At 52.6% G+C, this 48,324-nt stretch carries 50 protein-coding genes; 6 read left to right on the top strand and 44 right to left on the bottom strand.

Going from position 1 to position 48,324, the window contains the following annotated elements:
• Positions 1-93: 93 nt before the first annotated feature.
• The 14 genes from C2U68_RS16385 to C2U68_RS16320 form a co-directional block, all read right to left on the bottom strand.
• A complete protein-coding gene (locus tag C2U68_RS16385; RefSeq protein ID WP_140913546.1) occupies positions 94-351 on the bottom strand; it encodes a hypothetical protein in 258 nt (85 codons plus the stop codon).
• A gap of 104 nt (positions 352-455) precedes the next feature.
• Complete coding sequence (locus C2U68_RS16380) at positions 456-1,148, bottom strand: cytidylyltransferase domain-containing protein (protein WP_140913545.1); 693 nt, start codon at positions 1,146-1,148, stop codon at positions 456-458.
• A gap of 25 nt (positions 1,149-1,173) precedes the next feature.
• Complete coding sequence (locus C2U68_RS16375; RefSeq protein ID WP_140913544.1) at positions 1,174-1,842, bottom strand: PIG-L deacetylase family protein; 669 nt, start codon at positions 1,840-1,842, stop codon at positions 1,174-1,176.
• Positions 1,842-3,002, bottom strand: a complete 1,161-nt coding sequence (gene neuC / locus C2U68_RS16370) for a UDP-N-acetylglucosamine 2-epimerase (protein ID WP_140913543.1) — start codon at positions 3,000-3,002, stop codon at positions 1,842-1,844. Before neuC ends, C2U68_RS16375 begins: the two co-directional genes overlap by 1 nt.
• A 12-nt stretch (positions 3,003-3,014) precedes the next feature.
• Positions 3,015-3,662 carry an HAD family hydrolase gene (locus tag C2U68_RS16365; RefSeq protein ID WP_140913542.1) on the bottom strand — a complete coding sequence of 216 codons (648 nt, stop codon included), beginning with the start codon at positions 3,660-3,662 and terminating at the stop codon, positions 3,015-3,017.
• Positions 3,634-4,542 (bottom strand): ATP-grasp domain-containing protein, encoded by a 909-nt coding sequence (locus C2U68_RS16360; RefSeq protein ID WP_222101923.1) that lies wholly within the window; start codon positions 4,540-4,542, stop codon positions 3,634-3,636. Before C2U68_RS16360 ends, C2U68_RS16365 begins: the two co-directional genes overlap by 29 nt.
• A 5-nt stretch (positions 4,543-4,547) precedes the next feature.
• A complete protein-coding gene (locus C2U68_RS16355; RefSeq protein ID WP_140913541.1) occupies positions 4,548-5,246 on the bottom strand; it encodes a TylF/MycF/NovP-related O-methyltransferase in 699 nt (232 codons plus the stop codon).
• Positions 5,247-5,691: 445 nt separating this feature from the next.
• Entirely contained in the window at positions 5,692-6,831 is a 1,140-nt protein-coding gene (locus tag C2U68_RS16350) for a LegC family aminotransferase (RefSeq protein ID WP_140913540.1), read from the bottom strand.
• Positions 6,824-7,804, bottom strand: coding sequence for an NAD-dependent 4,6-dehydratase LegB (locus C2U68_RS16345; protein ID WP_140913539.1), 981 nt, complete (start codon positions 7,802-7,804; stop codon positions 6,824-6,826). Before C2U68_RS16345 ends, C2U68_RS16350 begins: the two co-directional genes overlap by 8 nt.
• Positions 7,801-8,508: a cytidylyltransferase domain-containing protein gene (locus tag C2U68_RS16340; protein WP_140913538.1), complete on the bottom strand. Its 708-nt coding sequence runs from the start codon at positions 8,506-8,508 to the stop codon at positions 7,801-7,803. The genes C2U68_RS16345 and C2U68_RS16340 overlap by 4 nt, the downstream gene beginning before the upstream one ends.
• A gap of 16 nt (positions 8,509-8,524) precedes the next feature.
• Positions 8,525-11,302: an Hsp70 family protein gene (locus C2U68_RS16335; protein WP_260839375.1), complete on the bottom strand. Its 2,778-nt coding sequence runs from the start codon at positions 11,300-11,302 to the stop codon at positions 8,525-8,527.
• Positions 11,266-12,597, bottom strand: coding sequence for a TolC family outer membrane protein (locus tag C2U68_RS16330; RefSeq protein ID WP_140913537.1), 1,332 nt, complete (start codon positions 12,595-12,597; stop codon positions 11,266-11,268). The genes C2U68_RS16335 and C2U68_RS16330 overlap by 37 nt, the downstream gene beginning before the upstream one ends.
• A complete protein-coding gene (locus C2U68_RS16325) occupies positions 12,597-13,913 on the bottom strand; it encodes an HlyD family type I secretion periplasmic adaptor subunit (RefSeq protein ID WP_140913536.1) in 1,317 nt (438 codons plus the stop codon). The genes C2U68_RS16330 and C2U68_RS16325 overlap by 1 nt, the downstream gene beginning before the upstream one ends.
• Positions 13,914-13,916: 3 nt before the next feature.
• A complete protein-coding gene (locus tag C2U68_RS16320) occupies positions 13,917-15,644 on the bottom strand; it encodes a type I secretion system permease/ATPase (RefSeq protein ID WP_140913535.1) in 1,728 nt (575 codons plus the stop codon).
• Positions 15,645-15,976: 332 nt separating this feature from the next.
• Here C2U68_RS16320 and C2U68_RS16315 point away from each other — a divergent pair, with 332 nt between their 5' ends.
• The 3 genes from C2U68_RS16315 (at position 15,977) to C2U68_RS16305 (ending at position 30,897) form a co-directional block, all read left to right on the top strand.
• Positions 15,977-23,917 (top strand): beta strand repeat-containing protein, encoded by a 7,941-nt coding sequence (locus C2U68_RS16315; RefSeq protein WP_140913534.1) that lies wholly within the window; start codon positions 15,977-15,979, stop codon positions 23,915-23,917.
• A gap of 238 nt (positions 23,918-24,155) precedes the next feature.
• A complete protein-coding gene (locus C2U68_RS16310) occupies positions 24,156-28,361 on the top strand; it encodes an FkbM family methyltransferase (RefSeq protein WP_140913533.1) in 4,206 nt (1,401 codons plus the stop codon).
• Positions 28,362-28,377: 16 nt separating this feature from the next.
• On the top strand, positions 28,378-30,897 hold the full coding sequence (locus tag C2U68_RS16305) for a tetratricopeptide repeat protein (RefSeq protein WP_140913532.1): 2,520 nt from the start codon (positions 28,378-28,380) through the stop codon (positions 30,895-30,897).
• Positions 30,898-30,945: 48 nt separating this feature from the next.
• Here C2U68_RS16305 and C2U68_RS16300 read toward each other — a convergent pair whose 3' ends face one another.
• Positions 30,946-31,608, bottom strand: coding sequence for a protein-L-isoaspartate(D-aspartate) O-methyltransferase (locus C2U68_RS16300; RefSeq protein WP_140913531.1), 663 nt, complete (start codon positions 31,606-31,608; stop codon positions 30,946-30,948).
• Positions 31,609-31,610: 2 nt separating this feature from the next.
• On the bottom strand, positions 31,611-32,360 hold the full coding sequence (gene surE / locus C2U68_RS16295; protein WP_140913530.1) for a 5'/3'-nucleotidase SurE: 750 nt from the start codon (positions 32,358-32,360) through the stop codon (positions 31,611-31,613).
• A 64-nt stretch (positions 32,361-32,424) separates the two neighbouring features.
• On the opposite strand from surE, the gene C2U68_RS16290 reads away from it, so the two are divergent.
• From C2U68_RS16290 to C2U68_RS16280, 3 genes are all read left to right on the top strand, one after another.
• A complete protein-coding gene (locus C2U68_RS16290; protein ID WP_140913529.1) occupies positions 32,425-32,991 on the top strand; it encodes a Smr/MutS family protein in 567 nt (188 codons plus the stop codon).
• Positions 32,992-33,205: 214 nt separating this feature from the next.
• Entirely contained in the window at positions 33,206-34,279 is a 1,074-nt protein-coding gene (locus C2U68_RS16285) for a glyceraldehyde 3-phosphate dehydrogenase NAD-binding domain-containing protein (RefSeq protein WP_140913528.1), read from the top strand.
• Complete coding sequence (locus C2U68_RS16280; RefSeq protein ID WP_140913527.1) at positions 34,276-34,782, top strand: DNA-deoxyinosine glycosylase; 507 nt, start codon at positions 34,276-34,278, stop codon at positions 34,780-34,782. The genes C2U68_RS16285 and C2U68_RS16280 overlap by 4 nt, the downstream gene beginning before the upstream one ends.
• Positions 34,783-34,881: 99 nt before the next feature.
• Here C2U68_RS16280 and rplQ read toward each other — a convergent pair whose 3' ends face one another.
• The 28 genes from rplQ to rpsJ all read right to left on the bottom strand — a co-directional run bounded on the left by rplQ (position 34,882) and on the right by rpsJ (position 48,301).
• Positions 34,882-35,262, bottom strand: a complete 381-nt coding sequence (gene rplQ / locus C2U68_RS16275) for a 50S ribosomal protein L17 (protein WP_140913526.1) — start codon at positions 35,260-35,262, stop codon at positions 34,882-34,884.
• A gap of 17 nt (positions 35,263-35,279) precedes the next feature.
• Positions 35,280-36,287, bottom strand: a complete 1,008-nt coding sequence (locus C2U68_RS16270) for a DNA-directed RNA polymerase subunit alpha (protein WP_140913525.1) — start codon at positions 36,285-36,287, stop codon at positions 35,280-35,282.
• A gap of 23 nt (positions 36,288-36,310) precedes the next feature.
• Complete coding sequence (gene rpsD, locus C2U68_RS16265) at positions 36,311-36,931, bottom strand: 30S ribosomal protein S4 (RefSeq protein WP_140913524.1); 621 nt, start codon at positions 36,929-36,931, stop codon at positions 36,311-36,313.
• Between the two features lie 15 nt (positions 36,932-36,946).
• On the bottom strand, positions 36,947-37,333 hold the full coding sequence (gene rpsK, locus C2U68_RS16260; RefSeq protein WP_020484822.1) for a 30S ribosomal protein S11: 387 nt from the start codon (positions 37,331-37,333) through the stop codon (positions 36,947-36,949).
• A gap of 24 nt (positions 37,334-37,357) precedes the next feature.
• A complete protein-coding gene (gene rpsM, locus C2U68_RS16255) occupies positions 37,358-37,714 on the bottom strand; it encodes a 30S ribosomal protein S13 (protein ID WP_140913523.1) in 357 nt (118 codons plus the stop codon).
• Positions 37,715-37,789: 75 nt separating this feature from the next.
• On the bottom strand, positions 37,790-37,903 hold the full coding sequence (gene rpmJ, locus C2U68_RS16250; protein ID WP_081607976.1) for a 50S ribosomal protein L36: 114 nt from the start codon (positions 37,901-37,903) through the stop codon (positions 37,790-37,792).
• A gap of 15 nt (positions 37,904-37,918) precedes the next feature.
• A complete protein-coding gene (gene secY / locus C2U68_RS16245; protein WP_140913522.1) occupies positions 37,919-39,244 on the bottom strand; it encodes a preprotein translocase subunit SecY in 1,326 nt (441 codons plus the stop codon).
• The gene (gene rplO / locus C2U68_RS16240; RefSeq protein ID WP_140913521.1) at positions 39,245-39,679 is read right to left on the bottom strand and encodes a 50S ribosomal protein L15; all 435 of its coding nucleotides are present in this window, start codon (positions 39,677-39,679) and stop codon (positions 39,245-39,247) included.
• Complete coding sequence (rpmD, locus tag C2U68_RS16235; protein WP_140913520.1) at positions 39,680-39,865, bottom strand: 50S ribosomal protein L30; 186 nt, start codon at positions 39,863-39,865, stop codon at positions 39,680-39,682.
• Between the two features lie 6 nt (positions 39,866-39,871).
• Positions 39,872-40,378 (bottom strand): 30S ribosomal protein S5, encoded by a 507-nt coding sequence (gene rpsE, locus C2U68_RS16230; RefSeq protein ID WP_140913519.1) that lies wholly within the window; start codon positions 40,376-40,378, stop codon positions 39,872-39,874.
• 9 nt (positions 40,379-40,387) lie between these two features.
• The gene (gene rplR / locus C2U68_RS16225) at positions 40,388-40,741 is read right to left on the bottom strand and encodes a 50S ribosomal protein L18 (protein WP_140913518.1); all 354 of its coding nucleotides are present in this window, start codon (positions 40,739-40,741) and stop codon (positions 40,388-40,390) included.
• An 8-nt stretch (positions 40,742-40,749) separates the two neighbouring features.
• Entirely contained in the window at positions 40,750-41,283 is a 534-nt protein-coding gene (gene rplF, locus C2U68_RS16220) for a 50S ribosomal protein L6 (RefSeq protein ID WP_140913517.1), read from the bottom strand.
• 19 nt (positions 41,284-41,302) lie between these two features.
• On the bottom strand, positions 41,303-41,698 hold the full coding sequence (rpsH, locus tag C2U68_RS16215) for a 30S ribosomal protein S8 (RefSeq protein WP_140913516.1): 396 nt from the start codon (positions 41,696-41,698) through the stop codon (positions 41,303-41,305).
• Between the two features lie 35 nt (positions 41,699-41,733).
• On the bottom strand, positions 41,734-42,039 hold the full coding sequence (gene rpsN / locus C2U68_RS16210) for a 30S ribosomal protein S14 (RefSeq protein WP_140913515.1): 306 nt from the start codon (positions 42,037-42,039) through the stop codon (positions 41,734-41,736).
• A 10-nt stretch (positions 42,040-42,049) separates the two neighbouring features.
• Positions 42,050-42,589 (bottom strand): 50S ribosomal protein L5, encoded by a 540-nt coding sequence (gene rplE, locus C2U68_RS16205; RefSeq protein WP_140913514.1) that lies wholly within the window; start codon positions 42,587-42,589, stop codon positions 42,050-42,052.
• Positions 42,590-42,600: 11 nt separating this feature from the next.
• A complete protein-coding gene (gene rplX, locus C2U68_RS16200) occupies positions 42,601-42,918 on the bottom strand; it encodes a 50S ribosomal protein L24 (protein ID WP_140913513.1) in 318 nt (105 codons plus the stop codon).
• 15 nt (positions 42,919-42,933) lie between these two features.
• Positions 42,934-43,302, bottom strand: a complete 369-nt coding sequence (rplN, locus tag C2U68_RS16195) for a 50S ribosomal protein L14 (protein WP_054759259.1) — start codon at positions 43,300-43,302, stop codon at positions 42,934-42,936.
• 27 nt (positions 43,303-43,329) lie between these two features.
• A complete protein-coding gene (gene rpsQ / locus C2U68_RS16190) occupies positions 43,330-43,593 on the bottom strand; it encodes a 30S ribosomal protein S17 (protein WP_140913512.1) in 264 nt (87 codons plus the stop codon).
• A gap of 2 nt (positions 43,594-43,595) precedes the next feature.
• Positions 43,596-43,787 (bottom strand): 50S ribosomal protein L29, encoded by a 192-nt coding sequence (gene rpmC, locus C2U68_RS16185; protein WP_140913511.1) that lies wholly within the window; start codon positions 43,785-43,787, stop codon positions 43,596-43,598.
• A complete protein-coding gene (gene rplP / locus C2U68_RS16180; RefSeq protein WP_026602118.1) occupies positions 43,787-44,200 on the bottom strand; it encodes a 50S ribosomal protein L16 in 414 nt (137 codons plus the stop codon). Before rplP ends, rpmC begins: the two co-directional genes overlap by 1 nt.
• A gap of 20 nt (positions 44,201-44,220) precedes the next feature.
• A complete protein-coding gene (rpsC, locus tag C2U68_RS16175) occupies positions 44,221-44,892 on the bottom strand; it encodes a 30S ribosomal protein S3 (RefSeq protein ID WP_140913510.1) in 672 nt (223 codons plus the stop codon).
• A 9-nt stretch (positions 44,893-44,901) separates the two neighbouring features.
• A complete protein-coding gene (gene rplV, locus C2U68_RS16170; RefSeq protein WP_140913509.1) occupies positions 44,902-45,234 on the bottom strand; it encodes a 50S ribosomal protein L22 in 333 nt (110 codons plus the stop codon).
• A gap of 9 nt (positions 45,235-45,243) precedes the next feature.
• Positions 45,244-45,516, bottom strand: coding sequence for a 30S ribosomal protein S19 (gene rpsS / locus C2U68_RS16165; protein ID WP_064042135.1), 273 nt, complete (start codon positions 45,514-45,516; stop codon positions 45,244-45,246).
• Positions 45,517-45,528: 12 nt separating this feature from the next.
• On the bottom strand, positions 45,529-46,356 hold the full coding sequence (rplB, locus tag C2U68_RS16160) for a 50S ribosomal protein L2 (RefSeq protein WP_140913508.1): 828 nt from the start codon (positions 46,354-46,356) through the stop codon (positions 45,529-45,531).
• A 32-nt stretch (positions 46,357-46,388) separates the two neighbouring features.
• Positions 46,389-46,688, bottom strand: a complete 300-nt coding sequence (gene rplW, locus C2U68_RS16155; protein WP_140913507.1) for a 50S ribosomal protein L23 — start codon at positions 46,686-46,688, stop codon at positions 46,389-46,391.
• Positions 46,685-47,305: a 50S ribosomal protein L4 gene (rplD, locus tag C2U68_RS16150; RefSeq protein WP_140913506.1), complete on the bottom strand. Its 621-nt coding sequence runs from the start codon at positions 47,303-47,305 to the stop codon at positions 46,685-46,687. The genes rplW and rplD overlap by 4 nt, the downstream gene beginning before the upstream one ends.
• 3 nt (positions 47,306-47,308) lie before the next feature.
• Positions 47,309-47,959, bottom strand: coding sequence for a 50S ribosomal protein L3 (rplC, locus tag C2U68_RS16145; protein ID WP_140913505.1), 651 nt, complete (start codon positions 47,957-47,959; stop codon positions 47,309-47,311).
• Between the two features lie 30 nt (positions 47,960-47,989).
• The gene (gene rpsJ, locus C2U68_RS16140; RefSeq protein ID WP_020484801.1) at positions 47,990-48,301 is read right to left on the bottom strand and encodes a 30S ribosomal protein S10; all 312 of its coding nucleotides are present in this window, start codon (positions 48,299-48,301) and stop codon (positions 47,990-47,992) included.
• Positions 48,302-48,324: the final 23 nt, after the last annotated feature.

Raw genomic sequence — 48,324 nt, 5'->3', positions numbered from 1 at the left:
CGAATGGAGCCACTTCTCTCTTACATCAGGTTCTCCTCTTGCGTTTGCTTGGCGGCTCACGCTCCGGAGTGTCCTGATGGACTCCTCTTAATGTCAAACTTTTGCTGTCTCCCCGGCAAAGCCGGGGGATTTCTCATTTTTGGTTAAAAACCCGCAAAACGTTGCGTAAGCACCGGGCTGAAAATATTTTTTATAAACCCACTTAGCAGACTGTTGAAATTTAAAAACTCTCTCCATTTTTGGGGCTAAAAATAAGTTCCGCGCAAAACACAATAATGTAAGCCATTGATGTTGGTTGCGTCCGAGTGGCTTTTTGCGGCAAATCCGCTGATTTTGGGGGAACTTTTCCACAGGTTTCCTTTTTTCAACAACCTGTTCGAACACGATATCAAGAATTCACAGAGACGACTGTAAAAGCAACAACATCTCATCCAAATACAAAACACTCCCTTCAGCTACCGCTTGATCAAAAACTCCGCATATTCAAAGTCAAACAAATCGTCTATATCAACCGCAAACGCCTTATCCATAATGTAGGCTCGAGTTCCTTGCCGCATATAAAAGCTTTTGTGCTGCAAAATATCAGCGGTTCTGGCGCAGTAAACCGCACCGTTCAACCGATAGCGCTTGGAAAAATCCTGACTACGCGTCCTTAACGCTTGTTCGTTTTGAACAATAAAATTGTCCATGCTCCGATCTTCAGGTAACGGCATGCTCCATTCTACCGGGTAGTCCAACTCCGATACCGACACCACCGAACGTACCTCGGGCTGTTCCAACAACTGCAAGGCCTCGGCAATATGTATTGCCTTACGCAATGGTGAGGTCGGTTGCAGCAGCACAACTGCATCGTAGTTTTTGCCGACCATTTTTAAGGCATTCAACGTGTATTCGAGTACGTCGAAGGTCGGCGTAGTATCACCGGCGAGTTGTTCAGGTCTCAGAAACGGTACTTGGGCACCGTACTGTTCGGCGATGGCAGCAATCTCCGTAGAATCGGTCGATACCACGACATCCATATCCAAGCCGGCAGCCAAGGTCGCTTCTATCGTCCAGGCAATCAACGGTTTGCCGCTGAGCAGCCTGATATTTTTATCCGTGATACGTTTGCTGCCTTTGCGTGCCGGTATGAACGCTAAAATTTTCATGAGGCTTTATCGTTTTTTATGCCGATCAGATGATTTCTCTCAACAGCACAAACGCTTCCGCAGCCTGACAACCGGCTGTCGCGCCACGCAACATCGCCAGCGCACGCAAGGCTTCAATACTTCTCGGAAACGGAAACTCGCCGAGTTCGCCGGCAAAAATTTGCAATATTTCGAGCTTCTGCTCTAAATAATCTTCAATATTCACAAACACATTCGGTCGAAAACCTAAAGTGTCGGGCCTGATACCGAACTCGGTTTCCGATAAGGTTTCGTAAGCCAAAATGCGTTTGATTGTGCCGTTACGAAACCACTTGCAGCACGACATGACCGCATCGGCGGCAACCGCATGATCGGAATGCACGTCACCGCGGAACGGCAAATAAACAACTTCCGGCCGCAGCGTTTGGAATACGCTCGAGATCTTCGCAATCAAGTCACCCTTGGCAATCGAGTCCAAACGGGTACACGGAAAATCAAGCACATCGACTGAAGCAAACCCGTAATGACGCGACACTTCGGCAATTTCCCGATCTCTGGCTGAAATACGCGCTTCGCTAAAACCCTGCTCCGCCGTCATTTTGGTCAACAACAACCAATGGATTCGATCGCCGGCCCGAGCGTGCCTGAGCAAAGTGCCACCGCAACCTAAGGTTTCGTCATCGGCATGCGGAGCCACCGCTATTACGTTTGTCATTAGTACGTTATGTCCTTGATCAACAAGCTTTCGTCGATTGCGATGCTCGCCAGAATATCGGCGATCCGCTGTGAGGATCGGCCATCGCCGTAAGGGTTGCGGCAGCGGCCGACCTGTTTTCGGTAATCCGCATCAAACGCGGCCTTTTTCACCGCGGCGATGATCGAGTCGACATCGTGAGGCACGAACTCGACATTTTCGGCATGCAAACGGCCTTTTTGCCGATTGCCTACGTTAATCACAGGCAGCTTCAACAAGGGTGATTCCAAAATACCGGCGCTGGAATTGCCGAGCATACAACTGGCCCGGCGCATGACGTTAACAAATTCCAACCGAGGCATATTTTTAACAGCATGCAGAAACGGCAAGTCTTCATACTCTCGGATGGCCTTAATAATCTGTTGACCTCCGGCATCGGAGTTGGGATAAATCAAAACCGTTTTGATACCCAGAGCCTTAACAGCTTCCAAGGTTTGCCGCATTTGCCAATAAGCCTGTTCGATTTCGGTTGAAATAACGTGTTGAATTAACAAAATCAACGGTTCACCGTCCTCGACGGCAAACCCCAAACGCGCCGAAAGTTGTTCCGCAGTAAGAATCGGCACTTGCAACAATCGATCCAGCCCCGGATTGCCGGTGTCATACACCCTGAACGGCTGTTCGCCGAGACGAATAATCCGCTGGTAACTTTCCTGATTGGTGACAAAGTGAAGATGTGCTAGCTTGGTAACCGCATGCCGCACTTGATCGTCGACATTGCCTACCACTCTGTCCCCGCCAGCTATATGCGCCACCGGCACATTCATGTAGGCACCTACCAATGCTGTCGACATCGCCTCTTCCCGATCCCCTAAAACCAACAGAAAATCCGGTTTTACTCTGCTAACCGTTTGCACCAACCCTTGCAACTGAAAAGCCAACCCCTTGACTCGCGACGACGCTCGATCGCCGTTGACCAGACTCTCGATCTCATCGGCGACCTTAAACCCGTCTTTGCGAATCTCAGCCACCGTATAACCGTAGGCATCAGCCAAATGCGCACCGGTCACCGCGACTTCCAATTCCAGCATCGGGTGGCGATCAATTGCGCTAAACACCGAAGACAGAATGTCGTACTCGGAACGAATACCCGTAACGCCAAGCACCATCCTCTTACCCATGCCGATCCATCCTCAAACAGGCCACATACATTTAACACCAACGAATTTGAACCCCGCCGCCTCGGCAAACAAGCGATCGACGGTCCGATCGCCGAAAAAAACAACCTCGGAGGGATCACAAGCCCCATTGAAAATCGCGATATGATCCACGGCAACGGCAGCCGGTTTTTCGGATCGGCAAGTCAGGCACCCCGAAATAGCAATGTTTTCCGGCCTAAACCAAGACCCCAAACCCAGAGCGTCAAATTTAGCGCGCTGAAGTGCGCAAGAACCGTCGCTAACCAAAAATAACGGATAGTACTCGGCCATAAACTCCAGCAGGCTCACGACGCGATGATTTAATTGCAAAACCGGCCGGAAGGTTCTGAACAGCTCAAGGCACTCTCCAATAGTCCGCTCTGCGTTCCCCTGTTCGATCCCGGCAGCCGCCAACACGTCCGAAAAAATCCGGTTATACGAACTGCCTTTGTCAAGCCAACATCTGAGCAAATCGCTATAAGTGTCTGCCGGCTCCGCTCCCACCACGGCGGAGAGCTTTTCCGCAATCGGCCGGTAGACCTGGTATATGAAATCGAATTCGTCGTAAAGTGTACCGTCGAGATCAAAGCCGACGGCCTTGACATTCTGCCAGTCAATGCTCGGATACAAAGACTTCAGCATAGTACCTCAGCATCCTGAGCCCGTAGTTAATCGGCTTGGCTCGATATAACGTTTCGCCAGTCAGTTTGTTGCACAACACCGCGACCCAGTTTTCCGTCGCCGCAAATCCCAGCGCCATCCCACCAGCAATGCGCGGATTGACCTCAACGACTTTTACCGTACCGTCGTTACAGCAAAAACACTGGACATTGATAGGACCGACAAATTGAGTGGCCTGACACAATGCATTAACTACCTTTACGATTTCCGCATGATTAACGACGATGCCCTGTGTCGATTTACCGTCTTTCACTCCGATGCGTCGGCGAGGCACGATATACAGCGGCCGCGACGCCTTATCGCACAGCACATCGACCGTATATTCCTCTCCCTCCAGTAACTCCTGCGACAACATCCCGTTCATATCGACCGGCTCAGAGGTGACGCAAACGCCTTGTCCACCTCTGCCGTTACGGGGTTTGACCAACGGATAGTCCTGGTTCAAACTGGAATCCGGCGTTGGTATGCCGTTCTCAACAAAAAAACGGTACGCCAACCATTTATCAACAAAGGTTTCGATCACCGATGGATCAGAGATGATGACTTCGACACCTTGTGCGGCAAACCGATGTTTGTTCTCTGCCCAACCCAACAGCGTTTCATCCAGCGAAGGTATGACGACATCGATGCGATTTTCAGCAAGAATAGCCGAAACGATTACCCATAAATCCGGAGCGTGCTTCGACGGCATTTTTACGAATTCGTCGGCCAGATAACGCCCTACGCACTGTTCATCGATATCGGACGCCACGGCGATATGACCGGCGTCTTTGATCGCTTTAAGCAAATAGCCGCTTACCAAACTACCCGACGCCTCAGTCAAAACCTTCTTGCGCATCATGTTTATCACATTACGATATAGGCAATGTTTGGATCGAACGAGAAACGTCTTATCTCTTTTTGCCCGATATCCAGGAACTCCAGCATGGCCATGGTTTCACCCGGCCACCAAGGATTATTGATTTCGTCGAACGCCAGAATAGAACCTTTTGGCATGCGCGGTAGAAAGTACTGCAGAGCCACTTTAGTCGGATCGTAAAGATCGAAATCCAGAAACAGCAAACTAATCAGAACGTGGGGATTCTGCTCCAAAAACGTTGGAATGGTCTGCATGGCATTCCCCTTGACCAAGAACACCTTCTCGAATTGGTTAAGCACCCGATTTTCATCGAATTCGCCGATCAGCTCCTGTAATTCGGCATAGACGTCATATGAAGTAGAAAGTCCGCCGACTTTGGTTTGTTCATTGGTGGCCAAGCCGATATCCTTGTCGTTTACCGACGGAAACCCCTCGAATGTATCGAAGCCGAAGATACGCCTATCCAAGGCAAACGGCTCGAGTGCAGCCGAAAGCTTGGCCCACGCCATCAATCCGCCACCATGATGAACACCGCATTCAATAATGCTGCCCTTGATATGAAGCTGCATCTGGAACAATTCGTACCTAACCAGAAATCGTGAAAGGGCTTGGCGCCTGACATATTTTTCGAAATTATCCAGTTTGGAGTTGATGGGTGCGGGATATTTTTCTATCAATGGTTTCATCAAGCTCTCCTGAGCACTATTAAAGTGGTTGCGCGAAATCTAATCCCTTGTAAAGGCCTCTAAACTCCATAATTCTCCAACAGCCCGTCAATCAAACATTCAATTTTGGCGAGATAAACTAAGACTGGACCGACCCTACTCGTACTCATAGCAGGTACTACGACTTTCTCAGTTAAATCCGGCATGTTTCGATATCTATGGCACCCTAGAATCCCAAGCCAACAACCAATACCGCAACCCGAACCAAGCATTTTGAATTTTTCGGGCTTAGGCACAACATCAATCTAATCATTCAATCCCGTTCGCTTGCATAAAGCCTGGAATCAAAACCGATTGTTTGTTCATTCTGGTAAAGCACGAAATTATCCCGAATTAGATAAGACCAAATCCTCGCTGCTTTCTTGTTGCCATCTCTTCTCCCAAGTTTGTAAGCAACGAATTCAATTCAGAATAGCACGCTGCTGGGAATATTCACCAACCTCCTGACGACACTTCGCGATTGCGTGAGACCATCGGTTTGGCAATGGCGATACATCGGTAAATCCGGCATCAGCTCCCACAAGGGCCGGGTCATCACGCCGTGGTGATTGGTGTATTCCAGCAACGCATCGCGCGCGGTCAGATCCTCCAGCAGCACTGCGTTGAGCCAGTAGTTGGCGCGCGCACCGGCAGGTTCCCGAAAAATTTCGACGCCGTTTGCCTCGCCCCAGGCCAGATAACGGCCCGCCAGTTCGCGCTTGGCCGCGACGAAGGCCGGCAACTGCTCCAGCTGCGCCAGACCCAGCGCGGCGTTCAGATTCGGCATCCGGTAGTTGTAGCCGATTTGGTCGTGTTCGAATTTCCAGGCGTGGGCCAGTTTGGCCGTGGTGGTCAGGTGCTTGGCCTGCCGGGCCAGTTCGTCATCGTCGGTCAGAATCATGCCGCCGCCGCCGGTGGTGATGATCTTGTTGCCGTTGAAGCTGAGCACGCCGAGTTTGCCGAAGGTGCCGCAATGCCGATCGCCGAGCCGGCTACCCAACGCTTCGGCCGCATCCTCGACGACGGCGATTCCATAGTGGTCGCAAACTTTAAGCAAGCCCGCCATATCGCAAGGATGGCCGAAGGTATGCATCGGCAGGCAGGCGGCGATACGCTTGCCGCTGGTTTTGTTATAAACCCCGCCATCGCGGCGCTCGCCGTGTTGCTCCAGAAACGCCGCCAACGCCGCCGGCGACAGGCCTAGAGTCGCGCTATCGACGTCGACGAAGACCGGCTCGGCGCCGCAGTAGTGAATCGCATTGCAGGTGGCAATAAAGGTCACCGCCTGGGTGACCACCTCGTCGCCGGGGCCGACGCCGGCCAGCAATAATGCGATATGCAGCGCGGCAGTGCCGTTGACGGTGGCAACCGCATGCTTGGCGCCGCAGTATTCGGCAATCTTGCGCTCGAATTCACTGACATACGGCCCGACGCTGGAGACGAAGGTGCTGTCGATCACGTCGTTCAAATAGCGTTTTTCGTTGCCGGCAAAACGCGGTTCGTGCAACGGAATGAAAGCGTCGGTTTGGTAAATCTCCCTGACGAAACCGACCAAACGCTCAAACATTGTAAATATCCGTTTTGTACTTTTTCAGATTCTCGGACCGGCAAAACCAATCCACGGTGCGGCGCAGGCCATCTTCCAAGCTGACTTCCGGGTTAAACCCGGTTAATGCTCTGATCTTGCTGTTATCGCACCACAACCGGTTGACTTCGGACTTTTCCGGCCGCAAACGTTGCTCGTCGACCAGAAATTCGACGTCGCTGACCATGATGGCCTTGATCAGATTCAAGGTGTCACCGACCGAGATTTCGAAATTGGAACCGATGTTGACCGTCTCGCCGATGGTTTTGTCCGACTCGGCCAACGCGATGAAGCCGCGGCAAGTATCTTCGACGTAATTGAAATCGCGAGTCGGCGTGACGTCGCCGAGCTGGATTTGCTTTTTACCGGCGGCGATCTGGCTGATGATGGTCGGAATCACCGCTCTGGCGGACTGGCGCGGACCATAGGTGTTGAACGGCCGGGCAATCGTCAACGGCAGATTGAAGGCATTGAAAAAACTCATCGCCATCGCATCGGCGGCAATCTTCGAGGCACTGTAAGGCGATTGCGGTTGCAGCGGATGTTTTTCGTCGATCGGTACGTATTGCGCGGTGCCGTAAACCTCGCTGGTCGAGGTATGGATCACCCGGCCGACACCAGCATCGCGCGCCGCCTGGCAGATGTTCAAGGTGCCGCGGATATTGGTATCGACATAACTGTCCGGCGCGACATAGGAATACGGAATCGCAATCAACGCCGCCAAATGAAATACGGTATCGACGCCCTGGCAAATGCTGCGGCAGAACGCCGGATCGCGCACGTCTCCGCACACTACTTCGATGTCGTGTTTGCAAGCGGCATCGTCCAGCCAGCCCCAGGAATTAAACGAATTGTATTGCGCCAAAGCCCGTACCTCGCAGCCGCGCGCCGCCAGCATTTCGGTCAGATGCGAGCCGATGAAACCGTCGGCGCCGGTCACTAATACTTTTTTCATACCAATCCTTGTTTAACAAAGGCCTCGGCGATAGCCCAGTCTTCTGCGGTGTCGATGTCCAGGCTTTGAATGGCGTTCATCACCAACGGCACGGTCTGCGGCGGATAGAACGATTTATATTCCAGCAAGTAGTCGGTCCGAACCAGATACATCGCCCCATTCGGAGTCAACAACGGCTGGGTTTGTTGCCGGCTGGCTTGAGTCGGTTGCCGGTTGTCCAGCGCTTGCATGAAACCGTCGCGCAATTGGAACAACGTGGTCAGGTTGCGCTGGATTTCCTTGCAACCGATCACCGCATCGACGTTACCGCCATTGGCCAATGTCATCGCCTGGCGAAGTATAGCCGGACTGCGGAACGGCGAGGTTGGCTGCAACAACATGACCCAAGCCGGCAAATAACCCTGATTCCCGCGAAACCAATCCAAGGCATGTTCCACCACTTGCAGCGACGACGCAGCGTCCGTGGCATGACAGGCCGGGCGTAGAAACGGCACCGCCAGCCCGGCGTTACGGCCGATCTCGGCATACGCTTCGGCATCGGTCGACAACAGCGCCAACGACTGCGGCAACCCGGCCTGCCTAATGGTTTGCGCGGTCCATTCCAGCAGCGGCTTGCCGGCCAGCGGCCGGACATTTTTGTCCGGCAACCCTTTGGAGCCGCTCCGTGCCGGAACCACGACCAGTAAATCGAATGCTGCCGCCATGACTTATCTCCCAGCGCTAAATCAGTTTCAAACCCGGCGGCAAGGCTTCGCCGAAGATTTGTTTTTCCTGGCTTTCGTCAAGCGCTGTGTATTCGGCCACCATGTCCTGCCACGACGCCGGGGCTTTGGCCTGTTTCAATTTATCCAGCACTTGCCGGCGCAAGTCGTCGTCGATATCGCGGACGCGGTCGTCGCAACGCCGCGCCAGCAAGGTCGCGGCGAAGCCGATCTGCACCTGCTTTTTCCAATCGGCAGCCAGCAATTGGTTTAACCAAGCGGATGCCTGAGCCGGCGGTATCACATCGTGGTTGTTGCCGTGAAACAGTATCCGCGCCCCGATCCGGCCCAAGGCCCACCAGCTTTGTTCGGGTTCGCCGGCTTTGGCCAAACGTTTCAGCAGCCATTCGCCTAATTGCAATTTATCGGCCACCGCCAAACGCTCCAGCGATGCCGCCAACCGCAGTATGTCCTCGTAGCCGCGGGTTGCGAGTTGCTTCGCCAGCCCCGGCTGGCGGGCCGAGGCCGGATTGATGAACTTGCCGATATCGTTAAAAATGCGTTGCTGGGCCTCGGCCGGCAAACCGCCGGCGACTCGCCGCCACAAGGTCCACCATTCGGCCCAGTTCTGCTTTTCGTTGACGAACTGCAGGCCTTCCGGATACAGCTTCCACAGTTGCTCCACCCGCCAGTCGTCCAGCGGATAACCGAAACCGGGCCGCAGGCAAAACCCGGCCAGACTGAACCACAACCGCTCGTGCGGCTCGCTGCGCCGGCGGTATTTGCTGCCGTCCAGCAAGGCATTGAATAATTCGCGCAGCAGTGGGGTTTGCCACTCGCCGCGCGGGGCGGCCAATACTTTTTCCAAATCGGCGCGCAAGGTTTTTACCGCCTGCGGGTCGACTTGTTTGGATTTGGCGCCGAATACGGCCTGAATCTTTTCCAGGGCTTGCGGCAGTTGCGCGGGCAGATCGGCATTTACCAACGCGGATTTGGCCTTGCGGATCTGAAATTCGACATCCCACCGCTGCTGCTCGCCATCCAGTGCGACGCATTGCAAACGCAAGGTGCCGACTTCGGTATAGCTTGCCGACAACTGCACGGCGACTTCGGCCCGCTGTTGGCCTTCGAACGCCACCGCCAATGGCGGCAAGCTGTGGAAGCGGTCGTCGTCGAGTTCGACCAGGTCGCCGGTGCGGTAATCGCCGTCACCACTCGCCGACAGCAAATGGAAGCGCACCGGCTGGCCGACGCGTAACGCAAATTGGCGGCCGGCCAGCAACACTTCATGCCCTTCTTCGCTGCCTTTCGGCAAAATGCAGACTCCGCGCCGGGTTTGCCCGGCACTGTCGACCAGCAAGAAATAACTGCGCGCCGCGCCGCCGCCGATCCGCAATTTTTTATCGCGGCGGGCGATGGCGTAGCTGACTGCACCGTAGGCAACCGCCAATTCCGGGTCCGGATTGTCCAGCACGGTCGGCGCCCGGCCGCCGCGCCAAGCCGACAGCAGCCCCGTTACCCGCTGCACCAGTGCCCGGCTGCGGAATACGCCGCCGTTCAACAACAGCGCATCGGGTACGACGCTCTGCTCGCCGAGCGCCTGTTGCGCGGCCTGGGCATGCGACTGCAAAAAACCGGCGATATGCTTGCTGATGGCCGGCTCGGCCGCGTAGGGCAGACCGAATTCGACCACCCCGCTGCGCTTCTTGTCCGGCAGTTCCTGCAGCCCCGACAGAGGCAGGAAACCGTCCAACGCAATCTGTCTGACTTCCTCCCGGCTCAACGCTGTGGTTTTACTACCGCCGATCAATTTGGACCCACCGCCGAGCAAAGTCACAGCCATTTGATCCGGCGCATCGTCGGCCAACAAGCGTTCTTTGGCGATGCGGCATTGCTCCAGCAATTGCGCCAGGTCGGCACTGGACAGTTTGCGTTCGGTGCCGCGTAACCGGCTCTCGGCCAAGTGCGCCAGGGCCAGATCGATATTGTCGCCGCCCAGCATCAAGTGGTCGCCGACGCCGATGCGGGTCAATTTGGGCTCGCCGGCGCCGTATTCAATTTTGATTAGGGTCAAGTCGGTGGTGCCGCCGCCAACGTCGCAGACCAGCATCAAGCGGCTGCCGGCCAGACTGGGCTCGATACTGCCGGCATGGCGGCGCAACCAGTCGTAACATACGGCCTGCGGTTCCTCCAGCAGACGCACGTCGGCCAGACCGGCCAATTTCGCCGCCTCCAAGGTCAGAGAACGGGCCGATTCGTCGAACGAGGCCGGCACGGTGACGACAAGAGTTTGCCGCGCCAACGGCGCGTCGGGAAAGCGCTGCTCCCAAACCGTCCGCACGTGCTGCAAATAACTCGCACTGGCCGCCAGCGGCGATACCTTGAATACCGACTCGTCACTCCCCCACGGCAAAATCGGTGCCGTATGGTCGACTGCAGTATGCGACAACCAGCTCTTGGCGCTGGTGACCAGGCGGCCCTGCGATTTGGCACCCAGGACTCGCGCAGCTTCGCCCAGTACAGCTCCATCCTCGGCCAACAGGAAACCGGCTTCAGCACTCAATTCGCCCGCCGCCGGATGGTAACGCACCGAAGGCAGCAACGGTTTGGACGCGACTTCGCCCGGCGCGGTCATCTGCGGAATTTCGAACAGGCGGATGGTCTTGTGCGGATCGCCGACAGCGGCATAGGCCACGACGGTATGGGTGGTACCCAGATCGATACCGACTAAATATTGGCTGGCTGAGTTATTCAAAATGCTTAGTTCGGGCTGGTGGATTGCGGCTGCTGCAGCCATTGGTTGACTTCTTCCAGGTTCTGCGGCGAGATCACACCCACCGCATGTAAAAAACGCATCCGATTTTTGACGTAACTGTAACGACCCTGAGCCAAATCGCGTCTGGCGCGGAATTCGGCTTGCTGGGTGTCGAGCACATCGCTGATGGTTTCCAGGCCGAATTTAAAGCCTTTTTCCTTGGCTTCGCGCGATTTTTTGGCCGACTCCAGGGCTTTGGCCGACGCGGCAATCCGCCGCACGCTGGCGTTGGAGGTTAAAAACGCGTCGCTGATTTCCTTGACCAGGGCGCGGATTTTGCTTTCGTTTTCGTTTTTTGCCAACTCCAGCCGGTGCTGGGCTTCGTTGGTTTTTTCCGCAATCACCCCGCCGCTGAAAATCGGCACGCTGACATTGATGCCGGCGGTCTGCACTTCGGTTTGCGGCGTGCGCGAACTTTGAAAGCCGGTATCGCTGTTGAAGTAATTAAATTGCAAATCGACCACCGGCAGATGCCGGGAGCGTTGCATCGCCACATCGTCGCTGGCCGCTTCGATCGCACTGAGTTGGGCGCGTAGCAGCGGATTCTCGCTTTTCGCGACGGCGATCCAGTCATCCAGATTACCCTGCAGCGGCTGGTAGTCAATATCCTCGCGTAACCGCGCCAAGTCTTGCGGCAGATTGCCGGTCATCTCCCGCAAATTTTCCCGAGCCTTAACCAGTACGGTTTCCGCTTCGATCTGGCTGGCCTGCAATTGGTCGAGTCTGGCCTCGACTTCATAGAGATCGGTAATTTTGACCAGTTGCTTGGCAAATTGATGTTTGATTTGTTCGTGCTGCACGGCCAAGGCTTCGGTTTCGCCGCGCAGCAAATTCAGTTGGTCCTCGGCTTGCAACAGATCAAAGTAACGCTCGACCACATCGTCGATCAGCGCGTTTTCGGCTTCGACTTGTTCTTCGATGTAGACGTTCTCGGTTTCCTTGGCCCGGCGCCAGTTCCAGAATTTGGCGAGGTCGACCAGCGACTGGTTGACCGAGATGTAGTAGCGCTTGCCGGGATAAGTCGTGTTGACCTCGCGGCCACTGCCGCTGACGGTCTGGTCGTTGTGCGACCAGTTGCCGGTCGCCGTGACTTGCGGCAAGAACTCGCCGAAGGATTGTTCTTTTTGCGCGGTACCGATATTCAGTTTCAAACCGGCGGCTTTCAATTTCGGATCGCCGGACAAGGCCTGCTGGTAAACGCTGATTAGGTCGTCGGCAAGCGCCTGACCGACACTCGACACCGCCAATGCTAAGGCAAAACTCCAAGCCGGTTTCATCAGTCTTCGTTGAAGGCGCGGGCCACAGCGTTGGTGATCGGTTGCAGCAGGTATTCCAGCACAGTGCGCTCGCCGGTCGTGATCAGCACCTCGGCCGGCATGCCCGGTAACAATTCCACCTCGCCCAGTTTTGCGTAGCTGTCCGGAGTCAATTCGATTTGGGCTTGGTAATAAGCCATCCCCGATTTTTCGTCGCTGAGCCGGTCGGCGGAGAGATTGGTCACGATACCATCGAGTTTGGGCACTACCGATTGTTTGAAAGAACTGAACCGGACTTCGGCTTTGAGGCCTTCGTGCACCCGGTCTATGTCCATCGTCGACACCTGGGCATTGACGATCAGGTCTTCGTTCTGCGGCACCAAATCCAGAATCGGCCGACCGGGACCGACCACGGTGCCGACGTTATGTAAGGTCAAACCCAGCACGCGGCCGGCGGCCGGCGCGCGGATTTCGGTTCGGGCCAGTCTTTCCCGGGCCGCGGTCAAGCGTTGCGTCACGTCGAAAAGTTGGGCTTGGGCCTCGCCGAGCTTGCCGGCGATTCCCTCCTGAAATTGTTTCTCCAGTTGCAAAATCTGCAACTGGGTTTCGCCGATCTGCATTTCGTTGCCGGCGATTTCGGCGGTCAGCGCCGCAATCTCGCCGGATGCTAATGTCAAATTACGCTCGATATCGCGCACCCGTTGTTTGCCGGTGAAACCTTCCGCCAACAGTTCGCGCAAGTCCTTGAGTTCGTCTTTATACGACTCGGCCAAAGCTTGTTTGGCCGCGCGTTGCCCGCGCAAGCCCTCGACCCGGCTAGCCAATTGGGTACTGCGTTGCTTAAGCACCGAGATTTCCCCTTCGTGGGAAAGTTTTCGCGCCAGAAAAATCCGGCTCTCGGCTTGTTTGGCCTCCAGCGTGCGGGCGTCGGCGGCGTCCTGCAGGGTATCCGGAAATTCGACGGCCGGCTTGCGGTCGCGCTCCGCGCTGAGCCTGGCGACCTGAGCCGACAACGTAATCTGCTGGCTGCGCAAAATATCCTGCTCCGCGCGAATCGAGGTATCGTCGAGCCGGATCATCACATCGCCTGCCTTGACGAAATCGCCGTCTTTGACCAGCAACTCGCTGACCATGCCGCCGTCCAGATGTTGCACGGTTTTGCGATGGGATTTGACCGCCACATAACCCGGTGCCATTGCCGAGCTGTCCAACGGCGCGAAATAACTCCAGACGCCGAAGATACCGAGGGTGGCAAATATCACAGCGTTACCGATATTGCGGATCGGCCGGTCGTCGATGACTAAAGAAATGGTTTCCAGCTCCGGGGATTGACTCATCGTTTAAGCTCCGGCTTGGACCTGTTCGGCCCTTGCTTGCTGCGCGGTTTGCAATGCAACCTTTTGCAAGTGGGCTACAACCTGGTCTTTCGGCCCGTAAACCGACAATTGGCCGTCGCTGAGCAACAGCAACTTGTCGACATTGTTTAAGACGTTGTTGCGGTGGGTGATTACGATCACCGTGACCTTATTGGCTTTCAGCCGCTGGATGGTCCGGCCCAAGGCGATTTCGCCCTGTTCGTCCAGATTGGAGTTAGGTTCGTCCAATACCACCACGACCGGATTGCCGTACAAAGCCCGCGCCAAACCGATGCGCTGGCGCTGGCCGCCCGACAAGTTGCCGCCGTTGGCACCGATCACGGTGTTGTAGCCGTCCGGCAAATGCAGCACCAGTTCGTGGACGTCGGCCATCTTTGCCGCGGCAATCACTTTCTCCGGCTCGACGTCGCCGAAGCGGGCAATGTTTTGGCTGATGCTGCCTTCGAACAATTCGATATCCTGGGGCAAGTAACCGATGTGCGGCCCCAGTTCATCCCGGTTCCAATTGAAGATTTCGGCGCCGTCCAGCCTGATCGTGCCGCTGGAAGTCGGCCAGATACCGAGTAAGGCACGGGCAAAGGTCGATTTGCCGGCGCCGCTGGGGCCGATCACGCCGACCACGTCGCCTTTGCCGATGGCCATGCTGATGCCTTTGATGACCGGCGTTTTCGCCCCCGGCGGCGTGACTTGTGCCATATCGAGCTGAAAGGCGCCGACCGGATCGGGCAAGGTCATTTTTTTCGATTCGGCCGGCATCTGCACCAGTAATTCGTTCAACCGGTTGTATTGGCCGCGGGCGTTGATAAAGCCTTTCCAGGTGCCGATCACGATATCGATCGGCGCCAGGGCTCGGCCCAGCAGGATGGAACCGGCGATCATCAGGCCGGAGGAAATCTCGTTTTCGATGACCAGATAGGCGCCAAGCGCCAATATCAAAGATTGCGACGACAAGCGTACCAACTTGGAAACGGCGTTGACCAGACCGGCGCGGGAACTGGCGATAGCCTGCAGCCGCAGCACCTTATGCACGCTGTTCAACCAACGCCCCTGGATGTTGGGCAGCATGCCCATCGCATCCAGCACTTCCGCATTTCGCAAATTTTTACTGACCAGGTTACGTGCGTTCAGCGCAGTGCTGTTGGCTTCGCTCAGCATCCGGCTGGTGGTCTTTTCTTGGACGTAGGCGACGATCACCAACAGGATCGCAGTCGCCACGCCGGCCCAACCGTACCAGGGATGAAACATGAACATCACCGCCAAGTAGATCGGTAGCCAGGGCGCATCAAAGAAGGCGAACAAACCGCTACCGGTCATGAACTGGCGTAGTGCGGTCAAATCGTCGAGCGGTTGGATGCTGGCGCGCTGGCCGTTGGAATAAAGGGCCATTTTGTAGGCCACTTTCAGTAACCGTTCGCTGAGCAGAACCTCGATGCGGGTGCTGACCCTAACCAAAATTTGCGACCGCACCCACTCCAACACCCCCATGGTCACGAACAACACCATCAAAATCAGCGTCAACAGCGACAGGGTCGTCAGATTGCCGGTCGGCACCACCCGGTCGTAAACCTGCAACATGTAAATGGTCGGCACCAGTTGCAATACGTTGATCACAAAACTAAAACCGGCAGCAGATATAAACGCGCCCTTACACAGCCGTAACGCTTCGATCAAATCGGATTGGGGGGAATTCATACCTTGGTTAGCGGTTTAAGGTTCGCGAAAACGGCTCGATTTTTACACACTCGTCAACGCCGCACCAAATCCGGCGCAATTTGCCGCCCGGCAAATTTAGATGCGCCACTCAGTTTTGTGTCTACACTTCGTGACAATTGGCCAAACTGTGACAGTGGTCAAAGAGGGCTGATAATTAAACAGCCTAGATGCTGCTATAACTTTTCGCCAGTAAAAAACCGCTAAAGTTTTTTTGCCTGCTACCGAAAAGCTAAACACATATTCGGGCGTTGCCATGACGCTTCAGTAACGACGCCGCCGAATTTCAGAATCCATCATACAGGACCGCAACTATGGCTATCACTACCGATACAGACATTACCACTTTGACGCCAGCCCAGATTGCGGCTCTGACCACCACTGAAATTGCGGCTCTGACCACAGGCGCTACCGGACAGATCGCGGCTTTATTGACGACGCAGATTCCGTCTTTAAGCGCGGCTCAAATAGCCGCATTGACGACCGACCAGATACCTTCTTTCACGACAGAGGCGATCAACAAACTTTCCGCTTCGCAGATCAGCAAATTCTCGTCCGCACAGATCAGCGTGATGGAAAATGCCGATCTAAGCGCAATCTCATCAGCCGCGATCTCCGGCATGACTACCGCCGTCCTGAGCGGCCTGACGACGACACAGATTCAATTGCTGACCACCGGCACCAATGGTCAAATCGCCGGTTTGAGCGTGGGTAGCGCCGGACAAATCGCTGCATTGACCACGGCCCAAGTCAAAGCACTCTCCTTCGGCCAAGTGGCATCGCTGACGTCTAACCAGGCCAAGGTTCTCAGCGGCGCCCAAATCGCAGCGCTCGACGACGCCGATTTCGGCGCGTTAACCGATTCCGCACTCAGCCAGATAACGACCACGGCCATTTCTTCGATCACCACCAGCCAAATTCAAAACCTGACTTCGAGTCAGTCCGACGGCTTGACGGCTGCTCAAGTCGGCAGATTGAGTTCCGCTCAAGCGGTACAAATTTCGACCGACGCCCTGGCGAATATTACAACCACCGCGATTAAGGGCCTGACTGCTTCAGCAGTTGCCAGCCTGACCGACGCCCAACTGGCCGCGCTGACCACCGGTAGCGCCGGACAAATCGCCGCGTTGACAACCGCGCAAATCGCCGCCCTGAAATCAACCCAATTCGACGCATTGACTTCGGCTCAAGCCGCGGCGCTGACTTCTGCACAAGCAGCTGCGATCACATCGGCCCAAATCGGCACCTTGTCGACCTCCGCCTTCGCCGCATTGGATTCCGATGCCATCAGAGGCTTGTCCACCGCTGCAGTCGCCGCACTATCCACCGCAAGCGACGGCCAGATCGTGGCCTTGTCGACACAACAAGCGGCGGCATTCACCTCGGTCCAAGTTGCGGCATTGTCTTCCGGCCAGTTTGCGGCGATGGAATCGACCGATCTGGTTGCGATCTCCAGCAGTGCAATCAGAGGCATGACCACCTCAGCGCTGACCTCGTTGAGCACCACCCAAATCCAAAAACTGACCACAGGTACCGCGGGACAAGTTGCCGGCTTAACCACTACCCAAATTGCGGCCCTGACCAGCGACCAAATTGTGGCATTCGGCTCGTCGCAAGCCGGATCGTTAACCAGTACCCAGGCTGCCGCGTTGACATCCACTCAAGTTGCGAACATGGAAACCGCGGATTTCGCGGCATTGACCACCGGCTCCACCGGCGCACTGTCAAAATTAACCACCACCGCCATCGCCGCATTAACCACTGGCGCCAGTGGCCATATTAAGGCGCTGACCACAGGCCAAGCGGCCTCGTTAACGGCGGCCCAAGTCGGCAAATTCAGTTCCGACCAATTGAGCGACATGGAAACGGCGGATTTCGCGGCTCTGAGCTCCAGCGCGATCGCCGGCATTTCCACAACCAATATCTCGTCTTTGACTACCAGCCAAATCTCCGCTCTATCTACCACGCAAGCACCGGCGTTGACTGCTACCCAAATCGCCAGACTATCCACCGGCCAAGTTCAAGCCATTGAAACCGCAGACTTTGCGGAGCTGTCCAATGCCGCCGTAGCCGGCTTTACCACAGCGCAAATCGCAGCCTTGACCACCGGCGCGACCGGCCAGATTGCCGCTCTGACCACCGAACAGGCCGCGTCGCTGACATCCGCCGCAATGGGTGCATTCAGCGCTGCGCAAATCACCAGTTTCGAAACGGCCGATTTGGCGAAAGTCAAAGTTGCCAGCATCAGAGGCATGACGACCGATGCCGTGGCCGCGTTGACTACGTCGCAAATTCAGGCCTTAACTACCGGCGCAACCGGTCAAATCGCCGCGCTGACCACTGCTCAAATCCAGGCGTTGACCCCGACGCAAATCGAAGCCTTGACGACCGCTCAAGCCGGTTCTTTGACGTCCAGCCAAGTCGCAATCTTGAGCACCGCCCAATTCGCGTCGATGGAAGCCAGCGATTTTGCCGCGATTACATCGCAGGGGATTAGAGGCCTTTCGACCGACATTGTGTCGAATTTGACCACCACTCAATTCGCCAGCTTGACTACCGGCACCAACGGCCAGATTGCTGCACTGACTACCGCACAAATCGCCGTTTTAACTACCGGCACCAACGGCCAAATCGCAGCGTTGACCACCGACCAAGCCGCATCGCTGACATCGACTCAAGTCGCGAAATTCACCTCCGACCAATTCGCGTCGATGGAATCCGCGGATTTCGCAAAACTGTCTCCGGCCGGCGTCAAAGGCTTATCCACTGCGACGATCGCCGGCTTGACTACCGCCCAAATCGCCAGCATGTCCACCGGCGCCACCGGCTTGTTGGCCGGTTTGTCGACCGCTCAGATTGCGGCCTTGACTTCGACACAATTAGACGCTTTGAGCTCCGGCCAGGAAGCTTCGCTGACGTCGGCTCAGGTAGCGGCACTTAGCACCAGCCAATTCAGTGTGTTGATCAGCGAAACCACCGATTCCGCGGATTTCGTCAACTTTTCGTCCAGCGGTATCAGAGGCTTGTCGACCGGAGTCATTTCCAATCTGACCACCGATCAAATCCAATTGCTGACCACCGGCAGCGCCGGCCAAGTCGCCGGCTTGACCAGTTTGCAGGTTGCCGCGCTGACCACCGACCAAATTGTCGCACTGACCACCAACCAGGCCGCGTCGTTCAGTTCCAGCCAACTGACCGGCTTGACTACGACTCAAGTCGCCAACCTGGAATCCGCCGATTTCCAAAAATTGAGCAGCGATGCAATTAAAGGCTTGAGTTCTAACGTAATCGCCTCCTTGACTACGACCCAGATCGCTAACCTGACCACAGATCAAGTTGCGGGCCTGACCACCACTCAAATTGCTGCACTAACAACGGATCAATTGCCGAAATTCACTACGGCGCAATCGGCCGCGTTGACCTCGACTCAACTGGCGAGAATGAGTTCGGTGCAAATTGCCAGCATGGAAACCGCTGACTTCACTGCGATCTCCACGACGGCTATCAAAGGCATGGCAACCGCGGTCCTCGCTGCGTTGGCGACCGACCAAGTCGCAATTCTGACCACCGGAGCAACCGGCCAGGTTGCCGCCTTGACGTCATCACAAATTGCGGCGCTCACAACCTCGCAAATCGCGAAATTTACGACCGCGCAAGTTAATTCTCTAACCTCGGACCAAGTCACCAAATTCAGCGTCACTCAGTTGGCGAAAATCGAAACTACCGATATTTCTGCGCTGAAAACCGAAGCGATTGCCGCACTGACCAGCACCCAACTGCAAGGCCTGACCACGCAGCAAGTTGCCGCATTGACCACTAGCCAAGCTGCAGCATTGACTGCAGACCAGGCTTCGAAATTAACCGCGACCCAAGTCGCCAACTTGCCGACTCCATCGTTCGCCGCACTGACCACTGGGGCCACCGGCGCTCTAGCCAAGCTGACCACCGATGCAATAGCAGTCCTGAACGCGAACCAGATTCAGGCCTTGACGACCAGCCAAGCCGCATCGTTGACCTATACCCAGTTCAATAAATTTACCTCCAGCCAAGTCGAAAACATGCAGGCGGTGGACTTTGCGGCCTTGACGACCACCGTCATCGCCAATATGTCGACCACATCGTTGCGGGCGTTATCGACCGATAAAATCACCGAGTTGTCGACGGTGCAAATCGCCGCCTTGACGCCGGACCAGATCGCCGCGTTGACCACCACCCAGGTGCAGGCATTGACCGAAGGCACGGCCGGCCAAATCGCCAGCTTAAGTGCAGACCAGGTTCAACAACTAAGTACCACACAGATCGCGGCATTGAGGATTGCTCAAATCACGGCGCTGGAAACCAACGACTTGGTAGCGATGAGCAAGGTTCAAATCGCGGCACTGACCACAGGTGCCACGGGCCAAATCGCGGCATTGACCACAGCCCAAGTGCAGAGCCTGACGACGAGCCAGGTCGAAGCCCTGACCTCCAGCCAAATTGCTTCGTTGACCGACGCCCAAATTGCTGCGTTGGATTCCGGCGACTTGGCTTATCTCGCGTCAACAGCCATCAGCGGATTGTCAACCGACCAAATCTCGGCGCTGACCAGCAACCAAATCGCCGGTTTGACCACATCGCAAATCAAAGCGCTGACCTCTGACCAGTTGCAGGCATTGTCGGTCGGTACCGCCGGCCAAATCGCCGCTCTGACCACCGAGCAGATTCAAAAGCTGACAACCACGCAGATTTCGCAACTGTTGCCGGATCAGATCGCTGCGATTGAAACCACTGATCTACAGAAGCTGACGGTGGACCAAATCAAGGCTCTGACAACCGGCACCGGCGGTCAAATCGCCGCGTTGACCAGCACCCAAGTGCAAAAACTGACCACTACCCAGGCCGGAGCATTGACCTCGGCACAAATGGCGTCGTTGCGGGCCGACCAAGTCGCGGCAATGGAAACCGAAGACTTGGCGCAAGTAACGACCGACGCGATCAAAGGCTTGTCGAGCTCGGCGATTCAAGCCTTGACAACGGCAACCAACGGCCAAATCGCTGCACTGACAACCAGACAACTGACCGAACTGACCAGTAGCCAGCTGACTTCGCTGACTGCCGGCGCCGGTGGCCAGATTGCCGCACTGACCTCAACCCAAGTATTGAATTTGCAAGCTAGCCAAATCGCATCGCTGACGACGGACCAAATCCAGGCGCTGGAAACGGCGGATATTGCGGCGTTGAAAGCGGCTCAAATCCAGGCCTTGACTACCGGAGCAACCGGCCAAGTAGCTGCCTTGAGCTCTACTCAAATCGCCGCATTGACTTCGGACCAAGCGGCAAAATTGAGCGGTGCTCAAGTGGCTTCGTTGACGCCGGGCCAAGTGGCCGGCTTCGAAACCGAAGATTTGAGCGCGGTTACCAACACTGCGATTCAAAGTTTGACCACCGACGCACTGCAGGCTCTGAGCACCGGCACCAACGGCCAAATCGCCTCGCTGACCACAAACCAAGTGGCTGCGTTAACCACGACGCAACTGACCGCCCTGACTGTGGAAGCCAATGGCCAAATTGCCTCGTTGACGACCGATCAGATTGCCAATTTAACGACCACACAAGTTAGCAAGTTAACCACCAAGCAAATCCAGGCCTTGGAAACCGCAGACATTGCCGCGCTGAAAACCCCGCAAATTCAGGCTTTGACGACGGCTCAAGTCGCCGCATTGACTTCGGCACAGGTTACCGCGTTAACCTCCGATCAGGCGGCCAACTTGAGCGGTACTCAGGTTGCAGCACTGACGCCCGGCCAAATCGCCGGACTGGAAACGACCGATCTGCGCGCAATCTCGGCCACGGCTCTGCAAAGTCTGACAACCGATAGTCTGCAAGCGTTAACCACAGCGACAAACGGCCAGATCGCCGCGCTGACCACTGCCCAAGTTGCAGCGTTGACTACGACGCAGATTCAGGCTTTAACCTTGGGTGCTGGAGGTCAGGTCGCTGCGCTGACTACCGAGCAAGCCGCGGCGTTGACAGCGACCCAATTGCAAAAGCTGACGACTAACCAGATCCAAGCTCTGGAAACGACAGATCTGGCTGCGTTGAAGACTGCACAAATAGAGGCGTTCACGTCAACACAAGTGGCGGCGTTAACGACTTCGCAAGTAGAGAAACTGACCAGCAGTCAAGTACAAGCTCTAAGCTCAACCCAAATAGGTGCGCTGAGCGCCGACCAAATCGCGAAAATGGAGACGACCGATTTACGGGCAGTCACCACCGACGCGATCAAGGGCTTGTCGATTTCGGCATTGCAAGCCTTGACCACGGCAACCAACGGCCAGATCGCAGCGCTGACCACAGACCAGTTGCGAGCCTTGACCTCCAACCAATTGCAGGCATTGACGCTGGGAACCGACGGCCAAATCGCGACCTTGTCTTCTGCCCAGTTCGCGGCACTGTCGGCAACGCAAATAGCGCAACTGACTACGCGGCAAATCGAAGCGATTCAAACCGCCGATCTGCAAAAGCTGTCGCTAACCCAAATCAATGCATTGACGACCGACCAGATGGGGGCACTAACCACAGACCAAGTCGTGGCCCTGGATACCTTGCAAGTTTCGGCGCTGACCTCGACCCAGGTATCGGCACTGTCGAATGCGCAAGTGGCTAAAGTTGAAGTCGGAGACATGGCTTTCGTCAACGTGGCAGGCCTGTTGGCTACCGGCGGCCTCACCGCGCTGACTTCATCGCAAATTCAGGCTCTGAATACAACTCAGCTGGCTGCCCTGTCCACTACTCAAATCGCGGCCTTGTCTGCCGGGGCCGGCGGGCAAATTGCATCGCTGACCACGTCGCAAATCAGCCAGTTGAGCACAACCCAAGTCGGCGCTTTGACCTCGGATCAAATCGCCTCAATCGAAGTCGCCGATTTGCAAAAAATGACGACCGATCAGATCAGAGCGATTTCGACCAGCGTGATCGATAAGTTGACAACCGCGCAAATCGACGCATTGACGACGACTCAAGTGGAAGCGCTGACTACTGCCCAATTGCCCAAACTGACGGCAACCCAGTTGAACGCATTGACGACTTTCGATATTCAGGCTTTGACCTCAGCGCAGTTTGCGGTACTGACCACCAGCCAGCTCGATGCCTTGACCTCGACCCAAATCGGCGCGATTACCGCCAACCAACTGGATTTCCTGACCGGGGCTCAAGTGACTAGGTTGGCAACGCTGGGTTACAGCACGATCGACACGGTCGGAATCGAAACCACCTCGACAGTAACGGGTACCACAGTAGCTGACGTGATCGTTGGCGGCGACGGCGCTCAAACCATCGATGGCGACGCCGGTGCAGATGACCTAACCGGTGGCGCAGGTAACGATACCTTCCTGTTCAACACTGGCGACGTCAGCTTCGGCGAAACCATTAACGGCGGGGCTGATTTCGACGCGTTGAAAGTCGTGACCAGCACCGATTTCGCCGGTGCGGGCAACAGCGGTATCACCAACGTCGAGCAATTGATAATCACCTCCGGCCAAACCGCAACGTTTACCGGTGCACAATTGACCGGCTCAACCTTGCTGGTTAACGCTACGGCGGCCGGAGCGGCTACCTTGCAAGTCAATGTCGTCGGCGGTACCGCGGTGAGTTTGGCGGGCCTAACCTTTACCGCATTCGGTTCCGGCAACGCCTTCGATACCGGTACCGACATTGTCAATATCACCGGCGATTCCGATGCGAACACGATCACCGGTACCAGTTTGGCCGATAACATTACCGGCGGTGCCGGTGCCGACACCATGACGGGCGGCACAGGTGCTGATACCTTCGTGTTCGCGGCAGGTGACAGTGGCAATATCCAAAGCGGCAGCTTCGATACGGTAAACGGTTTCACCCTGGCTGACGGCACAGGCCCGGATACATTAAACCTTGAAGGTACACCGACGATTATTGCCGACGTAACCGCTGTCGACGTGAAACTGGCAATCAGCGGTGTGACCCCGGCGAAAGTGCTGACGGCTGACAGTACCGACGGTGTCATCACATTGGGAGGTGCCGACGCTGCCGACATCGATACGCTGGCAGAATGGGTTGAAGTAGCCAAGTTGATGACCACGGCAGACGGCGCCACCAGTGCCTTCGCTTTCGGCGGCGATACTTATGTGTTCCAGGAGAACACCGGTGGCGATTTGTTGATCAAATTGACCGGTATCGCCGCGGCCGACGCGTTGGCGACGTCCGGCACCGGCGCTAACGACATCCTGATCGGATAAGTCTTAACCACTAAAGCTCGGAAGCCGTCCTCTGCGTGAGCGGGGACGGCTTTTTTATTGCCTAAAATCCGGGAATCTTCTTGCTTGGCAATAGCCGTCTATAATTTCTGCAATCCGGCCGCTGTCGAAATGCCATGTTTCGCACTAGACACCGCCGCCGTACCCACAACAGGAATCGATTTCTTAGCCCGGTCGATTTCCCTAAACCTGCAATCGCAACGCAAAACAAGGTAGATACATGGAGAAACCCCTTTTTTGGCCAATCAAAATCGAGAACGACGTCACCGTGTGTGCGGCCAGCGACATCAATTTGATGACCCCTTATGTTTTGCTGGAACAGGAGGATTGGTTCGAAGACGAAATGGATTTTATCCGGAGCTACATCGAGCCGGGCATGCGCAGCCTGGATATCGGCGCCAATCACGGCGTGTACGCCCTCAGCATCGCCAAACTGCTCGATAGCGGCCGGGTCTGGGCGTTCGAACCGACTTCGGCGCCGGGGACGATGCTGGAACGCAGCATTGAGTTAAACGGCTTTAGCGACAAGGTCAAGCTGCTGCGTTTCGGCTTATCCGACGCGACCCGCGCCGCGGAGATCAGTGTATCGGCCAACAGCGAACTCAACTCGTTGAGCGGCAGCGGCCAAAATAAGGAAACCATCCAATTACGCACCCTGGACGACAGCTTGGCCGAATATGCGCCGGGGGTAACGATCGATTTCGTCAAAATGGACGCGGAAGGCGAAGAAATCAACGTCCTGAAAGGCGGCCAACGCTTTTTCAGCGAACAGTCGCCGCTGTTGATGTTCGAGTTAATGCACGGCAGCCAAATCAATCACGGCTTGATCGATGCCGTCCGCCAATTCGGCTTCGGGATTTACCGTTTGATTGCCGAGCCCAACGTTTTGGTCGAATTCGATGCCGATCAACACAGCGAGACCTTAAACCTGTTCGCCTGCAAACCGGACCGGGCGGCGTTATTGCGCCAGCGCGGCTTGTTACTGGATCGGGATCCGCAACCGGCAGCAACCCCAGATAGCTTCGACCCCAGTGCATTTTTTGCCGGTTACGAGTACTCGCACTATTGTTTGCCGCTCGATAGCAGCGAATTGGCGCCGGAATTTCGCCAACTGATATCGCTTTGTGCAGCCTACGAATCGGGCAAGCTCGCTGCGCACGAGAAGTTGAACTTGCTGCAACAGGCCAGAGTTTTAGCCGAACCGTACAACACACTGAACATCGCCACAGAGGCCGAAAAAACACCCTGGCTGGTCATGCTGGTCTATGTTTACTACAAACTGGGCATGCGCGCGGCAGCATTGTCCACCGCGGCGACATTGTTGCTGAATATCAACGTGTTGACCGACTTCCGCCACCCGTTTCTGCCGCCGCTGAGCAGGGACTTAAATCGCCCGGTCGTCGGTTCGCTTGGCGAATGGTTGAAATGCTTGTTGATCGAGTTCTACGAAGCCAAACGCAGCTTTTCATCGTATTTTCTGGCCGATCCGCTTAGCGTCCTGGATCTGATTCAAAACAGCCCGAATTTATCGGTCGGCATGGCCCGCCGCTACGCCTTGGCCAGTTTGCGCCGGCAAAAACCGGTTCCCGAGCATATCAAGCAACTGATCGTCCAACACAATCGCAACAATGCCACGATTTGGCGCGAGCTGTTAAACCTGCCGCAAGCTTTCAATCTGCTCGACGCCTTATTAAAAACAGAAGGCCAGCCGATACGGGTCAACATCGTCGATATCGGCGCCAGTTCCCACGGCCAGTTGACCGAACCCTACGCGCCGTTGATGCAGGCCGATTTAGCGACCGTGGTCGGATTCGAACCGGATCCGGAGGCGCACGCCAAGTTATGCGAGATCTACGCCGGCAACGACGCCTACCGCTACCTGCCCTATTTCGTCGGCAAGGGCGGTCCGGCGACATACTACGAAACCAACTGGTTCATGACCGGCTCGTTGTACAAGCCGAACAAACCGTTGCTGGACGCTTTTTTTCAACTCGGCGACGTGGTGCAGTTGGTCGCGGAACATCCGGTCGAGACCGTCAGCCTGGATCAGCTGAACGATTTGGGCAACGTCGACATGATCAAAATCGACGTACAGGGCGGCGAACTCGACGTATTCAAAGGCGGCAGCAACGCCTTGGCCGACACCTTGGTGATTTGGACCGAAGTCGAATTCGTCGAGTTGTACGAAGGCCAGCCCTTGTTTGCCGAAGTCGAACAATTCCTGCGCTCGCAAGGTTTTATGTTCCACTGCTTCACCGGCATCGTGCCGCGCAGTTTCAAACCACTGGTTTTGAAAGACAACCCGTATGCAGGCATCAAACAAGCAATCTGGTCCGACGCCGTATTCGTCAGAGACTTTCAAAAGCTGGACCGACTCAGTAACCTGCAATTGCGCAAACTGGCAGCGATATTGGACAGCGTCGTGCAGTCACCGGATTTCTGCCTGTTGGTATTGAAAGAGCTGGACCGCCGCGAAGGTTCTAATTTAGCCGACCAATACACCAACAATCTGCCTAGCCACTTCGCGCTGACCACGCCGACCTCTACGCTCAGCGCCAACGATGCCACCCTGGTCCAGCAAAAAACCATGAGAGCGCTGGAGTTGCAAAACAGCAACGACGCCCCCGGAGCCAGGCAATTGTTTCTGGAAGTGTTGCAACTGCAAGCACAAAACTTTCCGGCCCTGTATTCGCTCGCGGTCCTTGCCTCGCAAGCCGACGAACAACAGGAGGCCTTGGCCTGGATCGGCAAAGCCATCGCCACCGATACCGGCAGAAGCTATGCACCGGCGCATTTCGTCCAGGCCGTGGTACTGCAATCTCTGGGGCGTTTCGACGAATCGTTGGCGGCATACCAGCAGGCGATTGCCTTGGACCCGGCCTACGAAAGCGCCATGATCAACCGCAGCAACCTGTACTACGAGATCAAACAGCACGTCAAAGCGGTCGAGAGCTTCAACGAGGCGTTAAAAGTCAATCCGACATCCGACAAGGCGCTGGCCGGTCTGGGCATTATCCTGACCGAAATGAACCGTTATGAGGATGCCATTCCGCTATTCGAACAACTGTTGGCGGCGAATCCGGATTTCGATTACGGCAGAGGTTTGCTATTTCACGCCGAGCAGCATTGCTGCGACTGGCGCCGGTTCGAGGAAAGCCGCGACATTATCGAAACCGGCGTCCGCGAACAACGCAAGGTCTGTAAAACGCTGCCGTTTATGTCCTTGTCCAACTCGCCCGAAGCTCTGCAGCAATGCGTCAAGATTTTCGCCGAGCATTTGTTTCCGCCGAAAAACAAGGCGTTATGGAATGGCGAAAGCTACCGGCACGATAAAATCCGCCTCGCCTACGTGTCGCCGGATTTTCGCGAACATCCGGTCGGACATTTGATGGCCGGCATCATCGAGCACCACGACCGATCCCAATTCGAGACCATTGCCATTTCGTTGGGACTGGACGACAAAGGCGCATTGCGGCAACGCTTCGAAAATGCGTTTAGCAAATTCATCGACGTGCGCGGTAAAAAATCCTGGGAAATCGCGGAACTGATCCGAGATCTGGAAGTGGATATCCTGATCGATTTGGCCGGCTATACCGCCGACTCCCGCACCGACATTTTCAGTTACCGGCCGGCGCCGATTCACGTTAATTTCCTGGGTTACCCCGGTTCGTTGGGTCTGGACTACATGGACTATATCCTGGCGGACCGCATCGTCATCCCGGAACAGCATCAAAAATATTACAGCGAGAAAGTGGCCTATCTGCCTAACGCGTATCTGCCGACCGACTCGAATCTGAAGATTGCCGAGCGCATGCCAACCCGAGCCGAAATGGGCTTGCCGGAAACCGGCGTGATCTTTTGCTCGTTCAACCATGATTACAAGATCAATCCGCCGATGTTCGACATCTGGATGCGTCTGCTCAAACAAGTTCCGGGCAGCGTGTTGTGGCTGATGAAGTTGAACGAACCGGCGCAACGCAATTTGCGCCGGGAAGCGGAACAGCGCGGGATCGATCCGAATCGGCTAGTGTTCGCTACCCGGGTCCCGGCCGTGGCAGACCATCTGGCCCGCTATCGGCTGGCGGATATGTTTCTCGATACCACGCCGTACAACGCGCATACCACGGCCAGCGACGCCTTGCGGGTCGGACTGCCGGTGGTGACCTACCTGGGCAACACCTTTTCCGGCCGGGTCGCAGCCAGTTTGTTGCATTCGATCGGCTTGCCCGAGTTGATCGCTCAGTCGCTGGAAGAGTACGAGACTTTGGCGTTGAAACTGGCCACCGACAGCGCTTATCTGGCCGGTATTAAAGCCAAACTCCTCGAGAATCAAAAAAGCCATCCCTTGTTCGACACCGAACTGTTCTGCCGCAATCTGGAACAAACCCTGCGCCAGCTATTAGCGGATCAGCACCGGCCCGCCTGACCAGCAACAAACGATAGTGTCTGCCGAAAAACTGCAACAGCTGTTGCAACTCGCCATCGCCCAGCACCAAGCCGGGCGACTGGCAGAGGCGCAAGCTTTGTATCTTCAGATATTGCAGTTGCAACCCGAACACGCCCAAACCCATCACAACATGGGTGTTCTGGCGTTGCAGGTCGGCCAATTCGACATTGCCCTGAACCACCTTGAACGCGCTATGGCAACCGACCCGGCGCAACACAAGTACCAGCTTAGCTATTTGCAGGCGCTGGTTCAGGGCGAGCGTTATCCGCAAGCACGAGAGCTGCTGCAGCAAGCCAAGCAGCGCTACGGTTTAGGCGGGCCGGATATTGCGGCGATGGAACAGGTCCTGGCCGCCCCAGCCGGGCCGGATTTGCAGGCGTTGTACGCCCACTTTCAACAAGGCCGTTATGCCGAAGGCGAACAACTTGCCCGCCGTTTGCTCGCCCTCTTTCCTGAATCGGGTATCGTCTGGAAAATCCTGGGCTTGTTCCTGCTGCAACAGCAGATTTTCCCGGAAGCCCTGCAGGCTTTAGGCCGCGCCGCAGATCTGTTGGCCGATGACGCCGAAGCCCAGCTCAATTACGCCTCAGCTTTGCACGGTCAGGGCTGCTTTGCGGAAGCCATCGACGCCTACCGCCGCTCCTTGCAACTCGAGCCTAATAACGTGCCTGCGTATGCCAATCTCGGCAGCCTGCTCTACAATCTGGGCCGTTATGCCGAAGCCGAGACTTGTTTTACCCGGCTGACGGCGTTAACTCCCGACGCAATCGACGCTTGGTTGCGCTTGGGTCTGAGCCAACAGGCGCAAAGCCAATTCGCCGCTGCCGAGCAAGTGTTCCGTACAGCATTGGCTAAAGCCCCTTTCCAGGCCGAAGTCCACTACCAATTAGCGGTACTATTGAAAAGCCAGGCTAGGGCGGCTGAGGCCTTGGCAGCCTGCCGACAAGCATTGGCATTGAACCCGGACTATGCGGAAGCGTTTTGTACACTGGGTTCGCTGTATTACGAAGCGGGCGATTTGGTCCAGGCCGAAGCCCATTTCCGCAATGCCTTGGCCAAGCAAGCCGATTATCCGGAAGCGCTGAATAATCTCGGCACCACCTTACAAATGCAACGGAGGCTTATCGAAGCCGAATCCAGTTATCGCCGGGCGCTGGAATTGAATCCGGCCTATGTCGACCCACTTACCAATCTCGGCATCAATCTGCAAAGCCAGGGCCGCATTGTCGAAGCCGAGGCCTGCTGGCGGCGCAGCTTGGCTCTGAATCCAGATCAAATCGCCACCCAAAGCGGTTTGTTGTTTCATTTGAACTACAGCGCACACTCCCCGAACTGCAATTATCTGGAAGAAGCCCACAAGTTCGCCGAGATGGCCGAGCGTGCGGCGCGGCCGTTTACCGATTGGTTGTGCGACGACAATCCGGAGCGGTTAAGGATCGGCTTAGTGTCGGGGGATTTACGCGATCATCCGGTCGGGCATTTTCTGTTGGCGTTATTGCGCGGCAGCGACGCACAGCAAGTCGAATTTATTGCCTACGCAACTCAGCCCGGAACCGACCACTATTCGATGCGTTTGCAACCCTATCTACGCGAATGGAAAAATATTGGCGGTTTGACTGACGCAACCGCTGCCGAGCTGATACGCGGCGACGCGGTGCATATCCTGATCGATCTTGCCGGCCACAGCGCCCACAATCGGCTGCCCTTATTCGCCTGGAAGCCGGCACCGGTTCAGATTAGTTGGCTGGGCTATTTGGCTTCGACCGGGTTGCCGGCCATCGATTACGTGTTGAGCGACCCTTATTCGATTCTGGCCGAAGACGAACAGCACTTTACCGAAGCGATATGGCGTCTGCCGCAGACTTGTTTATGTTTTGCGCCGCCGCAACAGGCCGTCGAGGTTGGGCCGCTACCGGCGCTGCAAAATGGTTATATCACCTTCGGTAGCTTCAACAATCTGACCAAAATCAGCGACGACACGATTGCACTCTGGGCTCAAGTATTGCGGCATGTCCCTGATACCAAATTGTTTCTGAAAGCCAGCCAGTTAAACGAGGTTTTGGTTCGGGAACGGACCATCAACCGCTTTGCCGGCCACGGTATCGACAGGGATAGGTTGGTTTTGAGCCCGCCTTTTAGCGACCGGACACAACATTTGGCGGCTTACCAGTCTGTCGATATTGCATTGGACACGTTTCCGTATCCCGGCGTGACTACCAGCGTGGAAGCGTTATGGATGGGAGTGCCGGTGCTGACTCTACGCGGCGGCGGTTTACTGGCGCGCGCCGCGGAATCGATCGCTACCAATGCCGGGCTGGCCAACTGGATCGCGTCAGACCAGTCGGATTATCTGCAGAAAGCCGCTGGTTTTGCCGCCGATCTCGGTCTGCTTAGCCAGCTGCGCTCGGAATTACGGGACCGGCTGCAATATTCACCGCTGTTTGCCGGCAGGCAATTTGCCGAGCAATTTGCCCAAGCCATGCGGGAAATGTGGGCCACCAGGGTTAATCGCTAATTTTACCGCTGCAGGTCTGCGACTGTCCGGGCTAAGAAAAAGCCGAAACTAACGGTTGACGCCCGACAAGAACGGCACGAAGGTTACCCGCTCGATGACTTCGTCTTCGAAGCCGTGTTCGGTACGCGTGATTCTGTGTAATTCCTGCATGCCTTCCAATCCGACCGGGATAACCAAGACGCCGCCGACTGCGAGTTGTTCCAATAATGCCGGCGGAACTTCCGGTGGCGCCGCAGCGGCCAAAATGCCATCGAACGGAGCGTGCTCCGGCCAGCCCCAACCACCGTCGCTATGCTTGAACCCCACCGTTTTTATGCCCAGTTCCCATAGCGTGTCTCGAGCTTTTTTCATCAACGGCGCAATCCGCTCGACCGAATAAAGCTGACCGACCAAGTTAGCCAATATCGCGGTCTGGTAGCCGCAACCGGTGCCGATTTCCAATACGTTTTTCCGCGGCCCGAATTCCAGCAATAACTCGGTCATTTTCGCCACGATGTAGGGCTGGGAGATGGTTTGGTTATGGCCGATCGGCAGCGCCGTATCTTCGTAAGCGCGACTTTCCAGAGCCTCGTCGACAAAAATATGCCGCGGCGTATCCGCCATCACCGCCAACACGTTACCGTTTGTTATGCCCTGCTGCCGCAGCCGGGAGATCATGCGCTCCCGGGTGCGGCGCGAAGTCATGCCGATGCCTTGTAGACGCCGACTCATACCTATGCCTCCAATGCCAACCATTCGCTCAGGCCTGCCAAACGCTCATAACGGGTCAAATCCAGTTGTAGCGGTGTGACCGATACAAAACCGTTGCGGATCGCATCGAAATCCGTACCCGGCCCGGCATCCTGCTCGCTACCCGGCGGCCCCACCCAGTAAATAGTATGCCCGCGCGGGTCGCTGGCACGAACCACCGCTTCCGCCTTGTGCCGCTGGCCCAGGCGGGTTGCTTGATACCCTTTCAATTCGTGCAACGGCACATCGGGTACATTCACATTCAATAAGGTGTCCTCCGGCAGCGGATGAGCCAGAATTTTTTGCATTAAGGCGATTGCAACCGCGGCCGCGGTATCGAAATGTTTGGGGTCGCTGGCTGCTAGCGAAATAGCGACCGCAGGCAATCCCAAAAATCGGCCTTCAGTCGCTGCCGCGACGGTTCCGGAGTACAGCACGTCGTCGCCCAGGTTGGCGCCATGGTTAATACCAGCGAACACCATGTCGGGTTCGGTTTTCAATAAGCCAGTAATCGCCAAGTGTACGCAATCGGTCGGTGTACCATCGACACGGACAAAACCATTGTCACATGCCGTAGCGCGTAACGGCATGTCCAAAGTCAACGAGTTGCTGGCCGCGCTGCGGTTCTTGTCCGGTGCAACGACCGATATTTCGGCATATTGACTCAATGCTTGCGCCAATGTATTGATCCCTTGCGCCAAATAGCCGTCGTCGTTACTAATCAGAATGTGCATACCGCATTAAAACGCATTAAAATTGCAGCATCTTAGCAAAAAAACCGCAAAACCAGCAGCTTACGTGACAAAAAAAACCACTTCGCCGGATGACTCCGCGCTGTTCAGAAACACGGTAGGCAAAGTTAAAACTATCGATACCAATACGGTGAGTCTGCAACCCGCCGGCAAGCCTCGCCCATTTCCGAAAACTAAGCCGCTCGAACAAATAGACCCGCTGCAAAAAGATATTTCTGCAAAGTTGGACATGCTGTTTCAGGAAGACCGGATTGCCTTTCTAGCGCCGGGCCTGCAAAAAAACGTGCTGAAGAAGCTACGCAAGGGGCAGTATGGCTTGGACGCCGAAATCGATCTGCACGGTTTGACTAGCCGTAACGCCAAACAACAATTATTAAATTTCTTGCATGACTGCGTCGAAAACGGAATCCGCTGCGTTCACGTAATTCACGGCAAGGGATATAACTCGCCCGACAGTCAGCCGGTGTTAAAAAATGATATCAATTTGTGGTTACGCCAACATCAAGATGTATTGGCGTTCTGTTCGGCACCGCCAAAAGCCGGAGGCTCCGGAGCCGTATTCGTATTGCTGCGATTCTCCGCCAAATTTGGCGCCCACGAAGAAGATATCTAAATCAATGAAGGTCACCAACAAGTTGTTTGGCGCAAAATCCTGTTACGTACCGACCACTTACCTTGACGAGGCCGGGAAGTTGCTCTAGCTTTTTAGCACCGACACGCGACACCTGTCTAAAAACACCCACATAAGCGATGACAATTGCCCTCATTTCTCGCGGTAACAAAAACACTCGATTATTGGCCGACCCCACACCGGGAGGTATCCGCTTATGAGTTTGAAGGTAGCAATCGTCGGCCTCGGCCGTATCGGCCGCGGCGTATTACGTACGAACTTTTCCCAGCAAAGTGGGGGCCGACATCAGATTTGCGTGGTGTGCGACGTGATGACGATTGACCATGTCGCGTATTTACTGGCAAATGACAGTACGTACGGCAGACCTCCGTTTCAAGTTGAGTGCGATGGCAACGACCTGATTTTGGATGGGAAAAGAATACGCTATCAACGGGTCGATAGACGACGCAGCGGCCCATCCGAACATGGCCTGGACAGTTTGAAGGAATTTGATCTCGATGTTTTATTCGACGCCACCGGCACCGCTAGCATCAATGATTTCAGAACCATTTTGGAACGGGACATCGCCCGCAAGGTGTTATGCACATGGAACGTGACCGGGTGCGACATCAGCATCGTTTACGGGGTTAATCAGGCTGATTACCTACCGGATAAGCACCACGTTATCTCCGCGAGTACCTGCACCGGAAATGCAATGGTACCGATTTGCCACATTCTGGATAAACATTTTGGAATAGTATCGGCGCGTATCGCCACCATACACCCCCAACTCTCTGACCAGAGGGTCTTGGACGGCTACCACTCATCTTCACAGCTTGGGCGAGGCTGCGCCGCTTCGATCATCCCCACCGGCACCAATGTTGCCAAGTCGACAGCTCTCGTCTTACCAAATTTGGCGGGCAAGTTGGAAGCCGTTTCCTACCGCGTCCCAACTGCAATAGTGTCGGTGATCGACTTTACGGCATATTTGGCAACAGATGCTAGCAGAGATCAGTGCATAGAACTATTTGAGCGGTATGCTAACAACCAATTATCCGGAATCATTTGCTGTGACTACGGGGCGTGGGGCCATCAAAAAGCAAGCATCGACTACATGCGAACAGATTTCTCTGCAATTTTGTTGATGGCGCAGCTCACAATTAATCAGCAAAGGCAAATCGGATTATCGATAATGCACGATAACGAACACGCATACAGCTGTAGAGTTTTGGACGTACTCGGTGTGTTGAAGTCAGCAACGCAGAACCACCCCACACAACGCTCTGAATGAACCCTATAAGCGGATTTCCTCCAATTGCGACGGAGCGCGCCCGGATCTTGATTCTCGGCAGCATGCCAGGATTAGCTTCGCTTAACGCCGGTGAATATTACGCCCATCCCCGCAATCAATTCTGGCCGATTGTCTGTAGATTACTAGGAATCGATGCGTTACTTCCTTATGAATCCAGATTAAATGCTCTCAATGACAACGGCATTGCCGTGTGGGACGTGATAAAAGACTGCTCTCGTTCTGGCAGTCTAGATTCCGCTATTGTTAAACAAACGATCGTTCCCAACGATTTCGTTATATTTTTCCAAAGACACCCATCGATACGTAGCGTGTTCTTCAACGGTGCTACAGCAGAAAACCTGTTTAGGAAATTTTATTTAACTACCACGCTGAAGGTATGCGATGACATACGCAACTATAGAAGACTACCATCAACCAGCCCGGCCAATGCCGCATTATCATTGGAACGGAAGCTGGAAATATGGAAGCTTATATTGAATTAGCTATCCGAAAAGCAACGGATAAAATGCACTTCTAAATAAAAAGGCCTAACCAAATTAGGCTAGGCCTTTAAATAAAAACATCTAGTAAAGTTAATAAGTTTATTCTGACGCAGCCACAGGCTCCGGTCGATCAACCAACTCTACATAAGCCATTGGTGCATCGTCACCTGGCCGAAAGCCGCACTTAATGATACGCAAGTAACCACCAGTTCTGGCAGAGTAGCGTGGACCCAGTTCGTTAAACAACTTAGTCACCACATCGCGATCACGCAACTTGGAGAAAGCTTGACGACGTTTTGCGACTGAATCATTTTTCGACAGAGTGATCAACGGCTCAGCAATCATTCTTAATTCTTTTGCTTTCGGAAGCGTGGTTTTAATCAACTCATGCTTAAAAAGTGAGCAAGCCATGTTGCTAAACAGCGCTTTTCTGTGGCTGCTGTTTTTGTTTAACTGTCTTCCAGATTTACGGTGTCTCATTTTTCAGTGCCTTATATTCAAATTCCAGCTTGGGATTGGTCTGCCAAGTTCTCAGGCGGCCAGTTTTCCAGCCGCATGCCTAAAGACAGTCCTTTAATAGCAAGGATGTCTTTTATCTCAGTGAGCGACTTCTTGCCTAAGTTGGGAGTCCGTAACAGTTCGACTTCTGTTCGCTGGATTAAATCGCCGATATAAAAGATATTTTCTGCTTTTAGGCAATTCGCTGAACGAACCGTCAGCTCCAAATCGTCTACCGGACGTAATAGTACGGGGTCGAAAGAGTCCTCTTCTACCGCAACTTCCTCTTGAACTTGCTCGTTGACCTTTTCGAAATCAACGAAAACAGAAAGCTGATCGTGCAAGATTGACGCGGCCGTCTTTATCGCATGCTCTGGATCTACAGTGCCATTAGTTTCCAACTCGATAACTAAGCGATCGAGATTGGTCCGCTGCTCAACCCGGGTGCTCTCTACGTGATAAGCCACTTTAACAATCGGACTGAAAGCGGCATCCAACATGAGAACGCCAACGGGAGCGTCGTCGAACGATTCCTTTCTGACGCTTGCTGGAACGTAGCCACGCCCTCTTTCAACTTTAATTTTTATGTTTAAGCCGATATCTTGGGTAACGTTAGCGATGACCAATTCAGGATTGGCGATTTCAACGTTATGAGGCAATTCTATATCACCAGCAGTAACAACACCCGCTCCCTTTTTTGATAAGGTTAATGTTACCTCGTCTTTAGAATGGACAATTACCGCCAGCTTTTTCAAATTCAAGATGATATCGATAACATCTTCTTGAACGCCTTCGATCGTGGTAAATTCGTGCAGCACACCATCTATAGATATTTCTGTAACTGCGCAACCAGGAATTGAAGAGAGCATGACCCTTCTCAAAGCGTTGCCGAGCGAGTGGCCAAAGCCTCTTTCAAGCGGCTCGATCACAATCCGCGAATGATTGGCCGATTCGTTTACGACTTCAACTAATCTTGGCTTAAGAAGGCCACCAATAGAACTCTGCATATATTGTATCCTAGCCCTGTTTATTACTTAGAATAGAGCTCGACAACCAACTGTTCGTTGATGTCAGACCCCAAATCGACGCGATCAGGCACGGATTTGAATACGCCGCTCATTTCTTTAGCGTTAACTTCCACCCATACCGGAAAGCCGTATTGTTCCGCAACGACCAACGCATCCTTAATTCGCTGTTGACTCTTGGCTTTCTCTCTGATTTTAACCTCGTCGCCTGCGGAAAGCTGATACGAGGGGATGTTGATCAGACGATCATTGACCAAGATTGCTTTGTGCGACACCAACTGCCTAGCCTCTGCTCGAGTGGCCGCGTAACCCATGCGATAAACAACGTTATCCAGCCTGGACTCCAGGAAATCCAACAAATTTTGACCAGTCGCGCCTTTCTGCAAGTCGGCCGCTTTGTAATAATTTCTAAATTGCTTTTCCAAAACGCCATAAATCCTGCGCAAACGCTGCTTTGCGCGCAATTGCATAGCGTAGTCAGAGTTTCTCGTGCGCTTAGCCCCATGCTGACCGGGACGCTGATCCAATTTGCACTTACTCTCCAGAGATTTACCTCTGCTTTTTAAAAAAAGATCAGTGCCCTCTCTGCGACTTAACTTACACGCAGGACCAAGATATCTTGCCATTATTTACTCCACTACCTAAACGCGACGCTTTTTTGGAGGACGGCATCCGTTGTGAGGAATCGGAGTCACATCCACAATATTCGAAATTTTAAAGCCCATGCTGTTTAATGAACGAACAGCGGACTCCCTGCCTGGACCAGGCCCTTTGATCATGACGTCGAGGTTTTTCATGCCATATTCCTGCGCCACCGCGCCGGCTTTCTCAGCGGCCACCTGAGCAGCAAATGGAGTACTCTTTCTCGACCCGCGAAATCCGGAGCCACCTGACGTAGCCCAGGACAAAGCGTTACCTTTCCGGTCTGTAATTGTAACGATCGTATTATTAAAGGAAGCATGAACATGCACTATGCCGTCTGCAACTTCCTTTTTTATCCGCTTCTTAACTCGATTTTGGGTTGCCATCAAATTGCCTATCTATTTTAATTACTACTTGGTGACCGATTTACGAGGCCCTTTTCTAGTCCTCGCATTTGTCCGAGTCCGCTGACCTCTCAACGGCAACCCCCGACGATGCCGAATCCCGCGATAGCAGCCAAGATCCATAAGTCTCTTTATGTTCATAGAGACTTCCCTACGCAAATCGCCTTCGACGGTCATACCAGAAATGACTTTGCGTATTGCCTCAACTTGATCTTCAGTCAGATCCCTGATTTTGACAGCGGGGTTAACCCCTACTTCACTGCATATATCTCTAGCAGTCTGCCTACCAATTCCGTAAATAGCTGTTAAAGCTATCTCCGCATGCTTATGATCAGCCACGTTTATACCAGCAATACGAGCCATTCAAACACTCCAAAAACGATACTATAAGGTTAAACGGAGAAGTATAACACTCCGAAAAATAAATCGCAAAAACAACTAACCTTGTCTTTGCTTGTGACGACCATCTTTACAGATGACCCTTACTACGCCATTCCTTTTTATAACTTTGCAGCTCTTACAAATGGCTTTAATTGAAGCACGTACTTTCACGGCTAACTCCTTAAATTAAGATTTCTTCAGATTGGCTTTTTTCATCAACCCTTCATACTGTTGAGACATCAGATGGGTCTGCATTTGCGATATAAAATCCATTACAACCACAACAATGATTAACAGTGAAGTACCGCCAAAAGAAAATGGAACATTCCAATAAACAATCAGAAATTCGGGCAACAGGCAAATCAATGTGATGTAGACTGCGCCAATCAGGGTAAGCCTAGTCATTACTTTATCAATGTAACTAGTGGTATGCATCCCCGGCCTGATACCAGGCAAAAAGGCACCGGATTTCTTTAGGTTCTCCGCTGTTTCTTTAGAATTAAACACCAGCGCGGTGTAGAAAAAGCAAAAAAATACTATAGCCAACGCGTAGCACAAGACGTAGACAGGCTGACCGGGAGAGAGAACAGATGCCACATCTTGCAACCACGAAAAACCTTCTACATTACCGAACCAGCCTGCAATAGTTGCTGGAAACAAGATAATACTTGAAGCGAAGATAGGCGGTATAACGCCAGCCATATTTAATTTTAAAGGCAAAAACGAACTCTGCCCTGCGTACACCTTATTGCCCTGCTGACGCTTGGGGTAATTAATCGTGATCCGTCTTTGTCCGCGCTCAACAAATACCACAATGCCTGTGACAAAAATCGCTAACGCGAAAAGCAACACAATAAATGCACCATTCATCTCTCCAGTACGAGCAAGCTCCAACGTCCCACCTATTGCAGAGGGAAGTCCTGATACGATACCGGCGAAAATTAGTAGCGATATGCCGTTGCCAATTCCACGCTCTGTCACCTGTTCACCAAGCCACATCAGAAAGATTGTCCCAGTTACTAACGTAATGGTGGTAACAACCACGAACCCTAAACCGGGCTGCAAAACCACAGCAAGTCCGCCTGCGGTTTGATTTTGCAACGCTACAGAAATACCCACCGACTGAAACATCGCCAGAACAACCGTCCCGTAGCGCGTATATTGAGAGATTTTTCTCCTACCAGACTCACCTTCTTTCTTTAACTGCTCCATCGCGGGAATAACGATAGTCATCAACTGCATAATGATGGAGGCAGAAATATAAGGCATGATGCCAAGCGCAAACAAGCTTAGCCTCATCAAAGCCCCGCCGGAAAACATGTTGAACATGTTTAAGATCGAACCGGACTGCTGCTCAAACATTGTAGCAAGCGCCTTTGGATCAATCCCGGGAACCGGAATGTGAGCACCAACCCGATACACAACAAAAGCGCCTAAAACAAACAGCAACCTAGACTTTAGCTCCCCAAAACGGAAAGCACCCGCGGAAACTTCATAACCTTTAGCACTCACCTATGCCTCTACTTTGCCACCAGCAGCTTCTATTGTTGACTTCGCACCTGCAGTTACACCAAGGCCTTTCAAAGTTAAACCTCTTGACAACACACCCGTATTGACAACCTTAACTTTCTTTGTGAACACAGGGACAAGATTACTGCTAATCAAAACCTGAAGATCTACAACGTCAACGTTTAGTGAACTAATTTCGCTCAACCGTACTTCTGCGGAAAACTTCTTGGTGCGAGAGGTAAAACCAACTTTAGGCAGCCTCCTTTGCAAAGGCATCTGCCCCCCTTCAAAGCCTACCTTATGGAAACCCCCAGCACGCGCTTTTTGCCCTTTGTGACCGCGACCGCAGGTCTTGCCGTCAGTAGAGCCTATTCCGCGACCAACGCGCTTAGCCTTTTTTCTTGCGCCGTATGCAGCCTGTATCGTGTTTAAAAACATTTAGACTTCCTCTACTTTAAGCATATAAGCGATTTTGTTAATCATGCCTCTATTTTCAGGAGTATCGCTCACCTCAACAACTTGACGAATTTTGCTTAATCCCAAGCCTTTCAGGCATTGTTGATGACTTTTCAATCTACCATTTTTACTTTTAGTCATCATTACGTTTAACTTTTTGCCGGACATGTCTTCTTATCCTGTAATTTGCTCAACAGTCAAACCGCGTTTAGCGGCAATCCTCTTCGCATCCTGCATAGCAGTGAGACCGTTGATCGTAGCTCTGACAACATTAATTGGATTACTAGTACCTATGCATTTGGCCAGTACATTGTGCACACCTACAACCTCAAAAACCGCACGCATAGCCCCTCCAGCGATAATACCAGTACCTTCCGACGCCGGCTGCATATAGACTTTAGCCGCACCAGTGTTGGACATAATGGAATATTGCAAAGTACCTTCCTTCAGCGCGACTTTTCTCATATTTTTTCGTGCTTGCTCCAGGGACTTCTGGATTGCTACCGGCACCTCCCTGGCCTTTGATACGCCGTAACCGACCCGACCGTCGCCGTCACCTACGACTGTAAGAGCAGCAAACCCAAATACCCTACCGCCTTTAACCACTTTTGCCACTCGACGAACAGAAACTAATTTCTCCTGCAAACCGTCGGTACTACCTTGAGATGGTGCTGTTGCCATAATCTTCCCCTAGAACTTCAACCCGGCTTCGCGAGCAGCATCTGCCAACGCTTTCACACGGCCATGATATTTAAAACCCGATCGATCAAACGCGACCTCCTGAACCCCAGCAGCCAGGGCTCGCTCCGCAATTAGCGTACCTACTGCTGTCGCCGCATCGATATTACTGGTATTTTTTACCTTTGTTTTAATATCCGCGAGCACAGTAGAAGCAGAAGCGAGGGTCATTGTTCCATCAACACTCAACACTTGTGCATAGATATGCTGTGAAGTGCGATGTATGGTCAATCTGTTGACGTTCAGTTTCTTGATTTTGCAACGAAGCTTTAGCGCTCGCTTTAGCCTGGAATTTTTCTTATCCATTTTGTTACCTATTTCTTCTTGGCTTCTTTTCGAGCCACATATTCATCGGCAATTCTGACACCTTTACCTTTGTAAGGCTCCGGCGGCCTGAAAGCGCGAATTTCAGAAGCCACTTGCCCCAGTTTCTGCTTGTCGCTACTTTTTACCAAAAGCTCGGTTTGTGACGGCGCCTCAACGGTGACACCTTCGGGAATCAGATATTCCACTGGATTGGAATAACCCAAAGACAAAGTCAGGAGATTATCTTTGACCTGCGCCCTATAACCGACGCCAACCAAAAGCATCTTCTTAACGAAGCCCTCCGAAACACCCTTAACCATATTGTTGATTGACGCGCGAGCAGTACCGGCATGCGCCTTCGCACCTTTCACCGCGCTATCCCATTTTACGCTGATAACATTGCCGCTCAATTCAAGTTCAACTGATGGCGAAAGGCGGAATGAAAGCTCACCCAGTTTGCCTTTTATGACTGTGTGTTTACCGTCCAGTTTTATCTCTACGCCGGCCGGCAATACAATCGGCGCATTAGCTACTCGTGACATGATATATCCTTTAAAACTCTTAGCAGACGGTACAAATGACTTCGCCGCCGTGCCCAATGGCACGAGCAGCCCGATCAGTCATTACGCCGTTTGAAGTTGATACGATCGCAATACCGAGGCCGCCGAGAACTTTTGGAAGCTCGTCTTTAGATTTGTAAATCCTCAAACCCGGCCTACTAATTCTTTTCACACTCTCAATTACCGGGACACCGTTGTAATATTTGAGCTCGATTGTCATCTCTGTATGACTACCGTTTACTTCGGTTTTGTAATCGTTGATATAACCCTCTTCTTTTAAAACTTTTGCTATAGCAAGCTTTAATTTAGAGGACGGCATTTTCACGCTCTTTTTACCAGCAGACTGACCATTTCTTATTCTGGTCAACATATCTGCAATAGGATCTGTCATACTCATTATTAATTCCCCAACAACCTTTTACGTAACGATAGTTACCAGCTAGCTTTAGACAGACCAGGCACATCGCCTCGCATGGTCGCTTCTCTAAGCTTATTCCTGCTCAACCCAAACTTTCTATAGTAACCATGAGGTCTACCGGTGAGCTTACAGCGATTACGTAATCTAGATTTACTAGAGTCCCTGGGTAATTTTTGCAGCTGAATTTGCGCGCTTTCCTTCTCCTCGAACGTCGCATTTGGCGAACGTATAACTCCCTTTAACGCACTGCGTTTGCTGTCGTATTTTTTAATTAAACTAGCGCGCTTTGATTCGCGAGCTATCATCGATTTTTTTGCCATCAGTGCACCCTCAGCTTTTAAATGGAAAATTGAATAACTTCAACAACGCCAGACCTTCCTCGTCGGTTTGGGCTGTCGTAGTGATGCAAATATCCATCCCTCGAAGGGTGTCGATTTTATCGTAGTCGATTTCCGGGAAAATTATTTGCTCCTTAATACCGACAGAATAGTTCCCTCTGCCATCGAAACTTTTGGAACTCATCCCTCTAAAATCACGAATACGCGGTATAGAAATGGTAATTAACCTATCCAAAAACTCGTACATTCTATCGCTACGCAAAGTCACCTTACATCCAATAGGCATGTCGTCGCGGATTTTAAACCCTGCTATAGATTTACGCGCCAAAGTAACTACGGCCTTCTGTCCAGAGATTTTCTCCATATCAGACACGGCAGATTGCAGCACTTTCTTGTCCGCTACCGCGCCACCAACACCCATATTAAGAGTGATTTTGGTTAATTTAGGCACTTGCATTACGGTTTTATATCCGAATTGACTTATCAATGCCGGCACTATTTCTTCTTTGTATTTCTTTTCTAATCTCGACATAGCTTGTCTCCTCAATCACCGATAGTTTCATTGTTAGATTTAAAAAACCTAACTTTTTTGCCATCAGCATTCAACCTAAAACCGATCCGATCAGCTTTTTTTGTTTTGGGATTGAATATCGCTATATTCGAAATATGAATGGGCATATTTTTGTCTACGATGCCGCCAGAGATACCGAGGTTAGGATTGCCTCTTTGGTGCTTCTTGACCAAATTAACACCTTCGACCAGCACTCTATTATTTTCAAGCACTTTAGAAACCCGTCCAAGCTTACCTTTTTCTCTTCCAACGCAGACAATAACTTCGTCACCTTGTTTTAATTTTTGCATCTTTAGGCCTCCGTCTTATAGCACTTCTGGGGCGAGAGAGATAATTTTCATAAACTTATCCCCTCTCAGCTCGCGTGTGACAGGCCCAAAGATACGTGTACCGATTGGTTGCAGTTGGTTATTTAAAATTACCGCAGCGTTACCGTCGAATCTAATCACTGAACCATCAGCTCTACGAACACCTCTTTTTGTTCTTACGACCAAGGCATTGTAAACGTCGCCTTTTTTCACGCGGGTGCGAGGCATTGCGTCTTTAACACTGACTTTGATGATGTCACCGATACCGGCATAGCGGCGATGCGATCCTCCAAGAACCTTGATACACATGACCTTTTTTGCGCCACTATTATCGGCGACGTCAAGGCTAGTTTGCATCTGAATCATTTTTAAATTCCCAACTAAAGATATTAATTATTTGTTGGAAGCCTCGACGACTTCCAGCAACTTAAACGATTTATTTTTCGAAATCGGTCGACACGAAGCGATTGTTACTATATCGCCCTCTTGGCAAATATTGTTCTCGTCATGCACCAGCAGCTTCGTAGACCGTTTGATATATTTGCCGTACACCGGATGCTTCACCAACCGTTCGACTAAAACCGATGCTGTCTTATCCATTTTGTTGCTAACGACGCGTCCGGTTACTCTACGTGTACTTTCTATGTTTTCGCTCATGATCACGCCCTCGCCATTTCACTTAAGATCGTATTAATGCGAGCAATTTGGCGCCGAACGGTTTTTACTTGACTAGATTTACTTAACTGCCCGGTACCTTTCTGCATTCTTAAATTAAACTGCTCCTTGGACAACTCCAACAACGTCCCTTTCAATTCGTCTTTACTTTTGGTTCTCAGTTCTTTTGCTTTCATTACATTATTGTCCGAGCAGAAAACGTTGTTTTTACAGGTAACTTCGCAGCTGCAAGCTCAAAAGCCTCACGGGCCAACTCTTCAGAAACCCCTTCAATCTCGAACAGCATGGTGCCTGGCTTAATTTGAGCAACCCAGTATTCTACACTACCTTTACCTTTACCCATACGAACTTCTAATGGTTTTTTGGTAATTGGCTTATCTGGAAAAATACGGATCCAAATTTTACCACCACGCTTAACATGCCTGCTGATAGCTCGCCGAGCCGCCTCAATTTGGCGGGCCGTCATTCTACCACGACTTATAGATTTCAAACCATACTCACCGAAGCTGACTGAGGACCCACGCAACGCGGTGCCGTTATTACGTCCGGTATGTTGTTTACGAAACTTTGTTCTTTTTGGTTGAAGCATTTTGTCTATTCCCCTTCAACTTATTTTTTTGAATCTGCGTTGAGCGAAGCGGTATGGGCATCCATATCGAACACCTCACCTTTGAATATCCAGACCTTAATACCGATGATTCCGTAAGTGGTTTTCGCCTCTGCGGTTCCGTAATCGATGTCAGCCCGCAAGGTGTGCAGCGGGACGCGCCCTTCACGGTACCATTCAGTTCTGGCGATTTCAGCACCGTTTAAACGTCCCGCCACGGTGATTTTGATACCTTCCGCACCCAATCGCATAGTGTTTGTCACCGCCCGCTTCATTGCCCGGCGATACATAATCCGTTTTTCCAACTGTTGGGCAATACTCTCTGCAACTAAGTACGCGTCGAGCTCAGGCTTTCTAATTTCCTCGACATTCAGTTGTACGGGAACCCCCATCATCGCGGAGATATTCTGACGCAAGATATCGATATCCTCGCCTTTTTTCCCAATTACGATGCCGGGCCGCGCAGTGTGCACAGTTATATTTGCATTGTTAGCAGGTCGATTAATCTGGACACGACTAACTGAAGCGTGCGCCAATTTTTGCTTGATATATTCACGAACTTTCAAATCTTGCAGCAGAAGCACAGGGTAATTCTGGCTATTTGCATACCATCTCGAAGTCCAATCTTTTACGATCCCGAGACGAATCCCAGTGGGATGAACCTTTTGTCCCATCTTATACCTCTATTTCTCAGCTACTTTGATTGTTATATGGCAAGTTCTTTTCAGAATGTGGTTGGCGCGCCCCTTTGCTCGAGCAGAGATTCTCTTCATTGTGCGCCCTTCGTTCACGAAAACGGTAGAGACTTTTAGTTCGTCTATGTCTGCGTTTTCGTTATGCTCGGCGTTCGCTATAGCTGATTCAAGAACTTTTTTGAAGATTGCAGCCGCTTTTTTGGAGCTGAAATTCAAAAGGTTTAAGGCGTTTTCAACAGGCAACCCTCTAATCTGATCTCCTACCAAACGCGCTTTCTGCGCAGACAAGGGAGCGTTACTCAATTTAGCCGATACTTCCACGTTCACTCCTTATCTGGATTTTTTGTCAGCGATATGGCCTTTATAAGTTCTCGTCGGGGAGAACTCACCTAATTTATGACCGACCATATTTTCAGAAATCAACACTGGCACATGTTGCTTACCATTGTGCACCGCAATGGTCAGCCCCAACATATCAGGGCTGATCATCGAGCGTCTAGACCAGGTTTTAATCGGTTTCCGATTATTTGTTCTCACCGCCTCTTCAACTTTTTTAAGCAAGTGATGATCAATAAATGGACCTTTTTTAATTGAACGTGGCACGTCAGATACCTCTTATTTTTGCTTACGGCGTCTGACAATCATGTTGTCAGTACGTTTATTTTTACGGGTTTTGTAGCCCTTAGTTGGAGTTCCCCATGGCGACACAGGATGGCGCCCGCCTGAAGTTCGGCCTTCACCGCCCCCATGCGGGTGGTCAACCGGGTTCATGGCAACGCCTCGAACTGTAGGCCTTACGCCTCTCCACCTCTTGGCGCCAGCTTTACCCAGGGAAATCAAATTGTGCTCAGAATTCGAAACTTCGCCAACCACACCTTTGCAGTCGGAAGGCACTTTTCTCATCTCACCGGAACGCAATCTTACTGTCACATAAGCGCCATCCTTAGCCACCAATTGGACAGAAGTACCTGCGCTTCGTGCCAACTGAGCACCTTTGCCGGGCTTCAATTCGACACAATGCAGGGTGGTACCCAGTGGCATATTACGTAACGGCATGCAATTTCCAACTTTGACGGGGGTGGTTTCGGAACTTAGTATTTCCTGACCAACTTCTATCCCTTTGGGCGCTATTATGTATCTCCGCTCACCGTCTTTAAATAAAACCAGTGCGATGTTAGCTGTTCTGTTTGGATCGTATTCTATTCGCTCGATAATGGCCGGAACATCAGCTTTATCGCGCTTGAAATCGATAATACGATAAAACTTTTTGTGTCCCCCACCGATGTGGCGGGTTGTCACTCTACCCTGATTGTTACGTCCACCAGTATTGCTCTTTTTGTCTAGTAGTTGTGCAAATGGCTTACCCTTATGCAAATCATTATTTTGTACACGTACTACAAACCGAGAACCTGGAGATGTCGGCTTTGATTTTAGAATAGCCATGCTCTTCTACCGCTCCTATTTGCTTTAAAAAGTTATGCTGTTGCAAGTTCGATATTGTGGCCCGACTGCAATTTCACATATGCTTTTTTCCAGTCTGAGCGCTTACCCAAAGCGCGTCCGAAGCGCTTGATTTTTCCTTTGACGTTTAATACGCGAACCGATTCGACTTTCACGTCGAACATCAACTCGACTGCTTTTTTAATCTGCAGTTTGGTTGCTGTCTTTTGCACTTTAAACACAAATTGATTATTTTGGTCCGCGGCATTTGAGCTTTTTTCCGAAATGATCGGCGCGTACAAAACGTTCGCTAATTTAACTTTTTGTTCACTCATGCTAAACGCTCCTCAATTTGCTTCAAGGCTGTAGCCGTTGCTATGACTTTATCAGCGGCAACTAGCGACACCGGGTCGATACTAGTAGGTGTTACCACCGCTACATATGGCAAATTCCTTGCCGCCAAAATCAAATTTTCGTTCAGGTCATCCGCCACGACCAGCAACCGTTTGGCTTCGATACCTTTAATTTTTGACAAGAAGTCTTTTGTTTTTGGGGATGCCGGCACGATGTCATCACAAACTGCGATCCGTCCCTGACGCAATAATTCTGAGAATATGGATCGGATACCGACCTTGTACATTTTTTTGTTCAACTTCTGGTCGAACGAGCGCGGCTGAGCCGCGAACGTGACACCACCCGTGCGCCAGATCGGGCTGCGGGTTGTACCGGCACGCGCACGGCCAGTGCCTTTTTGGCGAAAGGGCTTCAAACCGCCACCGCTAACGGCAGAGCGGTTTTTTTGCGCCTTTGTGCCAGCGCGTGCACTTGAAAGATATTTAGTGACCAATTGATGGACCAAGGTTTCATTGAAATCCTGACCAAATACTTCATCTGACACATCGAGTGCCTGAGAGGAACCGCCACCGTTGATTGCAGGTATTTGTAATGCCATAAATTAACCTTTATTGATCATTTTCACCGCAGGGGTGATAACCACGTCGCCGCCTTTCGCCCCGGGAACGGCGCCCCTAACCAGAATCAAATTGCGCTCGACGTCTATGGCGTGAATCTTCAGATTTTGAACAGTCGTCTTAACTGCCCCCATGTGGCCGCACATTTTTTTGCCTTTAAATACTCGTCCTGGCGTTTGGTTCATACCACTGGAACCGGGCACCCTGTGCGAACGAGAGTTACCATGAGTGGCATCCTGCGTTCTAAAATTGTGGCGCTTAACTGTACCTGCAAAGCCCTTACCGATACTCGTACCGGCAACATCGACAATTTGCCCTGCGGAAAATACGTCAACCTTGAGCTCAGCACCAGGGACTAACTCCCCACCCTCATTCTCGCCGAGACGAAACTCCCAAAGCCCCCGACCAGCTGTGACATTGGCAGAAGCATAGTGACCCGCCATTGCTTTATTGACCTTAGAAGACTTTACATCGCCTGCAGCCACCTGTACGGCCCGGTAACCGTCGTTTTCGACGCTCTTTACCTGAATGACTCGGTTTGAGTCGATATGAAGCACGGTTACAGGTACAGAAGAACCATCTTCGCAAAAAATTCTGGTCATACCACATTTACGACCAATAAGACCTATTGACATCTGCCAATCCCTCTAATCTATAACTTTTCGTTATTTCAGCTTAATTTGAACATCAACCCCAGCCGCCAGATCAAGCTTCATCAAGGCGTCAACAGTCTTATCGGTAGGTTCGACGATGTCCAACAACCGTTTGTATGTTCTCAATTCGTATTGATCGCGCGCGTCTTTATTGACGTGTGGCGAAATCAGTACAGTAAAGCGCTCTTTTCTAGTAGGCAAAGGAATCGGGCCTTTCACTTGGGCGCCGGTCCGCTTTGCTGTTTCTACTATCTCTCCCGCCGACTGATCGATCAATTTATGATCAAAGGCTTTCAATTGGATTCTGATAGTTTGATTTGCCATCTTCAATTACTCGACAATAGAAG

The organism is Methylomonas koyamae (assembly GCF_006483455.1).
Taxonomy (GTDB): domain Bacteria; phylum Pseudomonadota; class Gammaproteobacteria; order Methylococcales; family Methylomonadaceae; genus Methylomonas; species Methylomonas koyamae_B.
Note: the sequence above shows the minus strand (reverse complement) of the source record. Positions and strands in the feature narration are given on the sequence as shown.

Bases quoted from the DNA above. Each gene is read 5' to 3' on its own strand.
- C2U68_RS16380 (WP_140913545.1), bottom strand. From the start codon at position 1,148: ATGAAAATTTTAGCGTTCATACCGGCACGCAAAGGCAGCAAACGTATC.
- C2U68_RS16375 (WP_140913544.1), bottom strand. From the start codon at position 1,842: ATGACAAACGTAATAGCGGTGGCTCCGCATGCCGATGACGAAACCTTA.
- neuC (WP_140913543.1), bottom strand. From the start codon at position 3,002: ATGGGTAAGAGGATGGTGCTTGGCGTTACGGGTATTCGTTCCGAGTAC.
- C2U68_RS16365 (WP_140913542.1), bottom strand. From the start codon at position 3,662: ATGCTGAAGTCTTTGTATCCGAGCATTGACTGGCAGAATGTCAAGGCC.
- C2U68_RS16360 (WP_222101923.1), bottom strand. From the start codon at position 4,542: ATGATGCGCAAGAAGGTTTTGACTGAGGCGTCGGGTAGTTTGGTAAGC.
- C2U68_RS16355 (WP_140913541.1), bottom strand. From the start codon at position 5,246: ATGAAACCATTGATAGAAAAATATCCCGCACCCATCAACTCCAAACTG.
- C2U68_RS16350 (WP_140913540.1), bottom strand. From the start codon at position 6,831: ATGTTTGAGCGTTTGGTCGGTTTCGTCAGGGAGATTTACCAAACCGAC.
- C2U68_RS16345 (WP_140913539.1), bottom strand. From the start codon at position 7,804: ATGAAAAAAGTATTAGTGACCGGCGCCGACGGTTTCATCGGCTCGCAT.
- C2U68_RS16340 (WP_140913538.1), bottom strand. From the start codon at position 8,508: ATGGCGGCAGCATTCGATTTACTGGTCGTGGTTCCGGCACGGAGCGGC.
- C2U68_RS16335 (WP_260839375.1), bottom strand. From the start codon at position 11,302: ATGGCTGCAGCAGCCGCAATCCACCAGCCCGAACTAAGCATTTTGAAT.
- C2U68_RS16330 (WP_140913537.1), bottom strand. From the start codon at position 12,597: ATGAAACCGGCTTGGAGTTTTGCCTTAGCATTGGCGGTGTCGAGTGTC.
- C2U68_RS16325 (WP_140913536.1), bottom strand. From the start codon at position 13,913: ATGAGTCAATCCCCGGAGCTGGAAACCATTTCTTTAGTCATCGACGAC.
- C2U68_RS16320 (WP_140913535.1), bottom strand. From the start codon at position 15,644: ATGAATTCCCCCCAATCCGATTTGATCGAAGCGTTACGGCTGTGTAAG.
- C2U68_RS16315 (WP_140913534.1), top strand. From the start codon at position 15,977: ATGGCTATCACTACCGATACAGACATTACCACTTTGACGCCAGCCCAG.
- C2U68_RS16310 (WP_140913533.1), top strand. From the start codon at position 24,156: ATGGAGAAACCCCTTTTTTGGCCAATCAAAATCGAGAACGACGTCACC.
- C2U68_RS16300 (WP_140913531.1), bottom strand. From the start codon at position 31,608: ATGAGTCGGCGTCTACAAGGCATCGGCATGACTTCGCGCCGCACCCGG.
- surE (WP_140913530.1), bottom strand. From the start codon at position 32,360: ATGCACATTCTGATTAGTAACGACGACGGCTATTTGGCGCAAGGGATC.
- C2U68_RS16285 (WP_140913528.1), top strand. From the start codon at position 33,206: ATGAGTTTGAAGGTAGCAATCGTCGGCCTCGGCCGTATCGGCCGCGGC.
- C2U68_RS16280 (WP_140913527.1), top strand. From the start codon at position 34,276: ATGAACCCTATAAGCGGATTTCCTCCAATTGCGACGGAGCGCGCCCGG.
- rplQ (WP_140913526.1), bottom strand. From the start codon at position 35,262: ATGAGACACCGTAAATCTGGAAGACAGTTAAACAAAAACAGCAGCCAC.
- C2U68_RS16270 (WP_140913525.1), bottom strand. From the start codon at position 36,287: ATGCAGAGTTCTATTGGTGGCCTTCTTAAGCCAAGATTAGTTGAAGTC.
- rpsD (WP_140913524.1), bottom strand. From the start codon at position 36,931: ATGGCAAGATATCTTGGTCCTGCGTGTAAGTTAAGTCGCAGAGAGGGC.
- rpsK (WP_020484822.1), bottom strand. From the start codon at position 37,333: ATGGCAACCCAAAATCGAGTTAAGAAGCGGATAAAAAAGGAAGTTGCA.
- rpsM (WP_140913523.1), bottom strand. From the start codon at position 37,714: ATGGCTCGTATTGCTGGTATAAACGTGGCTGATCATAAGCATGCGGAG.
- rplO (WP_140913521.1), bottom strand. From the start codon at position 39,679: ATGTTTTTAAACACGATACAGGCTGCATACGGCGCAAGAAAAAAGGCT.
- rpmD (WP_140913520.1), bottom strand. From the start codon at position 39,865: ATGTCCGGCAAAAAGTTAAACGTAATGATGACTAAAAGTAAAAATGGT.
- rpsE (WP_140913519.1), bottom strand. From the start codon at position 40,378: ATGGCAACAGCACCATCTCAAGGTAGTACCGACGGTTTGCAGGAGAAA.
- rplR (WP_140913518.1), bottom strand. From the start codon at position 40,741: ATGGATAAGAAAAATTCCAGGCTAAAGCGAGCGCTAAAGCTTCGTTGC.
- rplF (WP_140913517.1), bottom strand. From the start codon at position 41,283: ATGTCACGAGTAGCTAATGCGCCGATTGTATTGCCGGCCGGCGTAGAG.
- rpsH (WP_140913516.1), bottom strand. From the start codon at position 41,698: ATGAGTATGACAGATCCTATTGCAGATATGTTGACCAGAATAAGAAAT.
- rpsN (WP_140913515.1), bottom strand. From the start codon at position 42,039: ATGGCAAAAAAATCGATGATAGCTCGCGAATCAAAGCGCGCTAGTTTA.
- rplE (WP_140913514.1), bottom strand. From the start codon at position 42,589: ATGTCGAGATTAGAAAAGAAATACAAAGAAGAAATAGTGCCGGCATTG.
- rplX (WP_140913513.1), bottom strand. From the start codon at position 42,918: ATGCAAAAATTAAAACAAGGTGACGAAGTTATTGTCTGCGTTGGAAGA.
- rplN (WP_054759259.1), bottom strand. From the start codon at position 43,302: ATGATTCAGATGCAAACTAGCCTTGACGTCGCCGATAATAGTGGCGCA.
- rpsQ (WP_140913512.1), bottom strand. From the start codon at position 43,593: ATGAGCGAAAACATAGAAAGTACACGTAGAGTAACCGGACGCGTCGTT.
- rpmC (WP_140913511.1), bottom strand. From the start codon at position 43,787: ATGAAAGCAAAAGAACTGAGAACCAAAAGTAAAGACGAATTGAAAGGG.
- rplP (WP_026602118.1), bottom strand. From the start codon at position 44,200: ATGCTTCAACCAAAAAGAACAAAGTTTCGTAAACAACATACCGGACGT.
- rpsC (WP_140913510.1), bottom strand. From the start codon at position 44,892: ATGGGACAAAAGGTTCATCCCACTGGGATTCGTCTCGGGATCGTAAAA.
- rplB (WP_140913508.1), bottom strand. From the start codon at position 46,356: ATGGCTATTCTAAAATCAAAGCCGACATCTCCAGGTTCTCGGTTTGTA.
- rplW (WP_140913507.1), bottom strand. From the start codon at position 46,688: ATGAGTGAACAAAAAGTTAAATTAGCGAACGTTTTGTACGCGCCGATC.
- rplD (WP_140913506.1), bottom strand. From the start codon at position 47,305: ATGGCATTACAAATACCTGCAATCAACGGTGGCGGTTCCTCTCAGGCA.
- rplC (WP_140913505.1), bottom strand. From the start codon at position 47,959: ATGTCAATAGGTCTTATTGGTCGTAAATGTGGTATGACCAGAATTTTT.
- rpsJ (WP_020484801.1), bottom strand. From the start codon at position 48,301: ATGGCAAATCAAACTATCAGAATCCAATTGAAAGCCTTTGATCATAAA.